The organism is Nocardiopsis akebiae (genome assembly GCF_018316795.1).
GTDB classification, from domain to species: domain Bacteria; phylum Actinomycetota; class Actinomycetes; order Streptosporangiales; family Streptosporangiaceae; genus Nocardiopsis; species Nocardiopsis dassonvillei.
This window is the reverse complement of sequence record NZ_CP074132.1, coordinates 1,665,121-1,722,268: the sequence shown is the minus strand read 5'-3', so window position 1 is coordinate 1,722,268 and position 57,148 is coordinate 1,665,121. Positions and strand designations below refer to the sequence as shown.

The window sequence follows — 57,148 nt, the reverse complement described above, 5'->3', positions numbered from 1 at the left end:
CGGGTCCGACCGGCAGCAGGGCACCGGGCACGAGCAGGTCGGGGCCCAGCCCGGCCAGGACGTCGGTGCTGCGCGAACCCAGGACCGGCGCAACGTCCACCCCTCCGCGTACGCCCAGGTAGGAGCGGAGTCCGCGGTCGGGCACGCCCATGGCCAGCTCCGCGCCGTCGGGCAGGTGCAGCACCGTGTTGGCGGCGGCGCCGCGCCCGTCCGCCCGCAGCGGGGCCTCGGCCCCGGTGACGGCGACGGTCACCGGTCCGCGGGCCCGCACGCGCAGCCCGCCCAGGGTGGCCTCCAGGGCGGCGGCTCCCGGATGGTTGGCGAGCAGGCGGTTGGCCAGGGCGTAGGAGCGGGCGTCGGCGGCGCCGGAGCGGCCCACGCCCAGGTCGGCGTGGCCGAAGCGGCCCGCGTCCTGGACCGTGGTCAGGGGCCCGGTGGCCACGACCTCCAGGGCCGACCGCCCCCCGCCGGCGGTCGGGGCGTGCGCCGCGGTCGCCTCGCGCGGTCGCGCCGCCGGTTCCCGACCCGACACCGCGTTCCTTCCCCGTTCCTGTCCCCGCCCCGGTTCCCGCCCCTGTTCGCGGGCGGATTCCGTCCGTGCCGGTGCGACACGCGTACTCATGAGGCCTCCGCGTCGGTGAAGCGCACGCGCACCCCCGGCCGCAGCAGGCCGGGCGGGTCGCGGTCCAGGTCCCAGATCGGGGCCTCGGTGCGGCCCAGAAGCTGCCACCCCCCGGGAGAGCTGCGCGGGTACACCCCCGCGAACTCCCCCGCCAGGGCCACCGAACCGGCGGGCACGCGGGTGCGCGCCTCACCGCGCCGGGGCACGTTCAGGCGCGGGTCGTCGCCGACCATGTAGCCGAACCCGGGCGCGAAGCCGCAGAACGCGACCGTCCAGGTGGCGTTCGTGTGCGCCTCGACCACCCCGCGCCGGGTCAGGCCGGTCAGCTCGGCGACGTCGTCGAGGTCCTCGCCGTCGTAGAACACCGGGATGGTGACGGAGTCGCCGGAGTCCGGTCCGGTCCCGGGCGCCAGCGGCAGGCCGGTGACAGCGGCGGCGACCCCGTCGGGGTCGGTGCCGGGTTCGATCCGCAGCAGCAGCGTGCGGGCGGCCGGGACGACGTCGGTGACCCCGGGGATCGGCCGGGCCCGGAGCGCGGCGCGCAGCGCGATCACCTCGGCGAGGTCGGCGACCTCCACAAGCACGCCGCTGTCAGCGCACGTCAGGACACGCACGGCGCCTCCTCGGCGGGGTCGGTGGGCCCCACCCTCCCGGCAGGGGTCACGCGGCCTCCCCGGTGAACGGCGCGAGGGTGACGCCATCGGCGCGCAGCCGGTCGGCCACGGCCCGGGCGATGTCCACCGCGCCGGGGCTGTCGCCGTGCACGCACAGGGAATCGGCCTCGATGACGATCCGGCTGCCGTCCACTGCCTCGACCGGCTCGCCGTGGGCGATGCGCAGGCAGCGCTCGGCGATGGCCGCCGGGTCGTGCAGGACGGCGCCGGGCTCGCGGCGCGAGACCAGCGTTCCCTCCGGGGTGTAGGCGCGGTCGGCGAAGGCCTCGCGGTGCGCGGGCAGCCCGGCCTCCTCGGCCAGGCGCAGGAACTGCGATCCGGGCAGGCCCAGCACGGGCATGGCCGGGTCGAACTCGCGCACCGCGGCGACCACGGCGGCGGCCTGCCTCTCGTGGTGCACGATCGTGTTGTAGAGGGCGCCGTGCGGCTTGACGTAGCGGATCCGGTCCCCGGCCAGGCGGGTGAACGCCGACAGCGCGCCCATCTGGTAGACCACCTCGTCGGTCAGTTCGGCGGGCGGCACGTCGAGGAAGCGGCGGCCGAACCCGGCGAGGTCGCGGTAGCCCACGTGCGCGCCGACGGCGACTCCCCCGGCCGCCGCGTCGAGCGTGGTGCGCCGCAGCACGGACGGGTCACCGGCGTGGAAACCGCACGCGACGTTGGCGCTGGTCACGATGGACAGCAGTGCCTTGTCGTCGCCGAGTTCCCAGCGGCCGAAGCTCTCGCCGAGGTCGGAGTTGAGGTCGATGCGCAACGTCGGTGCTCCTCGTTCTTTCGTGTTGCCCCTTGCGGGGTACCCCTACCCCGCCCGGGTGGCGGTCCGGGCGGGGCAGGGGCGGGGGACGGTGGAAGGGCGCGCGCCCGGCGGGCTACTGCCAGAGGTCGGCGATGCCGCCCAGGGAGCCGATGGCCATGTACACGGTGAGCGCCCAGGCGGCGACGCCGATGACGATCAGCCAGCGCGGGTAGCGGTACCCGCCCAGCAGGTCGCCGGAGCGGCGGGCCGCGACCCACAGCAGGATGCCGAGGCCCACCGGAAGGATCACGCCGTTGAGGGCTCCGGCCAGGATCAGCAGCGTGTTCGGGGCCTGTCCGGACAGCAGCAGGATCGCCAGCGAGACGCCGATGAAGACGGTGACCAGGAGTCCCCGGCGCTTCTCCAGCCACGGGTGGAAGCTCGTGACGAAGGAGATCGAGGTGTAGGAGGCGCCGATGACGGAGCTGACCGCCGCGGCCCAGAGGATGACGCCGAACAGGCGCACACCGACCTCGCCCGCGGCCTGGCGGAAGGCCTCGGCTGAGGGGTTGGCGGACGCCAGGATGTCGGCGCCGCCCGTGACGACGCCGAGGATGGCCAGGAACAGGACCACGCGCATGACGCCGGTGACGATGATGCCGGTGACGGAGGTCTGCGTGATGGCGCGGACGTTCTCGCGCCCGCCCTGGCCGGCCTCGACGAGGCGGTGCACGCCCGCGTAGGTGATGTAGCCGCCGACGGTTCCGCCGATGATGGTGACGGTGGCCAGGAAGACGTCCGCGCCGAACCGCTCGGGCAGGACGGCCTGGCGCAGGGCCTCGCCGACCGGGGGCTGGGACACGAAGGCCACGTAGACGGTCAGCACGATCATGGCCACGCCCAGCACGATCAGGACGCGGTCCAGGGCCACGCCCAGCCTCTTGACGGCCAGGATGACCACGGCCAGGACCGCGGACAGGACCGCGCCGAGCCGGGTGTCGAACCCGGTCATGGCGTTCAGTCCCAGGCCGGTGCCCGCGAGGTTGCCGACGTTGAAGATCAGGCCGCCGAAGACGATGAGCGCGGCCAGCAGGTAGCCCGCTCCGGGGACGACCTTGTTGGCCAGGTCCTGGGCGCGGGTGTCGGCGACGCCGATGACGCGCCAGATGTTCAGCTGGACCGCGATGTCGACCAGGATCGAGATGAGGATGGCGACCGCGAAGGTCGCGCCCAGCTCGGCGGTGAACGTGGTGGTCTGGGTGATGAAGCCGGGGCCGATGGCGCTGGTGGCCATGAGGAACATCGCACCCAGCAGGCTGCTGCTGATCGCGATCCGCCCGACACGGGGGCGCACCTTCGGGGGTGCGGGGGGTGTGTCACCCATGGGTCACTCCAAGGGGTCCGATGTGGGTCGGTGACGCGATAACCGACCGCGCCATCGTTGGATTGTTGAACGATACTTCAATCCAACGAGACAGGTAAAGATCCGGTATGTAAAAAACCCAGGTCACCTGTGTTGCGGGAGGGTCTCTTCGCTTCGCTTTGCCCGAGAGAAGCGTTGGAGGAACCTCCCAAAGGGGCGTCCGCGAGCCCGTGGGCGGAGCCGCGCGGGACCGCGCCACGGTCCACCGGTCCGATGAACCGACTTCTGTGGGCTCCCCGCCCTCCCGGGAGTCCTCCGCGTCGGTGACAATGAAATAACAGACGCCATTCCCCTTAAGGAGCACCTGTGACGGCCACGGACGCCCGCACCGACCGGACCAGCGGCCGCACCCGCCTCCTCCCCCCTCTGCCCACGCAGGCCGAACGGGTCGCGGAGCTGCTCCGCGAGTCCCTCATCGACGGCGTGTACCCGCCGGGACAGCGCCTGTCGGAGGAGCGGCTGTGCGATGAGCTCGGAGTCTCCCGCAACACCCTGCGCGAGGCGTTCCGACTGCTGGTGCGCGAGCGGCTGCTGGTGCACCAGATGCACCGAGGGGTGTTCGTCGGCCTGCCGACCAGCGAGGACGTCCGCGACCTGTTCAAGGCGCGCCGCTCCCTGGAGCTCCCCGCGCTGCGGGGGGCGGTTGCCCCCGACGAGGAGGCGGTGCGGCTGGTCGGGGCGGCCGTGGACGAGGGGGAGTCCGCGCGCGGACGCGAGGACTGGTGGCGGATGGGAACGGCGAACATGCGCTTCCACCAGGCCGTGGCCGGGCTGGCCGGGAGCGCGCGGGTGAACGAGTTCATGAGCCAGGTGCTGGCCGAGACCCGGCTGGTGTTCCACGTGATGGACGCGCCCCGGGAGTTCCACGCCCCGTACCTGGACTGGAACCGCAGGATCCACACCCTGCTGGCCTCCGGGGACGCGGCCGGGGCGGCGGACGAGCTGACGACCTACCTGGAGACCTCGGAGGACCAGCTGGTCACCGCGTTCACCGCCATGGAACGGCAGCGGGACTGACCGCGGGGCGCGCGGCGGGCCGCGCCCCGTAGGTCGCGCCGGACCCGCGGCGCCAGCGCTCTCTCCTCGCCCGCAGCCGGATGGACCGCCTTCCCCAACAGCGGGAACACCCCACGCAGACCCTCAGAGGGGGGTGGAAGGTCCGCGCCGGAGAGCCGTCCTACCTTTACGCCATGACGAAATACGCGTGGATGTACCGTCTGGGCCTCACCCCCTGGGAGCGCTACGGCGCCGCGGGCGGGGCGGCGCAGCTGGGCGCCCTGCTCGACCGCGAGACTCGGGCGCGTGCGACCGGCCCCGGGCGGGCGCTGGACATCGGCTGCGGGCGCGGGCAGTTCACCCCCGAGCTGGCCCGGCGCGGCTGGGAGGCGGTGGGCGTCGACATCGTGCCGGAGGCCGTGGAGGCCGCCCGCCGCAGGGGCCCTGCGGAGGTCTCCTACGTCGTCGGCGACGTGACCGGCCTCGAATCCTCCGGCCTGGGGGCCTTCGACCTCTTCCTCGACATCGGCTGCTTCCAGGGCCTGGACGCGGACCAGCGGGCCGCTGAGGGGCGGGGAGTGACAGCCCTTGCCGCGCCGGGGGCCGCCCTGCTGATGCTCGCCTTCGGCCCGTCCCGGTACCGGCGGCTCGTCGAGGGCGTCGCACAGGCGGAGATCGAGGCCGCGTTCCCCGGGTGGGAGCTCCTCACCGCCGAGGACGCGCGGACCGACGGCCTGGGATGGCCGATGAACCGGACCTCACCGCGGTGGTACCGCTTCCGCCGCACGACCGGCTGACACGGGCCCCGGCGGCCGAGTCCCGACCCGACCGGCGCGGTGCGCCGCCCACCCCGGTTCCGGTGGGGGAAACCCCGATGGCGCGGATACCGGAATGCCATGATGGACACCTCATGGAACTGAACGGACGCCCCGTCAGCACCGGGGAACTCGCGGGCCTCGCCCTGTACGGCTACGGCCACTTCACCACCATGCTCGTCACCGACCTGCGCGTCCGCGGCCTCGACCTGCACATGGAACGCCTGAGCAACGACTGCCGCACCCTCTTCGGCGTCGAACTCGACATCCCCCGGGTCCGTGAACTCGCCCGGCGCTCCGCGCGCGCCCACCCCTCCCCCTCCGTGGTCCGCGTGACCGTCTTCGACCCCCACATGGACCTGGGCCGCCCCTCAGCCCGCCAGCTCCCGCAGATCCTCGTCAGCACCCGTCCCGCGCCGAAGAGCTCCTCCCCTCCCCCGGTCCGTCTGGGCACCCGCCTCTTCACCCGGGACACCCCGCAGGTAAAGAGCACCGGCCTGTTCGGAGCGCTCCGCCAGCGCCGCGCCGCCCAGTTGGACGGCTACGACGACGCGCTGTTCATGGGGGTGGACGGCCGCGTCTCGGAGGGCCCCACCTGGAACATCGGCTTCCTGGACGGCGGCGGCCTGGTCTGGCCGCAGGCCCCCTGCCTGCCGGGGGTGACCACGGCGCTGGTCAGCCGGGCCGCCGAGAACCTCGGCATCCCGGTCACCACCCGGCCGATCGCCTCGGCGGCGAGCACCCGCACGGCGGGCGCGTTCATCACCAACGCCACCGCGGGCGTGCGGCCGGTGGCCGCCATCGACGGCGTCCACCTGCCGCAGGCCGCGCTGGTGCGCAAGTTCGCCGCGGCCTACGCGGACCTGCCCGGAGACGCCCTGTAGCGTCCTCCGGAGCGCACGCGCGCTCCGCCTCGTCGTGTGCGCCCGAAGAGCGCACACGACGAGGCCGGGTCCAGGCGGGTACGGAGCCGACGCCGCGTCAGCGCTCGGCGGGTTCGCGCTCCTCCGCGGTCCTGGAGGCGCGGCCCGCGCGCCCGGGCCACCACACACGGGACCCGACGTCCAGGGACAGCGCGGGCACCAGCACCGTCCGCACGAGCAGCGCGTCCACCAGCACTCCGAAGGCCACCAGGAAGGCCAGCTGGAGCAGGAACAGCAGCGGGATCACCGCCAGGGCCGCGAAGGTCACGGCCAGCACCACCCCGGCGGAGGTGATCACACCGCCGGTGACGGTCAGCGCGCGCAGCACGCCCTCGCGGTGCCCGTGCAGCAGCGTCTCCTCACGCGCCCGTGACATGAGGAAGATGCTGTAGTCGATCCCCAGCGCCACCAGGAACACGAACGCGAACAGCGGCACCACCGGGTCCGCCCCGGGCAGGCCGAGCACGTGGTCGAACAGCAGCGTTCCCACGCCCAGCGCCGCGGCGAAGGACAGGACGTTCACGGCCATCAGCAGCAGCGGGGCCACCAGGGAGCGCAGCAGCGGGATGAGCACGAGGAAGACCACCACGAGCACCAGCGGCACCACGACCACGAAGTCGCGCTGGGCGGTGTCCAGGGTGTCCAGGTCGGTGGCGCTCACCCCGCCGACCAGGGCGTCGGCGCCCTCGACGGAGCCCAGTCCGGCCCGCAGGTCGCGCACCGCGTCCACCGCCTCGGCCGACTCGGGGCCGACGGTGAGGACCACCTCGACCAGCACCCGGCCGTCCTCCACCAGGGGCGGCAGGTCGGCGCCGGGCGGGCCCGGCTCGGTCACCGGCGCGGCCCCGTCCACGACGGGCAGGCGTTCGGCTGCCCGGACGACCTCGTCCAGGTGGTCGGCGTCGGCGACCACCAGGGCGGGGGCGGCGCTGGCGTCGGAGCCGAAGCCCCGGTCGAGGGCCTCCTGGGCGTCGACCGCCTCCACCTCGGTGCGGAAGACCTCGGCCTGGCCGGTGCCCCCGGCGTCGAACTGGGGCGCGAACGCGGCCGCGGCGGCCAGGACGGCGGTGGTGACGATCCAGTACAGGCGCGGCCTGCGCGAGACGGTGGTCGCCAGGCGGCCCCAGAACCGGTGGCTGGCCACGACCTCGTCCAGGGATCCGTCCGTCCGGCCGCCGCTGTGCGGGGCCACGGGCCAGAAGGCGGCTCGTCCGCACAGGGCGAGCACGGCGGGCAGGAAGGTCATCGCCGAGAGCAGGGCCGCGACGACGCCGATGGCCACCACGGGGCCGAGGCTGCGGGTGGAGGCCAGGTCGGCGGCGAGCAGGCAGAGCAGGCCGAGGATGACGGTGCCGCCGGAGGCCAGGACCGGGCCGGTCACGCCGCGCACGGCGGCCGTGACGGCTTCGGGCACGCGGTCGCGGACGGCCAGTTCCTCGCGGTAGCGGGCCACGAGCAGCAGCGCGTAGTCGGTGCAGGCGCCCACGACCAGGATGAACAGGATGCCCTGGCTCTGACCGTTGAGGCTGACCAGACCGGTGTCGGCGGCCAGGTAGACCAGCGCGCCGGACAGGCCGAGCGCGAGGAGGCAGGCGAGGATGACCAGCACCGGCAGCAGCGGCGAGCGGTAGACGGCCACGAGGATGATCAGCACGGCGGTGATGGCCACGATCAGCAGCGTGGAGTCGATGCCGCCGAAGGCCGCGGCGAGGTCGGCCGCGAAACCGGCGGGGCCGGTGACCTGGACCTGGAGCCCCGACACGGGGGCGTCGGCCAGCACCGCGCGCAGGTCCTCGACCGCGTCGCCGGTGTCGGCGGCCGGGTCGAGCAGCACCACGAACTGGGCGACCGAGGGGTCCTCGGTCCCGGGGACGGGGCCGACGACGGAGCCGGAGACCCAGGGCTCCTCGCCCACGCGCTCGGCGACCGCGGCGATGTCGGCGAGTTCGCCCTCTCCGAGCGCCTCGCCACCGCCGCCCCCGGCGTCCTCGCGCGAGTAGACGACGACGGCCGGGACCGCCTCCTCGCGGTCGAACTCCTCGGCGATCTCACTGACCTCGGTGGACTCGGCGCCCACCGGCAGGAACGCGCCCGGGTCGTTGGTCTGCACCTCGCCGAGCCTGCCCAGGAACATGCCCAGGGGCCCGGCACCCGCCAGCCACACCAGGGCGACCAGCAGGGCCGCTCCGATCCACCAGCGCGACCGCCCGGCAGGTGGTCTGCCGTTGTCCTTGTCCACTTTCGGGATCCCTCTCACACCGTCAGCTTGCTCGAAATTTGAGCATCTCGCTTTTCGAGTTACTTTCGGGCATGACCCTACCCCAGTCCGCTCCCTCCGTGCGCCCGCCCCCGTCCTGCGCGGACGCGGCCCCCGTCACCGCCGGTCGGCGGTGCGGTCGGGCGCGAACGCCGTCGGCCCCGGTCCGCGCGGACCGGGGCCGGGGGGCCGGGTGTCAGCGGCGCGAGCGCGCCCCCCGAGGGGCCGCGCGCTTCGAGGACGCCCGTTCCCGGGACGCCTGTTCCGCCGCCGCGACGATGTTGTCGGCCATCGCGCCGAACACGACCCCGTGGAAGGGCGTGACGGCCTTCCAGTACAGGTGCCCCAGCAGGCCGCGCGGGTGGAAGAGCGCGCGCTGGCGGTAGACCGTGCGTCCGCGCACGCGGGCCACGCCCAGTTCGAGCCAGGCCGGTCCGGGCAGGCGCATCTCCGCCCGCAACCGCAGCAGCTCGCCGGGGACGACCTCCTCCACCCGCCAGAAGTCCAGGGAGTCGCCCACCCGCAGCCGCTCCGGGTCGCGCCGCCCCCTGCGCAGGCCCACCCCGCCCACGGCCAAGTCGATCCAGCCGCGCGCGGCCCAGGCCAGGGGCCAGGAGTACCAGCCGTGTTCGCCGCCGATGCCCTCGACCACCCTCCACACCGCCTCCTTTCCGGCGTCGACGTACCGCGCGCGCACGTCGGTGTAGACGCTGCCGCCCGCCCAGGCGGGGTCGCTCGGCAGGGGGTCGGACGGGGCGCTCGGCCAGGCGGCCGAGGACCAGCGGGTGTCCACCCGCGACTCGTCGACGCGGCGCAGGGCCAGCTCCACGGCCCGGTCGAAGCCGATCCGGTCGTGGTCGTCCAGGAGTTCGGACAGGTCGTCCTCGCCGACCACCGCGTCGTGGCGCAGCGACTCCACCAGCGGCCGGGCGATCGCGGGCGGCACCGGCGTGATCAGGCCGACCCACAGGCTGGACAGGCCCGGCGAGAGCACGGGGACGGGGATGATCAGCCTCCTGGCGATCCCGGCCGCCCCGGCGAAGCGCTGGATCATCCGGGCGTAGGAGAGCACCTCCGGGCCGCCGATGTCGAAGGTCCGGTTGGTCCCCTCCGGGAGTTCGGCGCACCCGACCAGCAGCCGCAGCACGTCGCGCACGGCGATCGGCTGGACGCGGCTGCGCACCCAGCGGGGCGTGGTCATCACCGGCAGGCGCTCGGTGAGGTGGCGCAGCATCTCGAAGGAGGCCGAGCCGGAGCCGAGGATCACCGCGGCGCGCAGCACGGCGGTGGGCACGCCCGATTCCAGCAGGATCCGGCCGACCTCCTCGCGCGAGGCCATGTGCGCCGACAGGCCCTCCCCGTGCGGCGCCAGTCCGCCCAGGTAGACCAGGCGGGTCGTGCCCGCCTCGCGCGCCGCGCGGGCGACGTTGCGGGCGGCACGGGCGTCGGTTCCCGCGAAGTCGCGCCCGCCCGACATCGAGTGGACGAGGTAGTAGGCGGTGTCGATGCCCGCGAACGCCTCGGCCAGGCCCTCGCCGCTGACCACGTCGCCCCGGACCACCTCCACGCGGTCGCGCCAGGGCTGGTCGCGCAGCTTGTCAGGAGTGCGCGCCAGACAGCGGACGCGGTACCCGGCCGCGAGCAGCTCGGGCACCAGGCGTCCGCCGATGTAGCCGGTGGCCCCGGTGACCAGGACGGACGGCCTCATCCGGTCGCACCGACCACGCCGTGGCGGCGCTCGCGTCGCCGCGCGCGCCTGCGGCGGTAGGGGTTGTCCTCGGGCAGGCCGCCGCTGACCCGGCCGTACATGCCGAAGGTCATCACCATGATCCCGACGACGAAGCTGAAGATGACGTTGGGCATGGAGAAGGCCAGGATGTTGGGCCCCGCGCTCATCAGGTAGAGGTTCACGAGTCCGCTGGCCACGAAGCCCACGCCCACCACCGTGCAGACGGTGGAGGCGAACGAGCCGCCCAGCACGGAGGCGCCCAGCAGCAGTGAGCCGATCGCGACGGACACGAAGCTCAGCGCGCCGTTGGTGGACAGGCCCGCGATGACCTCCCCCTGGGTGTCGAAGAGCGGGAGCCTGACCACCAGCCCCGCGATACCGAAGCCCATGAGTACGAGTCCGGTGAGTCCGGCGCCGACACGGTAGACCACGCTGAGACGGCGGTCGGCCGGGCGCCTGGTGTCCAGATCCATGGTGCTGCCCCTTCCGGTGTCCTCCCAGCTAGAGTTCTACGCGTGTGGTGCGCGGCACAAGACGCACCGATTTCGCAACGCTTGGGGCGCCATGGCCGACGCACTGACCCCCGGGGCGACCGCGCGTCTGCTCGGGGTCTCGCCCTCCACGCTGCGCAGCTGGGACCGGCGCTACGGTGTGGGGCCGCGCGAGCGCAGTCCGGGCGGGCACCGCCGCTACTCCCCCGCCGACGTGGCGCGCCTGCGCGAGCTGTGCCGCCTGGTCGGCGAGGGCCTGTCGCCCGCCTCGGCGGCGGAGTGCGTGCTGGACCCGGCCCGCGGGGGTTCGGCCTCCGCTGCCGTCGCGCCGCGCGTTCCCCGGCAGCGGGGCGCGGTGACCGGACGGGAGGAGGCGGAGGCCTCCGGGGAGGGTTCGGGAACCGGCGGGGAGGGAGCGGAGACCCCCGGGATGGGCGCACGGTCCCGCTCGCGCCCCGGCGGGGACACCCTGCCGCTGGGCCCGGCGGGGCCCACCCTCCAGGGGATCGCCCGCGCCGCCATGCGCATGGACGCCGAACTCGTGGAACTCCTGCTGGAGGAGGCGCTGGACGAGCGCGGCGTGGTGGCGGCCTGGGAGGACCTGGCGATGCCGCTGCTGTACGGGATGGGCCGCAAGTGGGAGGACACCCGGCGCTACGTGGAGGTGGAGCACCTCCTGTCGTGGTGCGTGTCCTCGGCGCTGCGCCGCGTGGCCGCCCCGGCGGACACGGACGCGGCGGGCCGTGCCACGGTCCTGGCCTGCGGCCCCGGCCAGATGCACAGCCTTCCGATGGAGGCGCTGGCCGCCGCGCTGCGGGAACGGGGCGTGCCGCGCCGGGTGCTGGGGCCGTGCACGCCCGTGGCGGCTACGGTGCGGGCGGTGCGCCGCACGGGCCCGCGCGCGGTGGTCCTGTGGTCCCACGCCGGAAACGCCGACGACGTCGCGGCGCTGCGGGCCGCGGTGCGCGCGGCGGCGGAGTCTGCTCAGGCCACCGCCGTGTACACGGCCGGGCCGGGCTGGCGGTCGCTGGGCGCGGCCCCGGGTCTGTCCGCCGGGCACCTGGGCTCGCTCACCGACGCCGTGCGGATCCTGGCCCCCGGCTGAGGCCCCCCGTACCGGCCCCGCGCAGCGCATACCACGCCTGGTCCAGGCTGGTCAGCGACATGGCCGCGACCGGTGTGCTCAGGCCCATCACCAGTTCCCGGGGAAGGCGCGAACCGCCGTCCAGGAAGGCCAGCACGTCCCCGAGGCGGTTGGCCGCGAACAGCCCGGCGAAGAACTCCGCTCCCCGCACCCGCCCCGTGTCCAGGGCCCGCAGCATGACCGCGTCCATCGCCAGGTGGCGGCGCCGGTGGGGCACCGGCGGCACCGGGACCCGCCCCTGGGCCAGCGCCCGCGCCACGGCGGCCGTCTGGCGCCGCACACCGCTGAACGTGTACCCGGTCGAGGGCCGGGTGGCGCCGCCCGCCGTCCCCACCCGGAACACTCGCCGCCCCGCGCGGGGCCGGAACCGCGCGTCGGTCATCGGGATGACGCCCTGCTCGGCCCCGGTCACCTCCACGTCCCCCAGCCCGAGCAGACCGCAGTAGTCCTTGAGCGCGCGCTCGTACTCGGGGGTCGTGAGGGCCTCGCGGCCGAACTCGGTGTACTCCACCAGCGCCTCGCGCGACGACAGAGGCAGCACGTAGCCGAAGGCCACGCCGTTGGGGGGCTGGGGAGGGCGCAGGTCCATGAGCACCGCCGAGGCGGGGTCGAAGGCGGGGTCGGGCGTGCGCACGAACCAGCCGCGGAAGTGCTGGAGCAGGTGCGTGCGCCCGCGCGGGGCGGGCCGGGGCGGACGCGAGTCGAACACCCACGAGGCGGTCAGCTCACGCTCCCCTCCCCCGGGTCCAGTGCCCCGCACCACGGCGTGCTCGGCGCCGTCGGCGACTCCGGTGACCAGCACCGGGAGTTGGTCCACGTGTTCACCGGCCGAGGCGCGCACGTGCGCGTCCACGTCGGCCGACCGCAGCATCTTGTACACGTAGGGCGCCGCCGAGGAGTCGTGGGAGGCCCCGTCCGGCCCCACCACTGACAGGTCCTGCCAGCGGGCGGCCAGCAGGTGGTCCCACGGCCCGCCGTCGGGCTCCCAGAAGCACCAGGTACGGGGCGGAGGGGTGTGCGGCCCGGGGGGCGGTTCGACCAGGGCGACCCGCAGCGGTCGGCCACGTCGGTCATTGACCCCGCGGAGCTGGTGGGCCAGGGTGAGCCCAGCGGCTCCCCCGCCGATGATCGCCACGTCGTAGTCGGCCATGCCCCCAGCATGCACGGGAAGGGCCGCGCCCGCACGCGAACACCCCCCGGGAGGAGAACGTGGACACCACGACGCACGCCATGAAGGACGGCGCGGTCACCGACGAGTTCGACCACGCCGCCGGAGCCTACGACCGGCTCGTGGGCGCGAAGCCCGGCTACCACGCGCACCTGCGGGTCTCCGCCAGGCGGCTGGGCCTGCCCTGGGACGGCACGGGGCTGCGCCTGCTCGACCTCGGGTGCGGCACGGGCGCCTCCACCGCCGCCCTGCTGCGCGCCCTGCCCCGGGCCCGGATCGCGGCCGTGGACGCCTCGCCCGGAATGCTGGAGGCGGCCCGCGCCAAGCCGTGGCCGGAGTCCGTCTCCTTCCACCGGGCCAGGGCCGAGGAGCTGACCCCCGAGTGGGCCGGGCAGCACGTGGGCGGCCCGGTGGACGCGGTGTTCGGGGCCTACCTCATCCGCAACTGCCCCGACCCCGACGCCCTGCTCGCCTCGGTGCGCGCTCTGCTCAAACCCGGCGGCCGCGTCGTCCTGCACGAGTACTCCGTGGCCGACTCGGTGTCGGCGCGGGCGGTGTGGTCGGCGGTGTGCTGGGGAGTGGTGATCCCGGCGGGCAAGGCGCTGACCGGCCGGGCGGACCTGTTCCACTACCTGTGGCGCAGCGTTCTGGAGTTCGACGGCCGCGGCGCGCTGCTGGACCGGATGCGCCGCGCGGGCCTGGAGTCGGTGGCCAGCGCGCCGCTGCCGGGCTGGCAGTACGGGGTCACGCACACGTTCGTGGGACGGCGCCCGAACGGCGCTTCGAACGGCGGTTCGGACGGCGCTTCGGACGACGGTTCGGACGGCGGTTCGGACGGCGGTTCGGACGGCGCTCTGGAGAGCGCTCTGAACAGCGCTCGGAAAGGCGCTCAGGGGGGCCGCGTTGACGAGCTCTGAAGGCGAGGGACGCCCCGGCTCCGACGGGTCCGGCCGTCCCCCCGGCGTCCGCGACCCCCTGGCCGAGGCCGTCCCGCCCGCCCCGCCGACCGGTCCCGCGACCGCCGGGAGGCCCCGCGCCGTCGTGGTCGGCGGCGGCATAGCCGGGCTGGCGGCGGCCTGCGCGCTGGCCGAGCGGGACGTGGACGTGACGGTGCTGGAGCGCGAACCCTCGCTCGGGGGGCGGCTGCGCGGCTGGTCCACGACGCTCTCCGACGGTTCGCCCGCGACCATGACCCGCGGGTTCCACGCGTTCTTCCGGCAGTACTACAACCTGCGCGCCCTGCTGCGCCGCGGCGACCCCGGGCTCGGCGCGCTGGTGCCGCTCACGGACTACCCGCTGGTGCACCGGGACGGGCCGCGCGACCGCTTCTCCGGGCTGCCCGCGACCCCGCCGTGGAACGCGGCCGCCCTGGCGGCGACCAGCCCCAGCTTCCCGGCGCGCGACATGGCGCGGGTCAACCTGCCAGCGGCCCTGCAACTGTTCGACGTGGACGTGCCCGGTGTGTACGAGCGGCTCGACCACCTCAGCGCACGCGACCTGCTGGACGCGGTGCGCTTCCCGCCCACGGCCAGACACCTGGCCTTCGAGGTGTTCACCCGCAGCTTCTTCTCCGACCCCGGCGTGCTGTCGGCCGCCGAACTCGCGCTGATGTTCCACGTGTACTTCCTCGGCTCGTCCGAGGGTCTGGTGTTCGACGTGCCGGGCTCACCGTTCCCGCAGGCGCTGTGGGACCCCCTGGAGCGCTACCTGGCCGGGCGCGGAGTCCGGCTGCGGACCGGCGTGCTGGTCGAGGAGGTGGTCCGGGCCCGCGACGGCGGGGAACCGGAGCGCCGGGAACCGCGGAGCCGGTTCACGCTGCGCGGGCGCACGGCCGGGGGCGAGGTCTTCGAGGAGGACGCGGACGCCGTGGTGCTGGCCGCCGACCCCGCCGGAACCCGCGACCTGGTGGCCGCCTCGCCGGAACTGGGCGGACCGGACTGGCGCGGCCGGATGGCCCGGGTGCGCACGGCTCCCCCGTTCCTGGTGTCGCGCTACTGGCTGGACCGGCCCGTGCGCCCGCACCGGCCAGCCTTCCTGGGCACGGCGGGCTACCCCACCCTGGACAACATCAGCGTGCTGGAACGGTACGAGGACGAGGCCCGCGAGTGGAGCCGGCGCACCGGCGGGTCGGTGGTGGAACTGCACGCCTACGCGCTGGAGGAGGGGTGCCGCCCCGAGTACGAACGGAACCGGCTCCGGGAACAGGCCGAGTCCGTCTACCCGGAGCTGCGCGGGGCCCGCGCGGTGGACGCCCGGCACGAACTGCGCGCGGACTGCCCGCTGTTCGCGCCCGGCGGCCACCGGGACCGGTGCGGGGTGACCACGCCCGACCCGTTCGTGACGGTGGCGGGCGACCACGTGCGCACCGACCTGCCCGTGGCCCTCATGGAACGCGCCGCCACCAGCGGTCTGCTCGCGGCCAACGCCCTGCTGTCGCGGTGGGGGCGGCCGGGGCACACGGTGTGGACCGTGCCCCGGCGGGGCCGGTCGGCGCCGCTGCGGGCGCTCGCCCGGTGGTCCAGGACGTCCTAGCGGTCCCGGCGGCTCAGCCGGGCCAGCGGCCGGTGCTTCTGAGCAGGTACCGGCGCTCCGCGTAGTCCAAGTCGTCCTTCCACAGTCGCCGGGCGGCCAGCCGCATCACGGGGCGCACGACCGGACCCGCCAGCTTGCGGGCCAGCAGGAAGCCGATCCGCTCCGAGCTGGCCACGGTCGCCTCGATGATCGCCGTGCGCGGCACGCCCTTGTCGTCCACGCCCAGCGGCGTGGCGTGCGTCTCCACCACGCTGCCCAGGCCCTCGCCCTCGATGATGCGCATGACCACCGTGCGGGGGTCCGGGCAGCGGAACTCCGCGCGCACCGGCACGCCCCACCGTCCCGCCACCCGGAACCCCACGTCCACCACCATGCGGTCCGGGGCGGGGTCGGCTCCCTTGGGCACCTCGGTCACCTTCAGCCCCACGAACGAGTAGGGGTGGAACCACGAACCGTGCCAGGGGTCGAGCCGGTTGGCCACCACGTCCTCGGGTTCGCACCGCCCCGCCAGGCTCTCCACCGCCACCAGGCTCCCCGGCAGCGCGGGGCGCTCGGGGACCACCGGCTCGTCCAGGGGCTCCTCACCGCCCTCCCGGTCCAGGCGCACCCACACCAGGACGCCGTCGTCGTGCACCGGGTAGGGGTCCCACCCGGGGAAGCCGCCGCCGTCCAGCGACAACCCGTGCCACCGGCACACCAGGCGCCCGGAGTCCACCGCGCCCCGGCACAGCGGCGCGCCCAGGTGCGGGCAGGCGCCCGGCCCCGCGTGCGCGGTCCCGTCCGGGGTGCGCCAGGCCACCAGCTCGGTCCCGGCCACGACGCGCCCGAACGGCCGGTCCGCGCGGACCTCGGTGCTCGCGGCCAGCACGAACCAGTTCCCCGAGGGCCGGGCGAGCGCGCGTTTGAGCGCCGACCCGATGACGGAGGGCGAGCCCTCCCGCCAGGTCGGCTCCTGCTTCCTCCACGTGGTGGCGGGCATGCGGCGCAGCGGAAGCCGCCGCGGTCGCGGGTCGGGCAGTGTCACGGGGTCCTCCAGGTACGTGGTTCGAGGGGTCGGGGCGGACCGCGCGTCCTCAGCCGGTACGCGGGCGCGGTACCCGGCCGCGCAGGGAGCGCGCGATCAGCGACCGCGCGAGGGCGGGTACGGCGGCGGCCGCCTTGCGGGCGTCCGAGACGCGGTGCCGGACGCTCCACACGTCGTAGTCGGCCGCACGCACCTCGTCCAGGATCGCGCGGTAGAGCCGGAAGGCGGTGGCGACACACGGGCGCGCCACGGGGGAGAGCATCGCGATGCCCGGTTCGGCCCGCCGGTAGAAGCCCTGGTTGACCTCCACCAGGTCGGCGAGGGCCTCCCGCACGCGCGGGTGCTGCTCCCGGGTCCGCGCGCACTGCTCCAGCAGCTCGCGGTCCACACCGTGCGCGGCCAGCGCCTCCTCCGGCAGGTAGACGCGTCCGCGCCGCAGGTCCTCGGCCACGTCCCGCAGGAAGTTGGTCAGCTGGAAGGCCTCGCCCAGCGCGGCGGCGTGCGGGGCCGCCTCCTCGCGCGGCGCCACCGTCCCCAGGACTGGCAGCACCTGGAGGCCGATCACCGCGGCCGAGCCGTACATGTACTCGCGCAGGTGCTCCAGGTCGCGGTAGCCGGCCACCGTCAGGTCCATGCGCATGGAGGCCATGAACGCGGTGAAGTAGGCGTGCGGCAGCTCGTACCGGTGGACCGTGTGCGCTAGGGCGGAGAGCACCGGCGCCGCCTCGGGGTCCCTGGCGGGTTCGCCGTCCAGGACCCGGGCCAGGTCGGCGTCGATGACGTCCAGGCGGGCGGTCTGCTCCGCGACCGTGGCGCCCGGCGAGGGCTCGTCGACGATGTCGTCCACCCACCGCGCGAAGCCGTACAGGGCGTGCACCCCGGGCCGGTGCTCGGGCGGCAGCACCCGCGTGGCCGTGTAGTAGGTGCGCCCGTGGCGGGCGTGCAGGGCCCGGCACCTGAGGTAGGCCTCCCGCAGCGGCCCGCCGGTGATCCCGGCCGCGTCGAGTTCGGCGGCTCCCGTGTTCATCGGCCGCCTCCGGTTCTGCGGACCACCTCGGCCGCGGCGAGCTTCCCCGAGATCAACACGGTCGGCACGCCGACCCCCGGTGTGGTCCCGCACCCGGCAAGGACGGCGTTGGAGGTGCCGGGGACCGTGTTGCGCGGACGGAACGGCCCCGTCTGGGCGAAGGTGTGCGACAGCGAGAACGGCGTGCCGTGCGCGAGCCCCTGCCGCGCCCAGTCCGCCGGGGTGACCAGGTGCTCGGCCCGCACGGAGGCGTCCAGCCCCTCCAGCCCGCGCTCCTCCAGGACCCCGACCAGGCGGTCACGGTAGCGCGGACCCTCGCGGTCCCAGTCGATGCGGCCCGCCGCCAGGTTGGGCGCCGGGGCGAGCACGTACAGCAGGTGGCGCCCCTCCGGGGCCAGCGACGGGTCGGTGAGGGTGGGCTGGGTGACCAGCAGGGAGGGGTCGCTCATGGTGCGGCCCTCGCGGATGATCTCGGTGAAGGTGCGCTTCCACGCGGCACCGAAGGAGATGGTGTGGTGGCCCAGCCGCTCCCAGGTGCGGTCGGTGCCCAGGTGCAGCACGACCGCCGAGGGCGAGTAGCGCGCGGCCACGGGGCGCCGGGGCTTGTGGCCGAGCAGCCGGTGGGCGGCGGGCAGGTCCGCGGTGAGCACCACTTGGTCGCAGGCCAGGCGCTCGCCGTCCGCGGTGACGACGGCGCTGACTCGGTCGCCCGCGCGTTCCAGGCGCGCGACCTCCTGGCCGTAGCGGACGGCTCCCCCGGCCTTGGTGACCGCGCCCGCGAGGGCGTCGCCCAGGGCGCGCATCCCTCCGCGTGGGAAGTACACCCCGGCGACGGTGTCCATGTAGGCGATGACGGCGTAGGCGGCCAGGGCGCTCTCCGGCGCCACCCCCGCGTACAGCGACTGGAAGGAGAAGATCCGGCGCAGCCGCTCGTCGCGCACGTGGCGGCCCACGGCGGGGGCCAGCCTGCCGAAGCCGCCCATCGCGACGAGCCGGAACAGGTCGGGGCGGACCAGGTCCAGCGGGGACCGGAACCGGGCGTCGATGAACGAGCGCATCTCCACCCGGTACAGCCGGGTGAGCCAGTCGCGCAGCCGCAGGTAGCCGTCGGCCTCGCGCTGCCCGGCCACCCGGGCGACCTCGGCGGCCATCGCCTCGCGCTCGGTGTGCACGTCGATCACCGATCCGTCGGCGAAGGAGGCGCGGTAGGCGGGGCTGAGGGGCACCAGGTCCAGCCGGTCGGCCACGGTCTCGCCGACCGCGCCCAGTGCCTCGTCCAGGAGTTCGGGCATGGTGAGCACCGTGGGGCCGGTGTCGATCTGGAAGCCGTCCAGGTCGAGCCGTCCCGCGCGCCCGCCCGGGTGCGCCTCGCGCTCGACCACGACGACCTCGCGCCCCGCGCCCAGCAGGTGCAGGGCGCAGGCCAGGCCGGACAGGCCGGCGCCCACGACGACCACGGGACCGCGTCCGCGCGGTCCGGGCCCGGACCGGGGCGAAGGCGGCTCGGGGGTCTCCTCAGGCACGGTGGTGCTCCTCTCCGGTATTGCTGATACCTTCCCCGCCTGGCGGGTCACACACGGTCACGGGCGATCCGGGAGGCCAGACCGCCCAGCCCCTCCAGCACGTGGGCGGGCGCGTCGAGCCCCTCCAGGCGCGCCCGGCCCTGTTCGGCGAGCTCACGGCACCTGGCCGCGACCAGGTCGCGTGCGCCGAGGCGGTCCAGCGTGTCGGCCGCCTCCGCGGGGTCCACGTCCTCGCCGGGCAGGCCGATCCGGTCGAGCAGCCGCAGCGCGGCGTCGTCCCCGCGCTCGCGGGCCAGGCGGGTGCCGGTCACGAGCAGCAGCGTGCACTTGCCCTCGCGGATGTCCTCGCCCACGGGCTTGCCGGTCCGTGAGCTGTCCCCGTAGACGCCGAGCAGGTCGTCCCTGAGCTGGAAGGCGATGCCCACGTCCCTGCCGTAGCCGCGCAGGGCCCCGACCGCCGCCGGGTCGGCCCCGGCCATCGCCGCGCCCAGGTGCAAGGGGCGTTCGACGCTGTAGGAGGCCGTCTTGAGCAGGTCCACGCGCAGGGCGGCCTCCTCAGAGCGCTCCCGGCGCGCCTGGGCGCGCACGTCGAGGAACTGCCCGGCCATGATCTCGGTGCGCAGTTCACGCCACACGGCCCGGGCCCGGCCGGGCTCGGGCACGCCCGGCAGGGCCTCGTTGAGCATGTCGTCGGCCCAGACCAGGGCCAGGTCGCCCACGAGGACGGCCAGCGCCTCCCCGTACCGGCGGGAGTCGCCGACGTGGCCGTCCCGCTCGTGTTCGAGGGCGTGCGCGGCGTGCACCGAGGGGCGGCCCCTGCGGGTCGGCGAGCCGTCCATGACGTCGTCGTGGACGAGCGCGCAGGTCTGGACGAGTTCGACCGCGGCGCAGGCCTGTCGGGCGGCGCGGGCCGTCTCCCCCGAGGGGGCGCCTCCGCCCGCGAGCCAACCCCACCAGGCGAGCAGGGGCCGCATCCGCTTGCCGCCGTCCAGGGTGAAGCGGACGGTCGTGCCGGCCAGGTCACGGCCGAACTCTCCGTCGAGGTCCTCCGAGTCGCGGAGCCTGCGCTCCAGGTAGTCCTTGAGCGACTCCTCCAGGGCGGAGCGCTCGTCGGCGACTCCGGCGTCCGGCGGGCGCGGGTGCCTGTGGGTGTTCAGGATGGGATTGACGGTGTCCTCCCCGGGTAGCATCCGGACAATGCAACTCGGTTTCCATGAATCTTGGCAACCGAACTACTTCCCCCTCTGCGAGGGTCAAACCCTTCGCTGGTGGGGAGTGCGCCTCCCGGAGAGGGTTCGTGCGTCCCGGTGGCGCTTAGAATTCCAGGAACGGCCGGAGCCACCGGCCACGAACGCGAGAGAGGAACCATGGACACCGCGTCGGCCGCATCCTCTCCCACCGGCTTCGAAGGGTCCGGAACCGCGGATCCCGAGGTCAGGTCGCGGGCCGAACTCTACGACGCGTTGCAGACCGACGGGCAGCGACTCGCCGTACGGCTCATCCGCATGCTGCACCGGATGGCGGAGCGCTCGGGGATGAACCCGACCGACTTCCAGTGCTACACACTGCTGCGGGTGGGCGGTTCCATGACGCCGGGCGAGATAGCCGACAGCCTGTGCCTGTCCACCGGTTCGGTGACCGGGGTGATCGACCGGCTGGAGGCGCACGGCCTGGCCGAGCGCACCCGCCATCCCGAGGACCGGCGCAAGGTCGCCGTCCGGCTGACCGGCGACGCCGCGCGCCTGGGCCCCGCCACCGCGCCCGGCATGCGCGAGGCGATGACGAACGCGCACGCCGACTACTCGCTGGAGGAGCTGGCCACGATCACGGACTGGCTGGACCGGATCGGCACGGCTCTGGACCGGCTGTCCGCGAAGACGGAGCCGTGAGTCCGAAGGGGCGACGGTGGCGGTGACGGCCGTGAGCATGGCACCCGCAGGGGACGAGCGGAACGGGGGTGACCTCTCCTACCCCGATACGTGCGGACATATGCAGTCATGTGTCCAGTCAGGGCCCATGGCACCGCAAGGGATATTTCGCCGCTCGTAGGACAACACTCCACGATTGTGCAATTGCTTCACGAAAAGGCTTCTGGCATCTACCATCCCACGGGACATGTCCGTGGGCCGGTGCCCGCACCGGTCCGTCATCCCCCGACCAGGGAAAGCGACCCTCCGGGGCTGGGAAGGAGCCAGCATCTCATCCCTACGCGAGTACATCCGAGAACACACCAACCCCACGGTCTTCGGGGTTTCCGGGGTCGTGATCCTCGCCTTCGTCATCGTCGGCATCGTGGCCACCGAGCCGATGCTCAACGCGGCCACCGCCACGCGCGACTGGATAGGCGAGAAGCTGGGCTGGGTCTACGTCCTGTCCACCACCTTCTTCCTGGTGATGGCGATCTTCCTCATGCTGAGCCGGTTCGGGAAGATCCGGCTGGGCCCGGCCGACTCCAGGCCCGAGTTCGGGACGCTGGCCTGGTTCGCCATGCTGTTCACCACCGGCATGGGCATCGGCCTGGTGTTCTGGGGAGTGTCGGAGCCCATCCACCACCTGACCTCGCCGCGCTCCGCCGAGTTCGTCACCCCCGAGGGTGAACCGCCCCCGCCCGAAGCGGCGGGCGAGGCCCTGGCCCTGAGCTACTTCCACTGGAGCTTCCACCCCTGGGCCATCTACATCGCACTCGGCCTGTCGCTGGGCTACTTCGCCTTCCGCAAGGGCCTGCCCCTGCGCCCCGCCTCCGCGCTCTACCCCCTCCTGGGCGACCGGGCCTTCGGCTGGCCCGGGAACGTCGTGGACATCCTCGCCATCTTCGGCACGATCTTCGGCCTGGCCACCTCGCTGGGCCTGGGCACCCTCCAGATCAACGGCGGGCTCAACCACGTCTTCGGCATCCCCTCGAACGCCACCGTGCAGTCGATCATCATCATCCTCATCACCGCGATCGCGCTCTTCAGCGTGCTCTCGGGCATCGACAAGGGCATCCGCCGCCTGTCGATGATCAACCTGTGGCTGGCCTTCCTGCTGCTGGTGGTCGTCTTCGCACTGGGCCCCAAGCTGTGGATCGCCAGCATCATGACCACCGGCGCGGGCGAGTACCTGGGCAACATCGTCGAGTGGAGCCTGGCCTTCCCGAGCCCGCTCGTCGACGAGACGGCGGCGGCCTGGACCACCGCGTGGCCCATCTTCTACTGGGGCTGGTGGATCTCCTGGGCCCCGTTCGTGGGCATCTTCCTGGCCCGGATCTCCTACGGCCGCACCATCCGCGAGTTCGTCATCGGGGCGCTGTTCGCACCCGTCGCCGTGTCCATCCTGTGGTTCGGGGTGTTCGGCGGCTCAGGCCTGTACTACGAGCTGTTCGGGGACGCCGGACTGAGCGCGCTGAGCGAGGAGGACCGGTCCTTCCGCCTCCTGGAGCTGCTGCCCGGGGGGCCGCTCATCGGCGGCATCATCTCCGTACTGCTGATCATCGTGGTGGCGGTCTTCTTCGTCACCTCCTCCGACTCCGGCTCCCTGGTGGTGGACACGCTCGCCAGCGGGGGGAGCCTCAAGCCGGTCAAGGCCCAGCGCGCCTTCTGGGCGATCAGCGAGGGCGCGGTCACCCTGATCCTGCTGGTGCTGGGCGGGGAGAACGCGCTGTCGGCGCTCCAGGCCGCGTCGGTGGTCACAGGTCTGCCCTTCGCGATCATCCTGCTACTCATGGTCTGGGGCCTGATGAAGGCGCTGTCGGAGGAACCCAGGCCCGGAGGCCCCAGGGAGCAGCGCGCCGAGGACCGGCCCCGGTCCGACCGCTCCCCGGAGAAGCAGGCGCGCGACTAGCTCCCGTCAGCACGAGGAAAGGAGGCCGCCGTGGCGCCGAAGAAGTTCCAAAACCCCTTCCACGGTGTGGTGGACATGATCACCGAGATGAACCGCATCTCCGACAGCATGTCCTCGATGGAGACCGGCAACGCCGGTGAACGCGAGCGCGGGCACGCCGACGCGTGGAGCCCGCCCACCGACATCCTCGCCCGGGGCAACGACCTGATCGTCCGCTGCGAGGTCCCCGGGGTCCAGGAGCAGGACGTGGCCGTGAGCCTGAACAACGGCATCCTCACCATCAGCGGCGAGCGCCGCCGGGACGGGGACGACGTCGTCTACTACTCCTCCGAGAGGTTCATGGGCACGTTCCGCCGGGAGATCAGCCTCCCGGAGGCCGTGGACGAGGAGGACATCGAGGCCAGCTACGGCGAGGGGCTGCTGGAGGTGGTGGTGCACGGCGCCGCCAACGCCCGCGGGCCCAAGCGCATCACCGTCCGCAAGCGGACGCCGAAGAGGTCCTAGCAACCGCCGACGGGGCGGGTCCGGCCGTGCCGGGCCCGCCCCGTCGGCGTGCGCGGACCGTTCGCGGCGCGGGGCACCCGGACGCCGGGAACCGGACGGCCCCGCGATCCGACCCGTAGGGGGAACGGCCGCGAGAACGCGGCTCGTACCCCTGGAGGGAACATGGACCGCATCCGCACCAGCCGTACCGCATGGGCCGCCTCGCTGCTCTGCCTCGGCCTCGGCCTCACCGCCTGCGGCGGGGCGGAGGAGCAGGGCGCCGCCCCTGCGGAGGAGGCCGCCGACAGCGCGGCGACCGCCGCCGACGCCTTCTCCGCGACCGACCCCTGGATCAAGGCCGTCACCGCCGAGGAGGGGATGACCGGCGTCTTCGGTGTGCTGGCCAACGGCTCCGACGAGGAGATCACCGTCGTCTCGGCCGACTACGACGCGGCCGGGCTGGTCGAGCTGCACGAGGTCGTCTCCGAGGGGACCGACGCCACCATGCGCGAGAAGGAGGGCGGGTTCTCGATCCCCGCCGGGGGCAGCGCCGCCCTGGAGCCCGGCGGAGACCACATCATGCTCATGGAGCTGACCGAGGACCTCCGGCCGGGAGCCGAGGCGACCGTCACCGTGGAGTTCTCCGACGGCTCCACCACCGAGTTCACCGCCGCGGTCAAGGACTACGCCGGGGCCGACGAGGAGTACGAGGGCGGCGAGGCGCACGGGGACGAAGGGCACGGGGACCACTGATGGGCGGCGAGTCCCGGCTCAGCCGCAGAGGGCTGCTCCTGGGCGGCGCGGCGGCCGGTGTCGGCGCGGCCGGGGGCGCGCTCGCCCACCGGTGGGCCGCGGAACCCGCCGCGGCCCCCCAGGCGCCCCCGCTCAACGGCACGCTGACCGTGCCGTTCCACGGCGTGCGGCAGGCGGGCGTGGAGACCCCGCCGCAGACGCACGGCACCTTCGTCGCGCTGGACCTGGAACCGGGGACGGACGCGGACGCGGTCGGCCGGCTCCTGCGGCTGCTCAGCGACGACGCGGCCCGCCTGTCCCGGGGCGAGCCCGCCCTGGCCGACACCGAGCCCGAACTCGCCCTGGTCCCGGCCCGGCTCACCACCACGTTCGGGTTCGGACGGGGTCTGGTGGAGCGGGTGGACCCCGACGCGGTGCCGGACTGGCTCGGGCCCCTGCCCGAGTTCGGGCACGACCGGCTCGACCCGGCGTGGGGCGAGGCGGACCTGCTGCTCCAGGTGTGCGCGGACGACCCCGTGACCGTCTCCCACGCGGTGCGGATGATGCTCAAGGACGCGCGGGCGTTCGCGCGGGTGCGGTGGACGCAGAGCGGTTTCCGCCGGGCCCACGGCTCCCAGCCCGAGGGCACCAGCATGCGCAACCTGATGGGACAGGTGGACGGGACCGTCAACCCGGCGCCGGGAACCGCGGACTTCGACCGGTTGGTCTGGGGCGGGAACCCGCCGCGGTGGCTCAAGGGGGGCACGAGCCTGGTACTGCGCCGCATCGCCACCCACCTGGACGCCTGGGACGAGCTGGACCGGCCCGCCCGGGAGGCGGTCATCGGCCGCCGCCTGGACGACGGCGCGCCGCTGACCGGTGCCGAGGAGCACGACGAGGCGGACCTGGAAGCCACGGACTCCTCCGGGCTGACCGTCATCGCGGACTTCGCGCACATCAGGCGGGCCCGCACCGACGACCCGGACCAGCGTATCTTCCGACGCGCCTACAACTACGACGAACGCGGCTCGGGCGGCGAGGAGGCGGGGCTGCTGTTCGCCTCCTTCCAGGCCGACCCGCTGCGCCAGTTCGTGCCCATCCAGCGGAGCCTGGACGAGCTGGACCTGCTCAACGAGTGGGTGACCGCCGTGGGCTCGGCCGTGTTCGCCGTCCCGCCGGGCTGCGCGGAGGGAGGGTACGTGGGGCAGACCCTGCTGGAGGGGTGAGGCGTCCCGGGCCCCGGGAGCGGGCCCGCCGGAGGGGCCGCCGGGCAGGCGGAGAACCGGGGCGCCCCGGTCCCGGAGGCCGCCTCCGGCCTCCGGGACCGTGTGAGGGGGCGCTTCCGCGCGGACGACCACTCGGCCCACCCCCCTGGGCGGGGACCCGGAACGGGTGCGACGATGAACCCATGACGGAGCGGCCACCCCTGCGCGCGGCCCGCGCCGGGGTGTTCGCCTCGGTGTGCTCCGCCGTGTCCGTGGGCGGCCACGCGCTGTCCTCCGAGCACGCCGTCCCCTTGGGCGGACTGCTCTTCGGCGCCGTCCTGGTCTACGCCTCCGCCTGGGCCGCGACCGGCCGCGAGCGCGGACTCGGCGCGATCGCCGGATGGATGGCGTGGGGCCAGCTGGCCCTGCACCTGGTCTTCTCCACGGCCCAGGCGGCGGGCGCCCACGGCGCCCACGCGGCCGACCCCGCCGCCGTAGAGGCCGCCTCGGGCGGCGCCCGGATGCTCGTCGCCCACCTCGTGGCGGGCGCCGTGTGCGCCTGGTGGCTGCGTCAGGGCGAGGCGGCGCTCTTCGCCTACCTGCGCTTGGCCGCCGCCGCGCTGCTACCCGTCCTGGTGCTCGCGGTCCCGCGGCTGGTGCCCGAGCGGGTGCCCTCGGCCCCGCTCCCCGATCGCGGGACGCCCGCCCCGGCAGCGCCCTACCTCCGGCACAGCCTGGTTCTGCGGGGGCCGCCCGCGGCGTAGGCCGTGTTCGACCGCGCCACCGTCCGCCGCACGGCGGTCGGCGTCCGCGAACACGCGCCGGGCCGCTGACCCGGCCCCTGCCCGCCCACGCGCCGCCAGTGCGCCTTGCGCCTCGACGACCGCGTTCCGCGGGGTGACCGGCTCCGAGCCGTCCTCGCGCCGCGCCGCGTCCCCGGAGGGAACGGCCGCGCGGTCCCGGCTCCGCCCGGGCGGACACGGGTGTCCGGGTCAGCGCCCCCCACGCCGCGTCCTCCGCACCGCCGCGCCTCCGCGCGTGCGTCCGGAGGCGTGTCCGGTCCCCGCGTGCCCGGAACCGGCCCCCGTCGGGGGCCGGCCGCGCACGCTCCCGTCACCGCGCGCACCACCGTCCGAGGCCACCGGCCGCCGGACCGCTGGTGCACGCCGGAACCCGGAGCACCGATGCCCACCGACACCCTCTTCCAGGAGCAGCGCCCGGCACGGGCGCGCCGTTCCCGCCCCGACCGCCCGGCGCGCCGTCCGCGGCGCGACCACCGCACCGACCCGCCGAGGTCCCCCGCGGCGGGCGAAGCGGACGAGCCCGTCCGTTCGCAGGCCTCCCCCCGGGCGGAGGAACGCTGGCGCGAACGGGACGGCGAACTCGACCGGCTGGCGCTCGCCGCCCGCGAGGGCTCGGCCGCCGCGCTCGACGCGTTCGTCCGGCGCACCCGTCCCGACGTCGTCCGCTACATCGCCCGCAGGGTCCACCCCGACCGCGTCGAGGATCTGAGCCAGGAGACCTACCTGCGGGCCCTGCGCGGCCTGCCGCGCTTCGCCGGACGCGCCCCGGCGCGGACCTGGCTGCTGGCCATCGCCCGCAACACCGTCGCCGACCGCTACCGCCGCGACGCGGCCCGCCCCGACTGCGTACACCCCGCCGACTGGGACCTGCTGCCCGGCCGGACCGTCCGGTTCGACGAGCACGTGGCCCTGCTCTGCCTGCTGGACGGCCTCGCGGCCGAGCGGCGGCAGGCGTTCGTGCTCACCCAGGTGGAGGGCCTGTCCTACGCCGAGGCGGCACGGCTGGCCGACGTGCCCGTGGGCACGATCCGCTCGCGGGTCGCCCGGGCCCGCGGCGACCTGGTGCGCGGGCTCACCGCCTGAGGGCGCAACGCGACGGCCCCGGTCCGCTCCGCGTGCGCGGAGCGGACCGGGGCCGTGTACGTCACGGCGGCGCCGTTCCCGGCCGGCCGGTCAGAAGACCCGGTCGGCCGCGTAGGGGCCGATCACGGCGAGCGCGCGCGGCCGCGACAGCAGGTCGGCCGCCACCTCGGCCACCTCCGCGCCGGTGACCGCGTCGAACAGCGCCAGGCTCTCGTCGATCGAGTAGTGTCCGGGCCGGTTCAGCTCGTGCGAGAGCAGTCGCCCCATCCGCGCGTTGGTGCCCTCGCTGCCCAGCACCAGCGAGCCCTGGATCTGGCCCTTGGCGCGGGTCAGCTCCTCCTCGGTGATGCCCGAGGCGGCCACCTTCGCCAGCTCCTCGCGGCACACCCCGATGACCTCGTCGGCCTTCTCCGGCAGGCAGCCCGCGTAGATCTGGAAGCTGCCGGTGTCGGCGTAGTCGGCGTTGTAGGCGTGCACAGCGTAGGCCAGACCGCGCTTCTCCCGCACCTCCTGGAACAGGCGCGAGGACATACCGCCGCCCAGGGCGGCGCTGAGCAGCCGCAGCGCGTGCCACCGCGGGTCGGTGCGGCAGAGCCCCTCCGACCCCAGGATGATGTGCGCCTGCTCGGTCTCGCGCGACTGCACGACAGTGCCGCCGTAGGTGGCGACCGGCGAGCCGCCGATGCGGGGGCGCGCGGGACGGGCGTCCCCGGCGGCGGCCGAGTGCCCGGCGAACAGAGCACGGACCTGCTCCACCACCAGGTCGTGGTCCAGGCTGCCCGCGGCGGTCACGATCAGCTCGCCGGGCACGTAGGCGTCGCGGTACTGCTCGGCGATGCGGTCGCGGGAGAGCGCCCCGATGGTGTCGGTGGTGCCCAGGATCGGTCGGCCCAGCGGCGAGTCGCCGAAGAAGTGCGCGGCGAAGACGTCGTCCACCAGGTCGGCGGGCTCGTCCTCGTACATGGCGATCTCCTCCAGGATCACGCCCCGCTCGGTCTCCACCTCGCCCTCGTCGAGCACCGAGTTGGCCACCATGTCACCGATGACGTCGACGGCCAGCGGCAGGTCGCGGTCGAGCACCTTCGCGTAGTAGCAGGTGTGCTCCTTGGTGGTGTAGGCGTTGTGGTCGGCGCCCACACCGTCCAGCAGCGCGGAGATCTCCAGCGCCGAGCGCTCCTTGGTCCCCTTGAACAGCAGGTGCTCCAGGAAGTGCGCCGAGCCCGCGTGCGCGGAGTCCTCGTCACGGGAACCCGTGGTCGCCGAGATCCCGAACGCGGCGGAGCGCACGCCCGGCACCGCCTCGGTGACCACGCGCAGGCCGCCCGGCAGCACCGTGCGGCGCACCAGTCCGGTACCGCCGTCCGGCTCCAGCAGCGTCACGGTCGTGTCCGGGTCCTGCTCGGCGGCGATGGGGACAGAGCTCATGGATCCTTCTTCTTCGTCGGGACGTCGGTGGCCGGTCCACCCGGCGGTTCCGGCCGAGGATACGCGCCGGGGCGGCCGCACCCAAGGTGCGACCGCCCCGGCGTCGGTCAGGATCAGGTGTTCTCCGAACGCCCGCCCGAGCTGCGGCGGCGGCGACGGCGCGGGGCCTCCCCGCCGTTCCTGTCGCCGTCCTCCTCCTCGGCCGGGGAGCCCTCGTCCTCGGCGGCGGGGGCGGCCTGGGCCGACTCGGCCTCCACGACCTCGACCGGGACCAGCGACAGCTTGCCGCGGTCGTCGATCTCGCGGATCTCGACCTGGATCTTCTCGCCGATGCTGATCACGTCGTCGAGGTTCTCGATCCGCTTGCCGCCGTGCAGCTTGCGGATCTGCGAGATGTGCAGCAGGCCGTCCTTGCCGGGCAGCAGCGACACGAACGCGCCGAACGTGGTCGTCTTGACGACGGTGCCCAGGTAGCGGTCGCCGACCTCGGGCATCGTCGGGTTCGCGATCTGGTTGATCGTGTCCCGCGCGGCCTCGGCCGAGGGGCCGTCGGTGGCGCCGATGTAGATCGTGCCGTCGTCCTCGATGGTGATCTCGGCGCCGGTGTCGTCCTGGATCGAGTTGATCATCTTGCCCTTGGGGCCGATGACCTCGCCGATCTTCTCCACCGGGACCTTGACGGTGAGGATGCGCGGAGCGTTCGGGCTCATCTCGGCCGGACGCTCGATGGCCTCCTGCATGACGTCGAGGATGGCCAGGCGCGCGCCGCGGGCCTGCTGGAGCGCGAGCGCCAGCTGCTCGGCGGGGATGCCGTCGAGCTTGGTGTCCAGCTGCAGGGCCGTGATGAGCTCACGGGTACCGGCGACCTTGAAGTCCATGTCGCCGAACGCGTCCTCGGCGCCCAGGATGTCGGTGAGGGTGACGAACTCGTCGCCCTCGCTGATCAGACCCATGGCGATGCCCGACACCATCTCCTTGAGGGGCACGCCGGCCGCCATCAGGGACATGGTGGAGGCGCAGACCGAGCCCATCGAGGTGGAGCCGTTGGAGCCCAGGGCCTCCGACACCTGACGGATGGCGTAGGGGAACTCCTCGCGGGCGGGCAGGACCGGGAGCAGGGCGCGCTCGGCGAGGGCGCCGTGCCCGATCTCGCGCCGCTTGGGCGAGCCCACCCGACCGGTCTCACCGGTGGAGTAGGGCGGGAAGTTGTAGTTGTGCATGTAGCGCTTGGTCTTGTCCGGGTTGAGCGTGTCAACCGTCTGCTCCATGCGCAGCATGTTGAGCGTGGTGACACCCATGATCTGGGTCTCGCCGCGCTCGAAGAGGGCCGAGCCGTGCACCCGCGGCAGGATGCCGACCTCGGCGCTCAGCTGGCGGATGTCCTTGGGGCCGCGGCCGTCGATGCGGATCCCGTCGCGCAGCACGCGCTCGCGCATGAGCTGCTTGCTCAGGGAGCGGAAGGCGGCGCCGATCTCCTTCTCGCGGCCCTCGAAGTCCTCGGCGAGCTTCTCGGCGGCCGAGGCCTTGACGCGGTCCAGCTCGGTCTCGCGGTCCTGCTTGTCCGCGATGGTCAGCGCCTTGGACAGCTCCTCGCGGACGGCGCCCTCGACGGCGGCGTACACGTCGTCCTCGTAGTCGAGGAAGATCGGGAACTCGCCCTGCTCGCGGCTGGTCTGGTCGGCGACGGCCTGCTGGGCCTTGCACAGGACCTTGATGAAGGGCTTGGCGGCCTCCAGGCCCTCGGCGACGGTCTGCTCGTTGGGGCCGACGGCCCCCTCGGCGACCAGCTTGAGGGTGCGGACCGTGGACTCGGCCTCCACCATCATGATGGCGACGTCGCCGTCGGCCAGGACGCGGCCGGCGACCACCATGTCGAAGGTGGCGTTCTCCAGCTCGGCGTGGGTCGGGAAGCCCACCCACTGGCCGTCGATGAGGGCGACGCGCACGCCGCCGATCGGGCCGGAGAAGGGCAGCCCGGCGATCTGGGTGGACATCGAGGCCGCGTTGATGGCGACGACGTCGTACAGGTGCTCGGGGTGCAGGGCCAGGACCGTCTCGACGATCTGGATCTCGTTGCGCAGGCCCTTCCTGAACGACGGGCGCAGCGGCCGGTCGATCAGGCGGCAGGTGAGGATGGCGTCCTCGGAGGGGCGGCCCTCACGCCGGAAGAAGGAGCCGGGGATGCGGCCCGCGGCGTACATGCGCTCCTCGACGTCCACCGTCAGGGGGAAGAAGTCGAGGTTGTCCTTGGGGCGCTTCGAGGCGGTGGTGGCGGACAGGACGACGGTCTCGTCGTCCAGGTACACCGTGGCCGACCCGGCGGCCTGGCGGGCCAGGCGACCGGTCTCGAAGCGGATGGTGCGGGTGCCGAAGGAGCCGTTGTCGATGACGGCTTCGGCCGAGTACACGCCCTCCATGGGCGACCTCCTACTACACGTGTTCGCGTTCGTGGCGCCGGGCACGGAAGGCGTGCCGGCGCTGGTGATTCGTTTCCCGCGTCCGTGCCCCGGAGTTGATGACGGCCGGTCATCGATCGAAGCCCACGGCATGCCCTGAGGGAATGTCCGGGGACCACTACCGAGGACCGGCCCCGACTCTGCGCCGGGGTGGGGAGCGGGTGTTTCTCACTGTGGAATTGGGGTGGACGGCGGTGTTCGACCACCGTCGCGTCACACCTTACTAACAAAGCGGGAGCGGCCGAAGCCACTCCCGCCGACAACCTAGCGGCGCAGACCCAGGCGCTCGATGAGCGAGCGGTAGCGGGTGATGTCCTGCTTGGCGATGTACTTGAGCAGACGGCGGCGGCGACCGACCATCAGCAGCAGACCGCGGCGGCTGTGGTGGTCGTGCTTGTGGCCCTTGAGGTGCTCGGTCAGCTCGGTGATGCGGTGCGTGAGCAGCGCGACCTGGACCTCGGGGGAACCGGTGTCACCCTCGCCGGTGGCGTACTCGGCGATGATCTTCTCTTTGGTGGCGGTGTCGATCGACACGTCGCTCCTTCACTGGAAAGTCGGTACGCGGTGTGGAACCCGGTATGCGACCGGGAACAGACGCGGTGACCGCGCGTACGAACAGTCACCGTCGCGTGTGGTGCGCGGCCCGCCGCCGACGGCGTGGGTGCGCCGCGCTCCCCCGGCGACGGTACGCGCGGAGGCGACCGGCCGTGGGCACACGTGGACAGCGACCACCCTACCGCAGACCACGAGGTGGCGGGCCGTGGCCGGGCGCGGACCGGGTCTCCCCCGTTCCGCGCCCTACCCCGCGCGCAGGACCTCGCGGCAGCGGTCGACGTCCCGGCGCATGGCGACGATCAGCTCGTCGATGCTGTCGAAGCGCTCCTGACCGCGGATGTGCACCGTGAAGTCCACCGTCATGCGCAGCCCGTACAGGTCCAGGTCGTCGCGGTCCAGGGCGTAGGCCTCCACGGTGCGCTCGGCGCCGTCGAACGTGGGGTTGGTGCCCACGGAGATGGCGGCGGGCCAGCGCGACTCCTGCCCGGGCACGGGCTCGGAGCGGTGGAGCCAGCCCGCGTAGACGCCGTCGCCGGGGACGGCGGTGTCGGGGAGCAGGTCCATGTTGGCGGTGGGGAAGCCCAGCAGCTCGCGGCCGCGCGCGGCTCCGTGCACCACCTCGCCCCCGACCCGGTGCGGGCGGCCCAGCAGCTCGGCGGCCCCGGCCACGTCGCCCTCGGCGAGCAGCCCGCGCACGCGCGTGGAGGTGATGGTGTCGCCGTCCGCGACCAGGGCGACCCCGTCGGCGGTGAAGCCGTACTCGGCCCCCAGCGCGGCCAGAGCGGCGACGTCGCCCGCGGCGCGGTGGCCGAAGCGGAAGTCCTCTCCCACGACCACGGCCGCGGCGTGCAGGCGGTCGACCAGGACGCGCTGGACGAACTCCTCCGGCGTCAGGGACGACAGGTCCTTGGTGAAGGGCAGGACGCAGACGGCGTCGGCGCCGTACCCGGTCAGCAGTTCCACCCGCCGCTCAAGGGGGGTGAGTACCGGCGGGGTGGTGCCGCGCAGCACCGTCTGCGGGTGGGGGTCGAAGGTCACCACGGCGACCGGGAGGCCGAGTTCGCGCCCGTGCCCGACCGCGGTCTCCAGGATGGCCTGGTGGCCACGGTGCACTCCGTCGAACACGCCGACCGCCACCACGGAGCGCCCCCACCCGGAGGGAACGCCCTCCAGCCCGTCCCATCGCCGCACGTCCGGCTCCCCTGCTCGTCGCTGCTCGTGGTCCGCGCGGAGCCCGTGGCGCCCAGCGCGCCCGGAACCCGCACGAACCAAGGGTGCCACGTCCGCGGGTCCCCCACCGACACAAGGGGTGTGTGGCCCAGCACACGCCGGGCCACGCCCCACGGGCTCTCGAAGGCCAGCGCCTTCCCTAGCGGTGGTGGGCGCCGGCCCGCCACCGGTCATCCTCGACGACGTTCGTCTCACGTATCACGATGTATCACGTTGCTGCGCGGGCATATGGATTCACTGGACGGACGACGGCGAAGCGCAGATCACTCGCCCCGGAGTCTCTCCGCAGGAGGTCGAGGAAGCGGTCCGGTCCCCCTACTGGACGTTTCCCCTGCTGGACGTTGGCCGGGCGCGAGGGGACCACCGTTCCTGGTACGTGGTGACCGCCCGGGAGACGACCTCCAAGGAGCGGAGGACGCTCCAACGGAAGGCGTGACGATCATGGATGACGGGCGGCTCGACGAACTGGCCGGGTACCAAGGCCAACACGGCATCAGCGAGGACATCGAGTCGGCCGAGCCGGAACGGCGCGGTCCCGGCCCCGGGGACCGGGTCATGGTCGTGTCCTCGGTCCGCCAGCCCGAGCGCACCATGGACCGGCTTCGCGGGGCCGCGTCGGCCAAGGACGTGAAACCGACCGCGCTCATGCGCCGTTGGCTCGAGGAGCGCCTGGAGCTGGAGGAGCGGACCGCAGGGCCCGACCCCGGACGCCTCGGCCTGCTCTCCCAGGCGATGCACCGCGTCGTCCGGGAGGAACTGGAGGACGCCGGGCTCCGCCACCGCTGAGGCCCGGGCGCCCGCCCGGCCGCTGGGCCCGGGGCGGAGCCGGGTTGGCACACGTGCGCGGGGCGGTTACCGTGCACCGATGGCGATGATCGACACGGGTGCGACCCGACTGGCGTACGACGAGGCCGGTTCCGGTCCCGCGATCGTTTTCGTGCACGCAGGTGCGGCCGACCGGCGCATGTGGGACCACCAGTTCACCGAGTTCGCCAAGACCCACCGGGTGGTCCGCTACGACTGGCGCGGCCGCGGCGGCTCCGCCGACCACGAGGGTCCCGTCGACCACCACGAGGACCTGCTCGCCCTCATGGACGCCCTGGAGATCGACCGGGCGACCCTGGTCGGCGCGTCCTTCGGGGGCGCCTACTGCGTGGACGCGGCGCTGGCCGCGCCGGAGCGGGTGGAGGCCCTGGCCCTGGTCTGTCCGGGGATGTCGGGACACGAGTGGCCGGAGGTCTTCGTGCGTGAGGCGCGCAAGATGGTGCTGGGCGCCGTCCCCCACGAACGCCTGGAGGTCTACCGGGCGGGACGCGCCGACCCCGATCCCGGGGACGTGGCGGTGATGGCCGAGGCCCAGGCCCGGTTCGTGGTGCTGGGCCCCGGGCGGGTGCCCGAGGACCTGCCGACGGAGGCCTGGGACCTGGTGCTGCTCATGCTGCGCGAGACGCTCGCCCGCGAGTGGTCCGGGCCGGTCGCCACCACCCGCTGGCCGGAGCGGCCCGCCGGCGCCCGCCTCGGCGAGATCGCGGTGCCGACGCTGGTGGTGAAGGGGTTGTCGGAGATCGCCCAGGTACGGGAGGTCGCGGACCTGTACGCCGAAGGCGTGCCCGGGGCGCGGCTGCTGGAGATGCCCGACACCGGCCACCTGCCGTCCGTGGAGCGCCCCGGCGAGCTGACCGCGGTCCTCGCCCGGTTCCTGGGGACCGTCTGACCGGGCGGGACCGCGCGGAATCAGGCGGGTTCGAAGACCACCAGGGGCTTCATGTGGTCGCGGCGGTTCTCTCCCAGGGCGACGACGCGGCCGTCCGGGGCGAAGAGGCCGACCGGGCCGCTTCCGGACCCGTCCGGGTCGATCCGGTTGCCGTGCCGGATCCGCTGTTCCTCGTCCTCGCTCAGGGCGCGCGCGGGGAAGGCCGCGGCCACGGCCTCGGCCAGCGGGACCTGCGTGAACTCCTCGGCCAGCTCGTCCAGCGTGCGCGCCCGGGACAGGTCGTAGGGGCCAACCCTGGTGCGCCGCAGCGCCGTCAGGTGCCCGCCCACGCCCAGGTCGGCGCCCATGTCACGGGCCAGCGAACGGATGTAGGTGCCGCTGGAGCAGGTGACGGCGGCGTCCACGTCCACGAACCCCCCGTCGGCGTCGGAGACCCGGCGCACCTCGGTGACCGTGAACTCCGCGACGGTGACCGTGCGGGCCTTGAGGGCGACCTCCTTGCCCTCACGCGCCGACTTGTAGGCACGCTTGCCGTCCACCTTGATCGCGCTGACCTGCGGAGGAACCTGCTCGATCCGCCCCGTGAGCCTGCCGGCGGCGGCGCGCACGGCCTCCTCGCCGACCCCGGAGGCGTCCGCGCGCACGAGGGGCTCGCCCTCGGCGTCGTCGGTGTTGGTCGTCAGGCCGAGGCGGATCGTCGCCTCGTAGACCTTCTCCGTCAGGGTCAGGTGGCCCAGGAGCTTGGTGCCCTTCTCGATGCCCAGCACCAGGACCCCGGTGGCCATCGGGTCCAGGGTGCCCGCGTGGCCGACCCTGCGGGTGCGCGCGAGCCCGCGCGCTTTGGCGACCACGTCGTGCGAGGTCCAGTCGGCGGGCTTGTCGACGACCACGACGCCGCTCTCGGCCATGGTGCTCCCTCGTGGTGAAGGGCGGCGGCGCGGTCCGCGCCGCCGCCGGGGTGTTACTCGTCCTCGTCGCGCTCGTCCTCGCGGGGCGCCCGGTAGGGGTCGGCCTCACCCGCGGGCTCGGCGCCGCTGGCCCTCTCGGCCAGCTCCGCGTCCGACTGGCGGGCCTTGAGCAGCAGTTCCTCGATGTGCTGGGCGTTCTCCTGCACCTCGTCGACGACGAAGGCCAGGCTCGGCGTGTGCCGGATGCCGGTCTGGCGCCCCACCTCGCTGCGGATCACGCCCTTGGCGCTCTCCAGGGCGGCGGCGGAGGCGGCCTTCTCGTCCGGGGTACCGAACACCGTGTAGTACACCGTGGCGTCCCGCAGGTCGGCGGTGATGCGCGCGTCGGTCACGGTGACGAATCCCAGGCGCGGGTCCTTGATGCGCCGGTCCAGCATCTCGGCGACGATGCGCTGGATGCGGTCGGCGATCTTGCGCGCGCGTGCGGCGTCAACCATGGTCAGTCTTCCTCTTCGTTGAAGAGCCGCTGCCTGGCGGAGAGCAGCTCCAGTTCGGGACGGCCCGCGACGAAGCTCTCGCAGGAGTCCATCAGCTCCCGGGCGTGCGCCGCCGTCGGCGCGACCACCGCGACGCCGATCTTGGCCCGGCGGTACAGGTCCTGGTCGCCCGCCTCGGAGACCGAGACGGAGAACTTGCGGCGCAGCTCGGAGACGACGGGTCGGACCAGCGAACGCTTCTGTTTGAGCGAGTGGACGTCACCGAGAAGGACGTCCAGGGTCAGCGCCCCAACGTACAAGTGATCACCTGTGGTGTGTGGAGTTGTCCGCCGCTGTCGGCGGCGTGAAACACGGGGCCCCGGCCGCACGGCCGGGGCCCCGTCTGGTCATGCTCCGCGGGGATCAGTCGCGGGGCTTCTCCTGCATCTCGTACGTCTCGATGACGTCCTCGACACGCAGGTCGTTGTAGCCGACGCCGATACCGCACTCGAAGCCCTCGCGGACCTCGGTCGCGTCGTCCTTGAACCGGCGCAGGGATTCCACGTTGAGGTTCTCGGAGATGACGACCCCGTCGCGGATGAGCCGCGCCTTGGAGTTGCGGCGGATCAGGCCGCTGCGGACGATCGAACCGGCGATGTTGCCGATCCGCGGCACCTTGAAGACCTCGCGGATCTCCGCGCTGCCGAGCTGGACCTCTTCGTAGATCGGCTTGAGCAGACCCTTGACCGCGGCCTCGACCTCGTCGATCGCCTGGTAGATCACCGAGTAGTACCGGATGTCCACGCCCATGCGGTCGGCCAGCTCGCTGTTCTTGCCCTCGGGCCGAACGTTGAAGCCGACGATGATCGCCTCGGCGGAGGCCGCCAGGTTGATGTCGTTCTGCGTGATCGCACCGACACCGCGCCCGATGACCCGGATGCTCACCTCGTCGCCGCCGGCGTCGATCTTGAGCAGGGACTCCTCCAGCGCCTCGACGGAACCGGACATGTCGCCCTTGATGAGGAGGAGCAGCTCGGAGCGCTCGCCCTCCTTCAGGGCGTTCTGCCAGTTGTCGAGGGTGACCCGGCGGGCCGAACGCGCCTGCTGGGCGAAGCGCTCGCGCGCCTCGCGCTGCTGGGCGATCTGCCGCGCCACCCGGTCGTCCTTGACGACCAGGAAGTTGTCACCGGCGCTGGGAACGTTGGTCAGACCCAGCACCTGCACCGGACGGGACGGCTCGGCGCTCTGCACGTTCTGGCCGTGCTCGTCGAGCATGGCGCGGACGCGGCCGAAGGCGTCGCCGCAGACGATCGAGTCACCGACGTTGAGCGTGCCGCGCTGGACCAGCACCGTGGCCATGGAACCGCGACCGCGGTCCAGGTAGGCCTCGATGGCCAGACCCTGCGCGTCCATCTCCGGGTTGGCCTGGAGATCGAGCGCGGCGTCGGAGGTCAGCACGATCGACTCGAGCAGGGCGTCGATGTTGTCGCCCTTGAGCGCGGAGATGTCCACGAACTGGACGTCGCCGCCGTACTCCTCGGCCACCAGGCCGTACTCGGTGAGCTGCGCGCGGACCCGCTGCGGGTCGGCGCCCTCGACGTCGATCTTGTTGACCGCGACCACGATCGGCACCTCGGCCGCCTTGGCGTGGTCGATGGCCTCCGCCGTCTGCGGCTTGACGCCGTCGTCGGCGGCCACGACCAGCACCGCGATGTCGGTGACCTTGGCACCGCGGGCACGCATGGCGGTGAACGCCTCGTGACCCGGGGTGTCGATGAAGGTGATCTTGCGCTCTTCGCCGTCGACCTCGGTGGCGACCTGGTAGGCACCGATGTGCTGGGTGATACCGCCGGCCTCGCCGCTGACGACGTTGGTCTTGCGGATGGTGTCCAGCAGTCGGGTCTTACCGTGGTCGACGTGACCCATGACGGTGACCACCGGCGGACGCGGACGCAGGTCCTCCGCGGTGCCCTCGTCCTCACCGAACTCGATGGAGAAGGACTCCAGCAGCTCGCGGTCCTCGTCCTCCGGGCTGACGACCTCGATCCTGTACTTGAGCTCCTCGCCCAGCAGCATCAGGGTCTCGTCCGGAAGGGACTGGGTCGCGGTGACCATCTCACCCAGGTGCATCATCACCTGGACGAGCGACGCCGGGTTGACGTCGATCTTGTCGCCGAAGTCCGACAGCGAGGCGCCGCGGGACAGGCGGATGGTCTGGTCGTTGCCGCTCGGGATCTTGACGCCGCCGAACGACGGGGCCTGGAAGTCGTGGAACTCCTGGCGCCGCTGCTTCTTGGACTTGCGGGCGCGTCCGGGACGGCCGCCGGGGCGTCCGAACGCACCGGCCGTACCGCCGCCGCGACCGCGGCCACCGCCGCCGGGACGACCGCCGAAGCCGCCGGGACGACCGCCGCCACCGACACCGCCGGGACGCGGACCGGAACCCGCGGGGGCTCCCCGCGGCCGCGGCCACCGCCGCCGCCGGGACGACCGCCGCCACCGCCGCGACCGCCACCCGCGGGTGCGGCCGGACGGGACGAGGGCATGTTCATCGGGCTGGGGCGCGGACCCCGGGCCGGGGGCCGGGACGCGGCGGACCCGCGGCACCGCCCGGACGCGGAGCGCCGGCCGCGCCTCCGGGACGCGGGGCGCGCTGCTCGCCGCCGCCCTGCGGGCCGGGACGCGGACCCGGACGCGGACCGCCCGGACGCGGAGCGCCGGCGGCGCCTCCGGGACGCGGGGCGCGCTGCTCGCCGCCGCCCTGCGGGCCGGGACGCGGACCCGGACGCGGACCGCCCGGACGCGGAGCGCCGCCGCCGGGCCGCGGAGCGGCCGACTTGGAGCCCATGCCGGAGGCGTTGGACGCGAACGGGTTGTTGCCCGGGCGGGGACCGGACGGGCGCGGGCCGGGACGGGGCCCGCCGCGCTCGGGACGGTCGCCGCGCTCGGGGCGGTCACCACCGCGCTGGGCGCGGTCGGGACGGCCGCCCTCGGAACGGCCGCCCTCGGGGCGACCGCCCTCGGAACGGCCGCCGGGGCCGGCCGGGGCACCGGGCTTGGGGGCGCCGCCGGGGCGGGCGCCGGCCTCGCCGCGGGGAGCCTTGGGGCCGGGCTTGGGCGCGTTCGCGCGCGGAGCGGCCTCGCCCTGCGGGGCGGGCTTGGGCGCGGGAGCCGGCCTGGGGCCGGGCTTGGGAGCCGGACCCGGCTTCGGGGCGGCACCGTTGTCCGCGGCGGGACGCGGGCCGGGCTTGGGAGCCGAACCCTTGCGACCGCCGTCGGAACCGTTGTTGAAGGCTTCCTGGAGGCGTCGTACGACGGGGGCCTCTATGGTCGAGGACGCCGAACGGACGAATTCACCCATCTCGTTGAGCTTGGCCAGAACGGCCTTGCTCTCTACACCGAACTCCTTGGCGAGTTCATATACCCGGACCTTCGCCACTACTCTCCTTCAGCTTCGGTCCGGGACATGGGCTTGTGCCGGACCGTCGTTAGCTCGAGTTACTCATCGCTGCGTACTCATCAGGCGCTCATCGCAATCTCGACCTGCTTCCTCATCGCTACACAACAATGGGCCAGCTTCTGCGTGCCGACACAGCACTGGACGCCGACCTCGGTCCTTACAACCCAGAAGTCGGTCCAGACATTCCAACCCTATCGGGAGCGCTGACCCGATCCGCCACGCGGGGCGGCGTCGATCAGGGCCGCCACGGGTGAGACGTCCCACCCGTCGGCGCCCGCTCCCCTCCGGTAGGCGCGTGACCAGGCCCTGCGCCGTTCGGCGAGCTCGAAGCATCGCCGATCGCGGTGCAGGTAGGCGCCGCGCCCCGGAAGACGACCCCGGGTGTCGGGCGTGATGACCGTGCCCTCGGCCACCAGCCGCACGAGGTCGGACTGGACTGCCCGCGACCGACACCCCACACACGTACGCACGGGGCGGTCGGGACCGTCATGGGCCACCCTATCGCGTCGAGGCATGCGCGCGACCCGATCAGCCCGTCGCGGCGGTGTCGTCGCCCTCGGCGGCGCCCTCCCGTTCCGGCTCCCCGGCGGGCTCGGCGTCGGAGCGGATGTCGATGCGCCAGCCGGTCAGACGCGCGGCCAGACGGGCGTTCTGGCCCTCCTTGCCGATCGCGAGGGACTGCTGGTAGTCGGGCACGATCACGCGGGCGACACGGGAGGCCATGTCGAGGATCTCCACGGAGTTGACCCGCGCCGGGGACAGGGCGTTGGCGACGAACACTGCCGGGTCCTCGGAGTAGTCGACGATGTCGATCTTCTCCCCGTGGAGTTCGGCCATGACGTTGCGGACGCGGCTGCCGAGCGGGCCGATGCAGGCGCCCTTGGCGTTGACCCCGCCGCGGTTGGAGTGGACGGCCATCTTGGTGCGGTGCCCCGCCTCCCGGGCGATCGCCGCGATCTCGACGGTGCCGTCGGCGATCTCGGGGACCTCCAGCTCGAAGAGCTTGCGCACCAGGTTGGGGTGCGTGCGCGAGAGGGTGACCGAGGGGCCGCGGTGGCCCTTGCGGACCTGCACGACGTAGGCGCGCAGACGCTCGCCGTGGGTGTAGGTCTCGGTGGGCACCTGCTCCTGCGGGGGCAGGACCGCCTCGATCTTGCCGAGGTCCACGAGCACGTTGCGGGGGTCCTTGCCCTGCTGGATGATGCCGGAGACGATGTCGTGCTCGCGTCCGGCGAACTCGCCCAGGGTCAGCTCGTCCTCGGCGTCGCGCAGACGCTGGAGGATGACCTGCTTGGCGGTGGAGGTCGCGATGCGGCCGAACCCGGTGGGGGTGCCGTCGAACTCGCCGACGGACTCGCCGTCCTCGTCGGTCTCGGCCACCCACACGGTCACGTGGCCGGTGGAGCGGTTGAGCTCGACGCGGGCCCGCTTCTCGGGGCCCTCCTCGCGGTGGTAGGCGATCAGAAGCGCGTCCTCGATGGCCTTGGCCACGAGTTCGACGGAGATGTCCTTCTCGCGTTCCAGGCTGCGCAGAACGCTCATGTCAATGTCCACGGGGCTCCCCCTCTAGTCCGCCGCGTCGGTGTCGGCATCGTGGCGGAATTCCACCTGGACCCTGCCCTTGCCGAGTTCGGCGTGGGTGAAGGTTCGGGGCCGGCCCTCGACTTCCAGGGTGACCCCGTCGTCGTCGGCGCCGGTGACGCGCCCGGTGACCTTCCCGCCCTCGGCGAGGGTGGCGATCACCAGGCGGCCTCGGGAACGGCGCCAGTGCCTCGGCTCGGTCAGCGGGCGGTCCACCCCGGGTGAGGTGACCTCCAGGACGTAGGGCTGCGCGCCCATGACGTCGGAGGAGTCCAGCAGGGTGTTCACCTCCTGGCTGACCTCGCCGACCGTGTCCAGGTCGACCCCGTTGTCGGAGTCCACGACCACGCGCAGCACCCGTCGCTTGCCGGCCGGTGTGAGTTCGACGGCCTCCAGGTCCAGTCCGGCCTCGGCCAGTACCGGCTCCAGCAGCTCGGCGATGCGCTCCTCGCGCGCCTGCGCTCCCATGTGGTCCTGCTCCTCCAACGGCGAAGATCCCGCCCGCGCGGCCGTCGGGCCGGTGTACGGGGCGGTCCAGCTCTGTACGTAGTCTTCGACTTCAGCGGCCCGCCCCCTGGTACGGGGACGCGGGCCGACCGCGCGTCGCGTGCGACGGCGGTTATGCCGCAAGAGTATCCACACCCGGAACCGTTCCTGAACAGTGAAGCAGGAGTGATCCCCGGGGGTCACCCTGGCACTGCACCCATCCCGAACGGTTCTGGATGGGCTGGGTCACCGCGTTCCTGCCGCGCCCGGCCACGCGCATCGCGTGCACGCTCCGTGACGGGTGGGCGGTTTCCCTCACGCCCGGAACTCCCCGATGCGGCCTGGACGGTCCGATGCCCCACACCACCACCCTGGTGGTGCGGGGGCGGTGCCGTCCGACGCCGAACCGGGTGGCCCTGAGCGCGCCGCCCGACCGCGATGCTGGCCGCATCGTGCCGGGAGACCTTCCTACGTTTAGTGGACAGGGGCTTTTGCCAGTGCTGGGCACCCCACCTTGATGTATACGCCGGGTCCACCGCGATGACCGACACCCCCAGGGTGTGGGCCGTCGAAACCAGCCGGGACCGCAACCGAGCGGTGGGAAAACCACTGATCAGCTGCCGGAAGCGTTTGCGCCGTCCGTGCTTTTCCCGGGTCTTCTCGCGGGCGAAGTCCAAGTCCTCGATAGCGATGGCGTGCACGCCTTGTGCGGTGGCCCAGCGCAGCAGCCGGGACAGGGCATGGCGCACTTGCGCGTCCCGGTGCTGGGATTTCCCGGACAGGTCGAAGGCGAACCGTCGCGGGTTCCCGATCGGGTTGCCGCGGGTGTCGAGCCGCCAGGCGGCCAGGTGGTCGGCGTCGGCGTCCACCCCCACCACCCCATGGGCCAGCGCCGCCTCCCACGGCACCTGCGGGACAGGAGCATGCGTCCAGGACGCGCTCACGTACCACCGGCCCCGACCAGGACCCCGCCCGGTGTCCAGGTGGAGGCGGTAGGCCACCGCCCCGTCGGCCTCGATTCGGTCGGCCCACTCGGTGCCCCGGTGGGCGAAGACCACCCGGCCCGAGAGCACGTAGCGACCGTGCGCGGCGTTGGCCAGGTGCGCCAAGGGGGCGGGCAGCCGGATGCTGACCTGCCCCTCGGGGGTGATGCGGATGGTCTCGCTGCCGTGGCGTTTGCCGGACTCACCATCAGCTTGGAGGAAGAAGCGTGCGGCCTCCCACCGGGCCCGCCACTGGGCCTGGGTGAGTCCGGCCCGGTCCAGGTGGTGGCGGGTGTGCAGCAGCCGTTTGCCGCCACGCACCACCCGTACACGGCCCGCCTCCCAGTCAGCCACCGCCGCCGCATGGCGATGCTCCAGGGCGGTCAGGCGTCGGGACTTGGCGTGCCACGCCCGCTGACAGGAGTACCCGCCCGGGACGCCCTGGGTGCCCGGAGTTCTGAGGGGTTGGGAGAGACGGTGGCGCAGGGTGTCGATGCCCGTTTGGAGGCGGTGCGGGTTGGGCGGCCTGGCTGCGGCGGGCCAGCGCCCACTGCTCGTTCGAGGCCCTGGTGAGCGCCCCCCGCCCACCGCGACGAGGACTCAGCGGTCAGCTCCCGTTTGCGGGCCGCCCAGGAGTCCCTGCCGTGGCCGGTGCCATCCCTGCGTCGGGCGGCCAGGTCCGTGGAGGCCAAGGATCCCAGGTGCGCGCCCACGGCCCGCAGCACCGCCTCGTCCTCAGGGGTGAGGCCCTTGAGCCGGTCACGCACGCTCACCCCCGGACGGCGCGGGGACCAGGAACGGGTCGGCGATCGACCGCAACCGCCGCGCGCCGGTACCCGCCATCCCTTCCCACCTCCCGATACCTGCCGGTTTCGTCGCTGTGTTCGATACGACCGTAGCCAGGACCGGGGACGCTTGTCCGGAGAATCAGCGAACTTCTCAGACGGTTTTCTTCGTCGCACCATGCGCAGGGGTGAGGGCGCACAGCCACACACCGCCTTCCGACAGCAGCACATAATGACTCCTGTGCCCTCGTGTGTGCTTGAGTGGCTTCCCGATCCAACAGCTGACACCCCCCGAGTCGCCGTCGGTGGCCGGGGCGCGTCGGCGCGTGGCCTCCGGGGCGCGTCCGGGCGGCGGCGTCCCCCGCGCGGTACGGGACGTGGAAGGATGGGGGCCGGGGGGGCCGCCGCGGGCGGCCCGCACCGCACGAGAGGAAGAGCGCGTGGGGATCGGCCGTGTCAGCCGTCGCACGGTGCTGGGCGCGACGGCCGCTGTGGGAGCCGTGGGCCTGGCCGGGTGCGGCGGTACCGAGTGGTACCCCTCCGACGTGACGCCGGACGTGTACGTGCTGCGCGCGGTGGTCCGGGAGAAGGAGCGGATGGTCGCGCGCTACGAGGCCGCGGTCGCCGGGGGGACGGGGCCGGCGGAACTGCTGGAGCGGTTCCTGGAACACCACCTGTCCCACCTGGACGCGCTGCTGGACTCCCTGCCCGAGGACGCCCCCTCCCCCTCCGCCTCCGCCGGGCCGTCCGGCGAACCCTCCTCCCCCGAGGAGGCCCCCGTTCCGGAGACCGCGCCGGACACCGCGGCGCTGCACGTGCTGGAGGCCGCGGCGACCGGCGCCCGACTGGACCAGGCGGCCGCCGTCACCGACTCCGCGCTGGCGCAGCTGATCAGCGCGATCGGCGCGTGCGAGGCGGGGCACGCCCACCTGCTGGCCCGGGAGCAGTGACGGCGCACACCCCCAGACGGAAGGCAGGTAGCAAGGTGAGCGAGAGCCCCGCGTCCGCCGGCGAGGAGACGGACGCCGGCCTCCGGGCGCTGGCCGAGGCGCTGCGCGCCGAACACGCGGCCGTGTACGGGTACGAGTTCATCGGCGGGGCCGCCGAGGACGGGGACCGGCGCGACCGCGCGGGAAGCACCGCCCACGAGCACAAGGCGGTGCGGGACGCCCTGCACGCGGCGGCGGTGGAGCGGGGCGTGGACCCCCCGCCCGCGCTGGCCTCCTACCCGGTCGCCGACGAGTACGGCGACGAGGCCGTCGACGCCTACGCCGCGGGGCTGGAGCAGACCGCCGCGCGCGCCCACCTGTGGCTGACCGCCTCGCGGGACACCGACCTGCGGGTGACCGGCGCCCGGGCGCTCCAGGAGACGACCGTGCGCCTGCTGGAGTGGGGCGGGGCGCTGGACGCCCTGCCCGGTTTCGACGAGGCCGGTTGACCCGCACGCAGCCCGCACGGCCGGGCACGGCGGCGGCCCGTGAAGCGCCCGCGTCAGTGCGTGTACGGGCGGAGGGGGAGGGCCCGCGGGGAGACCGCGGGCCCTCCCCCTCCCTTTCACCCGCTACGCGCGGCAGGCGGCGACGGCGCGGTCCACGATCTCGGCCAGGGCGACCTCCTCGCGGTCGCCGGTGGCGCGGTCGCGCAGTTCCACCAGGCCGTCCTTGAGGCCGCGGCCGACGATGACACCGGTGGGGATGCCCAGGAGTTCGGCGTCGGTGAACTTGACGCCGGGCGAGACGCCCTTGCGGTCGTCCACGAGGACGCGCAGGCCCCTGGCCTCCAGTTCCCGGGCGATCCGCAGCGCCTCCTCGACCTGCTCGCCCTTGCCCGTGCCGACCACGTGCACGTCGGCGGGCGCCACCTCGCGCGGCCAGACGACGCCCTTGTCGTCGTGGGACTGCTCGACGACCGCGGCGACGGCGCGCGAGACGCCGATGCCGTAGGAGCCCATGGTGATCCGCCGGGGCTTGCCGTCCGGGCCCAGGGCGTCCACCTGGAAGGCGTCGGTGTACTTGCGGCCCAGCTGGAAGATGTGGCCGATCTCGATGCCGCGCGCGGTGTACAGGGTTCCCCTGCCGTCGGGCGAGGGGTCGCCGTCGCGCACCTCGGCGACGTCGATGGTGCCGTCCGGGACGAAGTCGCGGCCCGCGACCAGGTCGACGACGTGGTGGTCGGCCTCGTCCGCGCCGGTCACCCAGGCGGTGCCGGTGACCACCCGGGGGTCGACCAGGTAGCGGACCTTGTTGTCCAGCAGCGCGCGGGGGCCGATGTAGCCCTTGACCAGGAAGGGGTTGGCCGCGAAGTCGGCCTCCTCCAGCAGGGCGACCTCGGCGGGCTCCAGCGCCGCCTCCAGGCGCTTGAAGTCCACCTCGCGGTCGCCGGGCAGGCCGACGGCCAGCAGCTCCCACTCCTTCGCGCCGGGCACGCGGGTCTTGACCAGGACGTTCTTGAGGGTGTCGGCCTCGGTGAAGTCGCGGCCCAGCCCGGCGCCGTTGAGGAAGTCCACCAGGGTCTGGATGGTGGCGGTGTCCGGGGTGTGGTGGACCGCGGCCTCGGGCAGCCCCTCGACCGGGAGCGCCTCGGGGGCCGGGACGGCCACGGCCTCGACGTTGGCGGCGTAGTCGGACTCCGTGCTGCGCACGAAGGTGTCCTCGCCGGTCGGGGCGACGGCCAGGAACTCCTCCGAGGCCGATCCGCCCATGGCGCCCGAGGTGGCCGACACGATCACGTACTCCAGGCCCAGCCGGTCGAAGACGCGGATGTAGGCGGCGCGGTGGTCGGCGTAGGACGCGCGCAGGCCCTCGTCGTCGATGTCGAAGGAGTAGGAGTCCTTCATGTGGAACTCGCGGCCGCGCAGCACGCCCGCGCGGGGACGCGCCTCGTCGCGGAACTTCTCCTGGATCTGGTACAGGGTGACCGGGAAGTCCTTGTAGGAGGAGTACTCACCCTTGACCAGGAGCGTGAACAGCTCCTCGTGGGTGGGGCCGAGCAGGTAGTCGGCGCCCTTGCGGTCCTTGAGGCGGAACAGGGTGTCGCCGTACTCCTCCCAGCGCCCGGTGGCCTCGTAGTACTCGCGGGGCAGCAGCGCGGGCAGGAGCACCTCCTGGGCGCCGATGGCGTCCATCTCCTCGCGCACGATCCGGGAGACGTTCTCCAGGACGATCTTGCCCAGGGGCAGCCAGGTGTAGACGCCGGGCGCGGCCCGGCGCACGAACCCGCCGCGGACGAGCAGCTTGTGGCTCGGCACCTCGGCGTCCGCCGGGTCCTCACGCAGGGTGCGCAGGAACAGGGTCGACATCCGCAGTAGCACGGCCACTCCTCGTGGGACTTGTGAAGTATGCAAAGGAACCTGCAGGCCTCAAAAAGACCTGCGTGGTTCAAAAACCTGGGTTCCCCAGGCTAGCGCGATCATGGACACGCTCGTTCGGGCCTGTGCGTAGTCTTGGGGCCGACGAACGGAGGCGGACGTGGGCAGACGCGGCGCGCGGGAGGAAGCGGCGCACGGCGGGAACGGCGAGGACGCCGCGGGCGGCGGGGACTCGGGCACGGAGCTGCTCGCCGACGCCGACCGCTCCGACTCGTGGTTCCTGGTCGTGGACGGTACGCCCCAATCCCACGTGGACCTGGCCGACCCCTCCTACCTGGACTTCTCCTACGTGCGCCGCATCGCGCACGCGGCCGACCTCGTGGCGCCGCCGGAGGAGGCCGTGGACGCCCTGCACCTGGGCGCGGGCGCGCTGACGCTGGCACGCTACGTGGCGCACACCCGTCCCGGTTCCCGGCAGCGCGCGGTGGACGTGGACGCGCCCCTGGTCGAGATGGTGCGCAGGCGGCTGCCCTGGGACCGCAGGGCGCAGCTGCGCGTGGGCATCGGCGACGCCCGGGAGTGGATCGCCGCCCGGCACACCGACAGCGCGGACCTGGTGGTCAGCGACGTGTTCGCGGGCGCGCGCACCCCGGCCAGGCTGACGTCGGCGGAGTTCTACGCCGAGCTGGCGCGCGTCCTGCGGCCGAGCGGGATGCTGGTGGTCAACATCGGCGACGGCGGGGGGCTGGCCCACACCCGGAGCCAGGTGGCGACCGCGCGCACGGCGCTGCCGCACACGGCGCTGTCGGCCGCGCCGGGCGTGCTGCGCGGGCGGCGGTTCGGCAACCTGGTCCTGACGGCCTCGCACGGCCCCCTGCCCGTGGAGGAGCTGGGCCGCCGCGCGCACCGGGATCCGGAGATGGCCCGCCTCCTGGAGGGCGAGGAGCTGGACCGCTTCGTCTCGGGCCGGTCCCCCGTACGCGACGCCGACGCCGTCGACTCCCCGGCTCCGCCGGACGACGTCTTCTAGTCGGCCACGGTCTACTCCCCGGGGAGTAGACCGACGCCGGAAAACCCTCCTCCGGGGTGACGGCTGCCCCGAGGGGTCCCCCGTACTGTCGGGGTTGTGGCAGCACTACTCCTCCGGCCCGCGCGCACCGACGTCTGGCTCGCGCTCGGCCTGCTCGCCGCCTCCATGGGCAGCACGGCGCTGGTCAGCGCGCTCCAGCGGGCGGCGGGGGCGGTCAACCCCTGGCCGTGGGGCCACGCGCTGATCCTGGTCGCCTGCCTGGCCGTCCTGTGGCGCACCGCCTACCCGCGCACGGTCGGGCTGGTGTCGGTCGTCGCCTCCACCGTGTACTACCCCCTGGGCTTTCCCGACGGCATGGTCATGCTGTGCACCGCCGTCATGCTCTACACGCTGGTGCGCCGCGGGCACCGCGTGTTCGGCTGGACGCTGGGCGTGGGCCAGTTCCTGGCGGTCAACGGCTACGAGTTCCTCATGACGGGGACCTTCCGGCCCGAGGCGGTAGGCATCGTCGGCTGGGTGCTCGTGCTGCTGTGCACGGGCGAGGTCGTGCGCTGGCGGCAGGAGTACCTGCGGGCCGACCGCGAACGCGAGGCCGAGTCCCTGCGCACCCGGGAGGAGGAGCTGCTGCGCCGGGCTTCCGAGGAGCGCGTCCGGCTGGCCCGGGACGTGCACGACACGGTGGCGCACAACATCTCCCTCATCAACGTGCAGGCGGGCACGGCCCTGTACCTGATGGAGACCGAGCCGCAGCGGGCCGCGGAGGCCCTGGCCACCATCAAGCGGACCAGCAAGGACACCCTGACCGAGCTGCGCGGCATGCTCGGCTTGCTGCGCGCCGTGGACGAGGCCGCGCCGAGGTCGCCGGTCCCCGGGCTGGACCGCCTGGAGGAGCTGGCCGAGGGCACCCGCAGCGCGGGCGTCGACGTGGCCGTGGAGGTCGGCGGTGTGCCCGGGCACCTGCCGGTGAGCACCGAGTCGGCCGCCTACCGCACGGTCCAGGAGGCGCTGACGAACGTGGTCCGCCACTCCGGGGCCTCCTCGGCGCGGGTGCGCGTCGAGCACCGCGCGTCCTCGCTGGTCGTGGAGGTCACCGACGACGGCGCGGGGACCGTAGGGCCGCCGGTCCCGGGCAACGGCATCACCGGGATGCGCGAACGCGCCGCCCTGGTGGGCGGCACGGTGGACGCGGGCCCCCTCCGCGGGGGAGGATTCCGGGTGCTCGCCCGGCTCCCGCTCGACGGTGCCGGGCAGGACCGCCGAAGACCGGCCGCCCCCTCCCCCGACACCGAGGAAACGAGGCCCCGTTGATCCGGGTACTGCTCGCCGACGACCAGGCGCTGGTACGCGCGGGGTTCCGCGCGCTGCTGGACAGCGCCCCCGACATCGGGGTGGTCGCCGAGGCCGCCGACGGCGAGGAGGCCGTCCGGCTGACCCGCGCCGAACGCCCGGACGTGGTCCTCATGGACATCCGCATGCCCGGTGTGGACGGCCTGGCCGCCGCCGGGCGCATCCTGGCCGACCCAGGCCTGGAGGCGACGCGGGTCGTCATCCTCACCACGTTCGACCTGGACGAGTACATCTTCGAGGCACTGCGCGCGGGCGCCAGCGGGTTCCTGGTCAAGGACACCGAGCCCGGGGACCTGCTGCGGGCGGTGCGGGTGGTGCACGGCGGCGAGGCGCTGCTGTCGCCGGGGATCACCCGGCGGCTGATCGCCGACTACGCGCGCCGCCCGCCGAGCGCCCCCGACCCCTCGGTCCGGCTGAACGGGCTCACCGAGCGCGAACGCGAGGTGGTTTCCCTGGTCGGCGGCGGCCTGTCCAACGAGGAGATCGCCGCCCACCTCGTGCTCAGCCCGGCCACCGCCAAGACCCACGTGAGCCGGGCCATGGTCAAGCTGGGGGTGCGCGACCGGGCCCAGCTGGTCGTCATCGCCTACGAGACGGCCCTGGTCACCCCGAAGTGGAGCCGGTGAGGAGGGACCGCGTGCGCCGGGGGCGTTCCCGGGGTCCTCCCGGAGCCGTCTCGGGGTCGTCCCCTACGCCCCGGGGAGTACCTGCGCCGCCGCCCCTACCCTCGGGGAGGGCGGCGAGGAGCACCCGCCGGGACGACGCGCCCGCCCCTGCCGCAGTCGGATGCTTGACCGCGTTCCCACCGCCGAACGCGAGGCCCGACGATGATCGAAGACCCCCTCCTGCTGGCGCGGCTCCAGTTCGCTCTGACCGCCGCCACCCACTACGTGTTCGTGGCCCTGACGCTCGGGCTGGCCCCCTACCTCCTCACCACCCAGCTGGTCGCCACCCTGCGCGGCGACCGCTCCCGGATGACCGCCGTGCGGTTCTGGGGCGGCCTGTACCTGGTCAACTACGGGATGGGCGTCCTGTCCGGGCTGGTGATGGAACTCCAGCTCGCGCTGAACTGGAGCGGCCTGCACGGGATGTTCGGCTACACCTTCGCCGCTCCCCTGGCGCTGGAGACGATGACCGCGTTCTTCGTCGAGTCCACGTTCCTGGGGCTGTGGATCTTCGGGTGGGACCGCATGGGCCGGTGGGCGCACCTGGCCTGCTTCGCCGTGGTCACCGCGACGGCGTACGCCTCGGCGTGGTGGGTGCTGGTCTCCAACGGCTTCCTGCGCAACCCCGTGGGCTTCGAGACGGTCGACGGGGTCGCGCACCTGACCGACCCCGTCGCGCTGATGACCAATCCGGCGGCCGTGCTGGCCTTCGGGCACATCGTCACCGGGGCCCTGCTGGTCGGCGCCCTGGTAGTGGCCGCGACCAGCGCCCACCACCTCGTCCGGAACGACGACGCGCACGGCGTCTTCCGGCGCGGGATCCGCTACGCGACGCTGGTCCTGTGCGTGGTGCCGCTACCCGTGGCGGCCTTCGGAGGGATGCAGTTCGAGCTGTTCGGCCAGGACCCGCCCACGAGCGGGCTGACCCACACCGCGGAGGAGATCGCGGCGATCGAGGCGGCGAACCCGGGCGGTCCCCTCCTGGACGCGGCCAACACGACCGGCGACCTGGTGATGATGACGTCGTGGGCGCTGATGTTCTTCCTGGGCCCCCTGATGCTGCTGGCATGGCCCCTCGGCGGACTCGACCGCTGGAGGTGGTTCCTCGCCCCGCTGGTGGTGACGCCGCTCCTGCCCTACCTGGCCAGCGTCGGCGGCTGGGTGTTCCGGGAGACCAACCGCCAGCCGTGGGCGGTCGTCCACCACCTGACCACGGCCGACGCGGTGACCCCCCTGTCCCCGGCAGCGGCCGCGGCCTCCTTCGGTTTCCTCACCGTCGCCTTCGCGGCCCTGGCCGCCGTCACCTGCTGGCTCCTGGTGCGCTACGCGCGGCGCGGCCCCGAGGGCGGTCCGCTGGCCGAGCCGCGCACGCGGCCGCCCGAGGACCCCGCGGAGCCCGGTGGGCGCGCCGCCCCCGTCCACACGTACTGAGCCCGGAAGGCCGCAAGCCATGGACCTCCTCTCCTCCGCACTCCTCGCCCTCCTCGTCGTGGGCTACCTCGTCCTGGCCGGTGCCGACATCGGCCTGGGCATGCTGATGCCGCGCCTGGCGCGCGGCCCCGAGCAGCGCCGCCGCGTGGTCGCCGCCGTCGCCCCCTACTTCCTGGCCTCGGAGGTGTGGCTGGTCGCCGCGTTCGGGGCCCTGGCCGGCCTGTTCCCCGTCCTGGAGCACCACGTGGTCGCCGAGCTGCGGCCCGTGCTCGCCGTCCTGCTGACCGGGTGGCTGGTCCGCGACGCGGGGCTGTGGCTGCGCGCCCGCGTGGACGGCGACCGCTGGCGGATGGCCTGCGACTGCGCGCTCGTCGGGGGCAGTTGGGCGCTGGCCGCCGCTTGGGGCCTGGTGGTGGCGGGTCTGCTCGCGGGCGGCCTCACCGCGAGCGCGTTCACGCCGCTGTGCGCGGTCGCCGTCACGGCGCTGTTCGCGTTGCGCGGCGCGGCCTTCGGGGCCGAGCGGCTGGTCGGTCCGGCCGACTCCGAGAGCGCGGACGTGGCCGCCCGGGACACGCGCCCGCTCGCGCGCCTGGCCCTGGGGGCGGCGTCGGTGGCAGCGGTCGCGGCGGTGCCGCCCGGCGGCCCGGAGCTGTCCCCCGGGCCGGCGGTCACGCTGGCCGCGGTACTGCTGGCGGCCCTGGCGGCGACGAGCGGCCTGGTGGGTCCGATGCTGTCGCGGCACACGTCGGCGGTGGCGATCGCCGTCCCCGGCCTCCTCTTGGCACTGGCCGTACCGGAGCTGCCCTGGGCGCCGATCCCCTCCACGACCGCGGTGTTCGTGTGGGCGACCCTCGTTCCCGTAATTCCGGTCATGTTCGTCGGTCAGGTTTGGCTCTACCGAATGACACGCCGCCCGGCGGTCGCGCCGACCTTCTTCGCCTGATCCCGGTCGGGCCTCCGCACAGGTCAGTGCGCCCCGCGAAAGCCGCGGGGCGCGCCCGGGCCCGGCGACGCCGGTACCCGCCCCGGTTGGCGGCGGCGGCGAACGGGCACGGTCTCCTGCGGGCAACGCGCCCGTGACGCCCCCTCCCACCGGGGAGGCTCCGGCGTGATCGCGCACGGGTGCTGTCGATCCCCTTGGAGGGACTGTGACCTACCGGACGACCACAACCCCCGACCTGCGCGGGTGCAGCTGCGGTTCGGGCTGCGGCTGCGGCTGTCAGAGCGGCGGCGCCTGCAACTGCGGCGGAGGCTGCGGCTGACCCATCGTCCAACCAGAACCCGTCTCCCCTTCCGGCGGGCCGTCCTCCCCCGGGCGGCCCGCCGCCCCTTCCCTCCCCGCCCCGCCTCCGCGTGTCGCGACAAGGAGCAATGCTGGGTATACGCTGTGTTACCACGTGAGGCTGCGTATCCACGTGGTGGGGGAGATCAGCGATGCCGCCGTTCACCAGACCAGCGTCGGGGAGGGGGCACCCCTCCGAGCACGCGAGAGTGCTCCAGTGCGTCCTGGGCATCCGGGAGCGCTCGGCGCGTGCGGTCCCCTGGGAGCCGGACACGGTCGGCATCCCGCCCTCGGGCCGCTCCAGCGCCCTGGCCCGGATCAACGACGTCGCCTTCTACGCGAACGCGCGCGAGGAGGTGTCCGCCCTGGCCGGGGTCTGCGTGGACCTGCTGCACCTGCACGCCCCCGACGACGAGGACGGGGACCGCTGCCGGGGCTGCCGCCTGACCTGGCCGTGCCCCACCTTCGGCGAACTCTGCCGCCTGCTCTCCTAGCGGCCGAGCGCGGGCGGCCCACGGGGAACGGACGCCGTCCGCCGGAGTCGGGGCGCGATCCGACTTCGACGGACGACCGTCCTCGCCTGCCGTCCGCTGACGCCCCGCGGTCGAGCCGCCGGGCGCCCTCACCGGGCAGGCACCTCCAGAGAGTAATACTGAAACGCGTTCTACCGCAAGACCCGGGTTCGCGGACCCCACCATGAGAACCGGGGCGTGTAGGCCCTCAGCACCGAATGGAACAGGATCTAGTCGACGCCCGGCGCAGAGGCCGGGGAGGCGTCGGGACGGCGCGCGGCACACGTGCGGCGAAGGATGCGCGCACGCTCCGGAGCGGGAAGACCGGGCCCCGCGCGCCCCGCGCAGGCGGAGAGCACCTCCCCGCCGGCGCGGGGCGGCCAGGCCCAGGGGCGGGGGACAGCCCCTGGGACCGGCCTTGGGGCGGCAGGGCGCAGCGGCCCGTGGACTCTCCGAGAGCGGGGGGACCCTCCCTGTGGCCGCTGCCGGGGCGCGCCTTGCTCCACAGACGTTAACGAGGAACCGGTAACGCGAACACCCTCCATCAGATAACCGGAACGTCTCGATTCGCGCTGGTGGGCACGCCGTCCTCTTCCTTGACCTGGGCCGATGCTCGTTCTTCACCGGCCCTTCGCCTCTGGAACCCCCGGTGCCCCACGGGACACACAAGCCACAAAACCTCGTCGGTCGGCTCCCGAAAAGACGGGCGGCGGCGAAACCTGGGCGTCCGGCAATCCCCCTCCGCTAAAAGGTTGCACGGGGTTGCGCCCCCGCCGGAAGAAGGAAAACGAAGGCCCCGGGCACACGCCCGGGGCCTGGAGTCAACTTATTCGCGTGGCCAGCAGATATGCGGAGGGAGTATCCGCGTCGACAATGTCGGTCACCCTCCACGCCTGCCCGCCGACGCTGAACACGTCGCCCACCCGGACGTCGATCATGGGCGTGGGCCGCCACTCCTTCGGTCCGCCGATCTTGGCGACCGGGTGGCCGTCCTCATCCACCCAGAAACTGCCCCCGCCCACCGGACCGCCCGCGAATCGGTCGTTCCGTCCATAACTGATCTTCTCCTGCGCACCGACCTCGTGGACCACGGTGAATTTCGTCCCAACCGTCTCGGGTTCCGTTGAAAACGCAGCCATGTTAACCCGGACGGGGCAATTGATGATGCCGTTTTCGGGCTTGTGGGGCGTTTCGAGCAGAGTAGCTGACAAAAGTAATGCGCGAGCCGGGACTTTAGTCCCGACCCGCGCATCCGTTCGCGGGGGAATGGTCAGCTCCCGCTCCCCCGGCCGCCCTTGAGCCTGCCCACCAGGGTCTCGAACGCGGAGCTGAACGGGTGGTCGTGCACCATGTACGTCCACGTCATCGACGGGCGCTTGACGCCCACCGAGCTCACGTCCAGCTCGCCGTCCACGACCTCCAGCTCCTCGAAGCTCTCGGCCGCCCGGGCGCGCGCGTCGTCCAGGAAGCCCTTGAAGACCGGCACCGCGTCGCGGTTGAACTCGTCCAGCGGGTCGCGGCGGCCCAGGAAGCGCAGGTGGATGCCCTCACGCAGCTCCGCCAGGAAGGCGTTGTGGTCGGTCCAGCCCCGGTCCAGGTGGTAGAGCGTGATGAGGCGGGCCGCCCGGGCGACCTTCTCGTTCGCCTCCTCGTCGGCGTCGGCGCCGCTTCCGGCGTCCTCGGCGTCACCCTCCGCCCCGGCTCCCTTCCCGGCGAGCTCCTCCAGCAGCTCCTCGTGCCGCTTCCTGCGGTCGGCCCTGATCTGCCGGTGGCCCTGGTCCCCGGTCAGGACCATCTCACGGTGCTCCAGGACCACGTCGCGCTGCACGTCGATCAGCTGGTTGTACCGCCAGGTGTTGCGGTGCACCTCCAGCAGCTGGCCCTCGGACACGCGCTGTGCGTGGTCGACCATGCCCAGCCAGCCCTGGTCGGTGATCTCACCGTCGGAGGTGGTCTGGTAGCCCGTGGTCTCGGGCGCGTGGTTGACCACCAGGTCGTCGTCCATGCTGACGAAGAAGATGGAGTCGCCCGGGTCGCCCTGGCGCCCGGCGCGGCCGCGCAGCTGCCCGTCCAGACGGCTGCTGGGGTAGCGGCCGAAGCCCATCACGTACAGGCCGCCCGTCTCCACCACCCGCTCGCGGTCGGCCATGTCGCTGCCGCCCAGGCGGATGTCGGTGCCGCGCCCGGCCATCTGGGTGGAGACGGTGACGGCGCCGTGGGTGCCCGCCTCCGCGATGATGGCGGCCTCGTCGGCGTCGTTCTTGGCGTTGAGGACCACGCACTCCAGCCCGGCCTCGCGCAGGCGCCCGGCCAACAGCTCGGACTCGGCCACGTCCTGTGTGCCGATGAGGATCGGCCGCCCGGACTTGTGGACCTCCTCCACCTTGGCGATGAGGGCGTCCTCCTTCTCCTCGCGCGTGGCGTACAGGCGCGAGCCGTGGTCCTCGCGGACGTTGGGCTTGTTGGAGGGGATGACCGCGACCTCCAGCTCGTAGAACTCGCGGAGCTGTTCGGCGACGGCCATCGCGGTACCGGTCATACCGGCGCGCGTGGGGTAGCGCAGGACGAGCGACTGCACGGTGATGGAGTCCAGCACCTCGCCGGTCTCGCTGAGCGCCACCTTCTCCTTGGCCTCGACCGCGGCCTGGAGGCCGTCCGGCCAGCGCTGGAGGAGGGCGATGCGCCCGCGCGACTCGTTGATGAGGCGGACCTCGCCGTCGCGCACCACGTAGTGGACGTCGCGCTGGAGCAGCACGTGCGCGTGCAGGGCCAGGTTGACCTGCGGCAGGACGGAGGTGTCGTCCTCGGAGTACAGGTCGACCCCGTCCAGCGCCTTCTCCACCGCGTCGATCCCGGCGTCGGTGAGCTGGACGTTGCGCCCCTCACCGTCGACCTCGTAGTGCAGGCGCGGCTTGAGCCCGCGCACGACGTCGGCCATCTCCACATCGGCGTCCACGCTCTCCGCGGCCCCGGCCAGGACCAGCGGGACGCGGGCCTCGTCGACGAGCACCGAGTCGGCCTCGTCGATGATCGCCACGTGCGGCGGCGGCACGACCCGGTCGGCGATGTCGGTGACCATGCGGTCGCGCAGGACGTCGAAGCCCAGTTCGCTGACGGCCGCGTAGGTCACCTCGCAGGAGTAGGCGGCGCGCCGCTCCTGGGGGGTGGAGTCCTCGGTGATCCAGCCCACGGTGACGCCGAGCATGTCGTATAGGGGGCGCATCCACTCGGCGTCGCGCCGGGCCAGGTAGTCGTTGACGCTGAGCAGGTGCACGCGCCGGCCGCGCAGGGCGAACCCGGCGGCGGCGAGGGCGCCCGCCATCGTCTTGCCCTCACCCGTGGCCATCTCCGCGACGTGGCCGTCAAGCAGGGCCATGACGCCGAGGAGCTGCACGTCGAAGGGCCGCTCGTCGAGTGAGCGCCGGGCGGCCTCGCGGCCGACCGCGCACAGCGACACGAGGTCGTCGCGCTCGTAGGGGAGTTCGGCGTTGCCGAGTTCGATGGCCTTCTCCGTCAGCTCGGTGTCGCTGAGCTCACGCAGACCATCCTCCTCGGCCTCGATCGCCGACAGGAGCTTGGTATAGGGCCGCAGATCCACCGCACCGGGCTTGCCCAGGAAGCGGCGAACGCCTTCCGCCATTCGTCCGAACACCACCACAGGGTAACGCCGGACACAACCGTTGAGAGAACCCCGGGCGCCCACATGTGCGGACGGTTGCGTCGAAACCGCCCCCGGTCCGACACGGGGCGCCCGGCGGCTCAGGCGAACTGGCGCTGGTGGCGCTGGCGGGCCTCCACCGCCATGGCGTGCTTGACCAGGGTCACCAGGACCCGGACGACGGAGTTGCGGTCGCGGGCGTCGCAGTGCACGACGGGCACGTCCGGAGTCAGGTCCAGGGCGTCGCGCAGTTCCTCGGCGCTGTGGAGGTTCTCGGGGTCGAACTCGTTGACGGCGACGACGAAGGGCAGCCGGTACTGGCGCTCGAAGTAGTCCAGGGCCTGGAAGGTGTCCTCCAGGCGGCGGGTGTCCGCCAGGATCACGGCGCCCAGCGCGCCCCGGACCAGGTCGTCCCACATGAACCAGAAGCGCTGCTGGCCCGGGGTCCCGAAAAGGAAGAGGGTCAGGTCGGTGTCCAGCGAGATGCGGCCGAAGTCCATCGCGACCGTGGTGCTCGTCTTGTCCGGGGTGTGGGAGAGGTCGTCCACGCCAGCACTGGCGGCGGTGACCGCGGCCTCGGTGCGCACAGGCGGGATCTCCGAGACGGCGCCGACGAACGTGGTCTTGCCGACCCCGAACCCCCCGGCG

50 protein-coding genes and 1 pseudogene (2 of these 51 running past the window's edge) are annotated in these 57,148 nt (G+C 73.5%); 23 read left to right on the top strand and 28 right to left on the bottom strand.

Annotated elements, in window-relative coordinates; genetic code table 11:
* The 4 genes from KGD83_RS07405 to KGD83_RS07390 all read right to left on the bottom strand — a co-directional run.
* Positions 1 to 532, bottom strand: the 5' portion of a protein-coding gene (locus tag KGD83_RS07405) for a 5-oxoprolinase subunit C family protein (protein WP_212643121.1). It extends 395 nt beyond the left edge of the window; 532 of the gene's 927 nt are visible here — the first part of the coding sequence; the start codon lies at positions 530 to 532; the stop codon falls past the left edge of the window.
* Positions 533 to 618: 86 nt separating this feature from the next.
* Entirely contained in the window at positions 619 to 1,236 is a 618-nt protein-coding gene (locus KGD83_RS07400; RefSeq protein WP_212643120.1) for a 5-oxoprolinase subunit B family protein, read from the bottom strand.
* A 46-nt stretch (positions 1,237 to 1,282) separates the two neighbouring features.
* The gene (locus KGD83_RS07395) at positions 1,283 to 2,050 is read right to left on the bottom strand and encodes a LamB/YcsF family protein (RefSeq protein WP_212643119.1); all 768 of its coding nucleotides are present in this window, start codon (positions 2,048 to 2,050) and stop codon (positions 1,283 to 1,285) included.
* 115 nt (positions 2,051 to 2,165) lie between these two features.
* Complete coding sequence (locus KGD83_RS07390; RefSeq protein WP_212643118.1) at positions 2,166 to 3,416, bottom strand: NRAMP family divalent metal transporter; 1,251 nt, start codon at positions 3,414 to 3,416, stop codon at positions 2,166 to 2,168.
* A 345-nt stretch (positions 3,417 to 3,761) separates the two neighbouring features.
* Between KGD83_RS07390 and KGD83_RS07385 the strand changes: the two genes are divergently transcribed.
* The 3 genes from KGD83_RS07385 (at position 3,762) to KGD83_RS07375 (ending at position 6,150) form a co-directional block, all read left to right on the top strand.
* A complete protein-coding gene (locus KGD83_RS07385) occupies positions 3,762 to 4,472 on the top strand; it encodes a GntR family transcriptional regulator (protein ID WP_212643117.1) in 711 nt (236 codons plus the stop codon).
* A gap of 191 nt (positions 4,473 to 4,663) precedes the next feature.
* Positions 4,664 to 5,248: a class I SAM-dependent methyltransferase gene (locus KGD83_RS07380; RefSeq protein ID WP_212644309.1), complete on the top strand. Its 585-nt coding sequence runs from the start codon at positions 4,664 to 4,666 to the stop codon at positions 5,246 to 5,248.
* 113 nt (positions 5,249 to 5,361) lie between these two features.
* Entirely contained in the window at positions 5,362 to 6,150 is a 789-nt protein-coding gene (locus KGD83_RS07375; protein ID WP_212643116.1) for an aminotransferase class IV family protein, read from the top strand.
* 97 nt (positions 6,151 to 6,247) lie between these two features.
* Here the strand turns inward: KGD83_RS07375 and KGD83_RS07370 are convergent, their stop codons facing one another.
* The 3 genes from KGD83_RS07370 to KGD83_RS07360 all read right to left on the bottom strand — a co-directional run bounded on the left by KGD83_RS07370 (position 6,248) and on the right by KGD83_RS07360 (position 10,648).
* On the bottom strand, positions 6,248 to 8,428 hold the full coding sequence (locus KGD83_RS07370) for an MMPL family transporter (protein ID WP_212643115.1): 2,181 nt from the start codon (positions 8,426 to 8,428) through the stop codon (positions 6,248 to 6,250).
* Between the two features lie 214 nt (positions 8,429 to 8,642).
* Complete coding sequence (locus KGD83_RS07365) at positions 8,643 to 10,154, bottom strand: SDR family oxidoreductase (RefSeq protein ID WP_212643114.1); 1,512 nt, start codon at positions 10,152 to 10,154, stop codon at positions 8,643 to 8,645.
* Positions 10,151 to 10,648 carry a DUF4383 domain-containing protein gene (locus KGD83_RS07360; RefSeq protein ID WP_212643113.1) on the bottom strand — a complete coding sequence of 166 codons (498 nt, stop codon included), beginning with the start codon at positions 10,646 to 10,648 and terminating at the stop codon, positions 10,151 to 10,153. Before KGD83_RS07360 ends, KGD83_RS07365 begins: the two co-directional genes overlap by 4 nt.
* Before the next feature lie 91 nt (positions 10,649 to 10,739).
* Between KGD83_RS07360 and KGD83_RS07355 the strand changes: the two genes are divergently transcribed.
* A complete protein-coding gene (locus tag KGD83_RS07355; RefSeq protein WP_212643112.1) occupies positions 10,740 to 11,771 on the top strand; it encodes a MerR family transcriptional regulator in 1,032 nt (343 codons plus the stop codon).
* Here the strand turns inward: KGD83_RS07355 and KGD83_RS07350 are convergent.
* On the bottom strand, positions 11,737 to 12,960 hold the full coding sequence (locus KGD83_RS07350) for a lycopene cyclase family protein (RefSeq protein WP_212643111.1): 1,224 nt from the start codon (positions 12,958 to 12,960) through the stop codon (positions 11,737 to 11,739). The genes KGD83_RS07355 and KGD83_RS07350 overlap by 35 nt on opposite strands.
* 59 nt (positions 12,961 to 13,019) lie before the next feature.
* Here KGD83_RS07350 and KGD83_RS07345 point away from each other — a divergent pair, with 59 nt between their 5' ends.
* Both KGD83_RS07345 and KGD83_RS07340 read left to right on the top strand, forming a co-directional pair.
* Positions 13,020 to 13,895, top strand: a complete 876-nt coding sequence (locus KGD83_RS07345) for a class I SAM-dependent methyltransferase (protein ID WP_249352194.1) — start codon at positions 13,020 to 13,022, stop codon at positions 13,893 to 13,895.
* The gene (locus KGD83_RS07340) at positions 13,882 to 15,510 is read left to right on the top strand and encodes an FAD-dependent oxidoreductase (protein WP_212643110.1); all 1,629 of its coding nucleotides are present in this window, start codon (positions 13,882 to 13,884) and stop codon (positions 15,508 to 15,510) included. Before KGD83_RS07345 ends, KGD83_RS07340 begins: the two co-directional genes overlap by 14 nt.
* A gap of 13 nt (positions 15,511 to 15,523) precedes the next feature.
* On the opposite strand, the gene KGD83_RS07335 is transcribed toward KGD83_RS07340, so the two are convergent.
* From KGD83_RS07335 to KGD83_RS07320, 4 genes are all read right to left on the bottom strand, one after another.
* Positions 15,524 to 16,534, bottom strand: a complete 1,011-nt coding sequence (locus KGD83_RS07335) for a DUF5914 domain-containing protein (protein WP_212643109.1) — start codon at positions 16,532 to 16,534, stop codon at positions 15,524 to 15,526.
* 49 nt (positions 16,535 to 16,583) lie between these two features.
* Positions 16,584 to 17,561, bottom strand: coding sequence for a phytoene/squalene synthase family protein (locus tag KGD83_RS07330; RefSeq protein ID WP_212643108.1), 978 nt, complete (start codon positions 17,559 to 17,561; stop codon positions 16,584 to 16,586).
* Complete coding sequence (gene crtI / locus KGD83_RS07325; protein WP_212644308.1) at positions 17,558 to 19,018, bottom strand: phytoene desaturase family protein; 1,461 nt, start codon at positions 19,016 to 19,018, stop codon at positions 17,558 to 17,560. The genes KGD83_RS07330 and crtI overlap by 4 nt, the downstream gene beginning before the upstream one ends.
* Before the next feature lie 113 nt (positions 19,019 to 19,131).
* Positions 19,132 to 20,274, bottom strand: coding sequence for a polyprenyl synthetase family protein (locus KGD83_RS07320; protein WP_212643107.1), 1,143 nt, complete (start codon positions 20,272 to 20,274; stop codon positions 19,132 to 19,134).
* Positions 20,275 to 20,451: 177 nt separating this feature from the next.
* Between KGD83_RS07320 and KGD83_RS07315 the strand changes: the two genes are divergently transcribed.
* From KGD83_RS07315 to KGD83_RS07285, 7 genes are all read left to right on the top strand, one after another.
* Positions 20,452 to 20,973, top strand: a complete 522-nt coding sequence (locus KGD83_RS07315) for a MarR family winged helix-turn-helix transcriptional regulator (protein ID WP_212643106.1) — start codon at positions 20,452 to 20,454, stop codon at positions 20,971 to 20,973.
* 373 nt (positions 20,974 to 21,346) lie between these two features.
* Positions 21,347 to 22,903, top strand: coding sequence for a BCCT family transporter (locus KGD83_RS07310; protein ID WP_249352193.1), 1,557 nt, complete (start codon positions 21,347 to 21,349; stop codon positions 22,901 to 22,903).
* 30 nt (positions 22,904 to 22,933) lie between these two features.
* Positions 22,934 to 23,407, top strand: a complete 474-nt coding sequence (locus KGD83_RS07305) for an Hsp20/alpha crystallin family protein (RefSeq protein ID WP_212643105.1) — start codon at positions 22,934 to 22,936, stop codon at positions 23,405 to 23,407.
* Between the two features lie 162 nt (positions 23,408 to 23,569).
* Positions 23,570 to 24,139 carry a copper chaperone PCu(A)C gene (locus KGD83_RS07300; RefSeq protein ID WP_212643104.1) on the top strand — a complete coding sequence of 190 codons (570 nt, stop codon included), beginning with the start codon at positions 23,570 to 23,572 and terminating at the stop codon, positions 24,137 to 24,139.
* Complete coding sequence (locus KGD83_RS07295; RefSeq protein WP_212643103.1) at positions 24,139 to 25,344, top strand: Dyp-type peroxidase; 1,206 nt, start codon at positions 24,139 to 24,141, stop codon at positions 25,342 to 25,344. The genes KGD83_RS07300 and KGD83_RS07295 overlap by 1 nt, the downstream gene beginning before the upstream one ends.
* A 182-nt stretch (positions 25,345 to 25,526) precedes the next feature.
* Positions 25,527 to 26,087 (top strand): hypothetical protein, encoded by a 561-nt coding sequence (locus KGD83_RS07290; protein WP_212643102.1) that lies wholly within the window; start codon positions 25,527 to 25,529, stop codon positions 26,085 to 26,087.
* 420 nt (positions 26,088 to 26,507) lie between these two features.
* Positions 26,508 to 27,209 carry a sigma-70 family RNA polymerase sigma factor gene (locus KGD83_RS07285; protein WP_212643101.1) on the top strand — a complete coding sequence of 234 codons (702 nt, stop codon included), beginning with the start codon at positions 26,508 to 26,510 and terminating at the stop codon, positions 27,207 to 27,209.
* A 90-nt stretch (positions 27,210 to 27,299) separates the two neighbouring features.
* Here the strand turns inward: KGD83_RS07285 and KGD83_RS07280 are convergent, their stop codons facing one another.
* The 4 genes from KGD83_RS07280 to KGD83_RS07265 all read right to left on the bottom strand — a co-directional run bounded on the left by KGD83_RS07280 (position 27,300) and on the right by KGD83_RS07265 (position 32,836).
* The gene (locus KGD83_RS07280; protein ID WP_212643100.1) at positions 27,300 to 28,634 is read right to left on the bottom strand and encodes a M16 family metallopeptidase; all 1,335 of its coding nucleotides are present in this window, start codon (positions 28,632 to 28,634) and stop codon (positions 27,300 to 27,302) included.
* Positions 28,635 to 28,747: 113 nt separating this feature from the next.
* Positions 28,748 to 31,051: a polyribonucleotide nucleotidyltransferase gene (locus KGD83_RS07275; RefSeq protein ID WP_212643099.1), complete on the bottom strand. Its 2,304-nt coding sequence runs from the start codon at positions 31,049 to 31,051 to the stop codon at positions 28,748 to 28,750.
* A gap of 303 nt (positions 31,052 to 31,354) precedes the next feature.
* Entirely contained in the window at positions 31,355 to 31,624 is a 270-nt protein-coding gene (gene rpsO / locus KGD83_RS07270) for a 30S ribosomal protein S15 (protein ID WP_013154592.1), read from the bottom strand.
* Between the two features lie 264 nt (positions 31,625 to 31,888).
* On the bottom strand, positions 31,889 to 32,836 hold the full coding sequence (locus KGD83_RS07265) for a bifunctional riboflavin kinase/FAD synthetase (protein WP_212643098.1): 948 nt from the start codon (positions 32,834 to 32,836) through the stop codon (positions 31,889 to 31,891).
* A 471-nt stretch (positions 32,837 to 33,307) separates the two neighbouring features.
* On the opposite strand from KGD83_RS07265, the gene KGD83_RS07260 reads away from it, so the two are divergent.
* Together KGD83_RS07260 and KGD83_RS07255 are read left to right on the top strand one after the other, a co-directional pair.
* On the top strand, positions 33,308 to 33,661 hold the full coding sequence (locus tag KGD83_RS07260) for a hypothetical protein (RefSeq protein ID WP_212643097.1): 354 nt from the start codon (positions 33,308 to 33,310) through the stop codon (positions 33,659 to 33,661).
* Between the two features lie 79 nt (positions 33,662 to 33,740).
* A complete protein-coding gene (locus tag KGD83_RS07255) occupies positions 33,741 to 34,589 on the top strand; it encodes an alpha/beta fold hydrolase (RefSeq protein ID WP_212643096.1) in 849 nt (282 codons plus the stop codon).
* Positions 34,590 to 34,609: 20 nt separating this feature from the next.
* Here KGD83_RS07255 and truB read toward each other — a convergent pair whose 3' ends face one another.
* The 8 genes and pseudogenes from truB to KGD83_RS07210 all read right to left on the bottom strand — a co-directional run bounded on the left by truB (position 34,610) and on the right by KGD83_RS07210 (position 42,837).
* Complete coding sequence (gene truB, locus KGD83_RS07250; RefSeq protein ID WP_212643095.1) at positions 34,610 to 35,497, bottom strand: tRNA pseudouridine(55) synthase TruB; 888 nt, start codon at positions 35,495 to 35,497, stop codon at positions 34,610 to 34,612.
* A gap of 53 nt (positions 35,498 to 35,550) precedes the next feature.
* Positions 35,551 to 35,994: a 30S ribosome-binding factor RbfA gene (gene rbfA / locus KGD83_RS07245; protein WP_130394938.1), complete on the bottom strand. Its 444-nt coding sequence runs from the start codon at positions 35,992 to 35,994 to the stop codon at positions 35,551 to 35,553.
* Between the two features lie 2 nt (positions 35,995 to 35,996).
* Positions 35,997 to 36,293, bottom strand: a complete 297-nt coding sequence (locus KGD83_RS07240) for a DUF503 domain-containing protein (RefSeq protein WP_013154599.1) — start codon at positions 36,291 to 36,293, stop codon at positions 35,997 to 35,999.
* A gap of 103 nt (positions 36,294 to 36,396) precedes the next feature.
* Positions 36,397 to 39,412 (bottom strand): annotated as a pseudogene (gene infB / locus KGD83_RS28485) (translation initiation factor IF-2).
* 212 nt (positions 39,413 to 39,624) lie between these two features.
* Positions 39,625 to 39,948, bottom strand: a complete 324-nt coding sequence (locus KGD83_RS07225) for a YlxR family protein (RefSeq protein ID WP_081461755.1) — start codon at positions 39,946 to 39,948, stop codon at positions 39,625 to 39,627.
* A gap of 13 nt (positions 39,949 to 39,961) precedes the next feature.
* The gene (nusA, locus tag KGD83_RS07220) at positions 39,962 to 40,975 is read right to left on the bottom strand and encodes a transcription termination factor NusA (RefSeq protein ID WP_013154601.1); all 1,014 of its coding nucleotides are present in this window, start codon (positions 40,973 to 40,975) and stop codon (positions 39,962 to 39,964) included.
* Between the two features lie 24 nt (positions 40,976 to 40,999).
* A complete protein-coding gene (gene rimP / locus KGD83_RS07215; RefSeq protein ID WP_212643093.1) occupies positions 41,000 to 41,482 on the bottom strand; it encodes a ribosome maturation factor RimP in 483 nt (160 codons plus the stop codon).
* Positions 41,483 to 41,700: 218 nt separating this feature from the next.
* Entirely contained in the window at positions 41,701 to 42,837 is a 1,137-nt protein-coding gene (locus tag KGD83_RS07210; RefSeq protein WP_212643092.1) for an IS200/IS605 family accessory protein TnpB-related protein, read from the bottom strand.
* Positions 42,838 to 43,708: 871 nt separating this feature from the next.
* Between KGD83_RS07210 and KGD83_RS07205 the strand changes: the two genes are divergently transcribed.
* Together KGD83_RS07205 and KGD83_RS07200 are read left to right on the top strand one after the other, a co-directional pair.
* Positions 43,709 to 44,218: a hypothetical protein gene (locus tag KGD83_RS07205; RefSeq protein ID WP_212643091.1), complete on the top strand. Its 510-nt coding sequence runs from the start codon at positions 43,709 to 43,711 to the stop codon at positions 44,216 to 44,218.
* A 35-nt stretch (positions 44,219 to 44,253) separates the two neighbouring features.
* Positions 44,254 to 44,706: a ferritin-like domain-containing protein gene (locus tag KGD83_RS07200; protein ID WP_212643090.1), complete on the top strand. Its 453-nt coding sequence runs from the start codon at positions 44,254 to 44,256 to the stop codon at positions 44,704 to 44,706.
* A gap of 123 nt (positions 44,707 to 44,829) precedes the next feature.
* Here the strand turns inward: KGD83_RS07200 and KGD83_RS07195 are convergent, their stop codons facing one another.
* Positions 44,830 to 46,566, bottom strand: a complete 1,737-nt coding sequence (locus KGD83_RS07195; RefSeq protein WP_212644305.1) for a proline--tRNA ligase — start codon at positions 46,564 to 46,566, stop codon at positions 44,830 to 44,832.
* Between the two features lie 169 nt (positions 46,567 to 46,735).
* Here KGD83_RS07195 and KGD83_RS07190 point away from each other — a divergent pair, with 169 nt between their 5' ends.
* From KGD83_RS07190 to KGD83_RS07165, 6 genes are all read left to right on the top strand, one after another.
* The gene (locus KGD83_RS07190) at positions 46,736 to 47,605 is read left to right on the top strand and encodes a spermidine synthase (protein WP_212643089.1); all 870 of its coding nucleotides are present in this window, start codon (positions 46,736 to 46,738) and stop codon (positions 47,603 to 47,605) included.
* Between the two features lie 96 nt (positions 47,606 to 47,701).
* Positions 47,702 to 48,913 carry a sensor histidine kinase gene (locus KGD83_RS07185; protein ID WP_212643088.1) on the top strand — a complete coding sequence of 404 codons (1,212 nt, stop codon included), beginning with the start codon at positions 47,702 to 47,704 and terminating at the stop codon, positions 48,911 to 48,913.
* Complete coding sequence (locus KGD83_RS07180) at positions 48,910 to 49,578, top strand: response regulator (protein ID WP_212643087.1); 669 nt, start codon at positions 48,910 to 48,912, stop codon at positions 49,576 to 49,578. The genes KGD83_RS07185 and KGD83_RS07180 overlap by 4 nt, the downstream gene beginning before the upstream one ends.
* A gap of 201 nt (positions 49,579 to 49,779) precedes the next feature.
* Positions 49,780 to 51,048 carry a cytochrome ubiquinol oxidase subunit I gene (locus tag KGD83_RS07175; RefSeq protein ID WP_212643086.1) on the top strand — a complete coding sequence of 423 codons (1,269 nt, stop codon included), beginning with the start codon at positions 49,780 to 49,782 and terminating at the stop codon, positions 51,046 to 51,048.
* A gap of 19 nt (positions 51,049 to 51,067) precedes the next feature.
* On the top strand, positions 51,068 to 51,991 hold the full coding sequence (locus tag KGD83_RS07170; protein WP_212643085.1) for a cytochrome d ubiquinol oxidase subunit II: 924 nt from the start codon (positions 51,068 to 51,070) through the stop codon (positions 51,989 to 51,991).
* Between the two features lie 491 nt (positions 51,992 to 52,482).
* A complete protein-coding gene (locus KGD83_RS07165) occupies positions 52,483 to 52,824 on the top strand; it encodes a hypothetical protein (protein ID WP_212643084.1) in 342 nt (113 codons plus the stop codon).
* 839 nt (positions 52,825 to 53,663) lie between these two features.
* On the opposite strand, the gene KGD83_RS07160 is transcribed toward KGD83_RS07165, so the two are convergent.
* The 3 genes from KGD83_RS07160 to KGD83_RS07150 form a co-directional block, all read right to left on the bottom strand.
* The gene (locus KGD83_RS07160) at positions 53,664 to 53,933 is read right to left on the bottom strand and encodes a DUF6406 domain-containing protein (protein WP_019607990.1); all 270 of its coding nucleotides are present in this window, start codon (positions 53,931 to 53,933) and stop codon (positions 53,664 to 53,666) included.
* Positions 53,934 to 54,112: 179 nt separating this feature from the next.
* Positions 54,113 to 56,482, bottom strand: a complete 2,370-nt coding sequence (gene secA2 / locus KGD83_RS07155) for an accessory Sec system translocase SecA2 (protein WP_212643083.1) — start codon at positions 56,480 to 56,482, stop codon at positions 54,113 to 54,115.
* A 119-nt stretch (positions 56,483 to 56,601) separates the two neighbouring features.
* Positions 56,602 to 57,148 carry the 3' portion of a GTP-binding protein gene (locus tag KGD83_RS07150; protein ID WP_212643082.1) on the bottom strand. It continues 68 nt past the right edge of the window, so only the last 547 of its 615 coding nucleotides appear in the window; its start codon lies off the right edge, out of view; the stop codon is at positions 56,602 to 56,604.

Bases quoted from the DNA above. Each gene is read 5' to 3' on its own strand.
- KGD83_RS07175 (WP_212643086.1), top strand. From the start codon at position 49,780: ATGATCGAAGACCCCCTCCTGCTGGCGCGGCTCCAGTTCGCTCTGACC.
- KGD83_RS07290 (WP_212643102.1), top strand. From the start codon at position 25,527: ATGACGGAGCGGCCACCCCTGCGCGCGGCCCGCGCCGGGGTGTTCGCC.
- KGD83_RS07280 (WP_212643100.1), bottom strand. From the start codon at position 28,634: ATGAGCTCTGTCCCCATCGCCGCCGAGCAGGACCCGGACACGACCGTG.
- KGD83_RS07315 (WP_212643106.1), top strand. From the start codon at position 20,452: ATGGACACCGCGTCGGCCGCATCCTCTCCCACCGGCTTCGAAGGGTCC.
- KGD83_RS07225 (WP_081461755.1), bottom strand. From the start codon at position 39,948: ATGCCTCGACGCGATAGGGTGGCCCATGACGGTCCCGACCGCCCCGTG.
- KGD83_RS07350 (WP_212643111.1), bottom strand. From the start codon at position 12,960: ATGGCCGACTACGACGTGGCGATCATCGGCGGGGGAGCCGCTGGGCTC.
- KGD83_RS07295 (WP_212643103.1), top strand. From the start codon at position 24,139: ATGGGCGGCGAGTCCCGGCTCAGCCGCAGAGGGCTGCTCCTGGGCGGC.
- KGD83_RS07255 (WP_212643096.1), top strand. From the start codon at position 33,741: ATGGCGATGATCGACACGGGTGCGACCCGACTGGCGTACGACGAGGCC.
- KGD83_RS07165 (WP_212643084.1), top strand. From the start codon at position 52,483: ATGCCGCCGTTCACCAGACCAGCGTCGGGGAGGGGGCACCCCTCCGAG.
- rbfA (WP_130394938.1), bottom strand. From the start codon at position 35,994: ATGGTTGACGCCGCACGCGCGCGCAAGATCGCCGACCGCATCCAGCGC.
- KGD83_RS07390 (WP_212643118.1), bottom strand. From the start codon at position 3,416: ATGGGTGACACACCCCCCGCACCCCCGAAGGTGCGCCCCCGTGTCGGG.
- KGD83_RS07275 (WP_212643099.1), bottom strand. From the start codon at position 31,051: ATGGAGGGCGTGTACTCGGCCGAAGCCGTCATCGACAACGGCTCCTTC.
- KGD83_RS07195 (WP_212644305.1), bottom strand. From the start codon at position 46,566: ATGTCGACCCTGTTCCTGCGCACCCTGCGTGAGGACCCGGCGGACGCC.
- rimP (WP_212643093.1), bottom strand. From the start codon at position 41,482: ATGGGAGCGCAGGCGCGCGAGGAGCGCATCGCCGAGCTGCTGGAGCCG.
- KGD83_RS07320 (WP_212643107.1), bottom strand. From the start codon at position 20,274: ATGCTACCCGGGGAGGACACCGTCAATCCCATCCTGAACACCCACAGG.
- KGD83_RS07285 (WP_212643101.1), top strand. From the start codon at position 26,508: ATGCCCACCGACACCCTCTTCCAGGAGCAGCGCCCGGCACGGGCGCGC.
- KGD83_RS07360 (WP_212643113.1), bottom strand. From the start codon at position 10,648: ATGGATCTGGACACCAGGCGCCCGGCCGACCGCCGTCTCAGCGTGGTC.
- secA2 (WP_212643083.1), bottom strand. From the start codon at position 56,482: ATGGCGGAAGGCGTTCGCCGCTTCCTGGGCAAGCCCGGTGCGGTGGAT.
- KGD83_RS07330 (WP_212643108.1), bottom strand. From the start codon at position 17,561: ATGAACACGGGAGCCGCCGAACTCGACGCGGCCGGGATCACCGGCGGG.
- KGD83_RS07365 (WP_212643114.1), bottom strand. From the start codon at position 10,154: ATGAGGCCGTCCGTCCTGGTCACCGGGGCCACCGGCTACATCGGCGGA.
- KGD83_RS07355 (WP_212643112.1), top strand. From the start codon at position 10,740: ATGGCCGACGCACTGACCCCCGGGGCGACCGCGCGTCTGCTCGGGGTC.
- KGD83_RS07375 (WP_212643116.1), top strand. From the start codon at position 5,362: ATGGAACTGAACGGACGCCCCGTCAGCACCGGGGAACTCGCGGGCCTC.
- truB (WP_212643095.1), bottom strand. From the start codon at position 35,497: ATGGCCGAGAGCGGCGTCGTGGTCGTCGACAAGCCCGCCGACTGGACC.
- nusA (WP_013154601.1), bottom strand. From the start codon at position 40,975: ATGAGCGTTCTGCGCAGCCTGGAACGCGAGAAGGACATCTCCGTCGAA.
- KGD83_RS07380 (WP_212644309.1), top strand. From the start codon at position 4,664: ATGTACCGTCTGGGCCTCACCCCCTGGGAGCGCTACGGCGCCGCGGGC.
- KGD83_RS07170 (WP_212643085.1), top strand. From the start codon at position 51,068: ATGGACCTCCTCTCCTCCGCACTCCTCGCCCTCCTCGTCGTGGGCTAC.
- KGD83_RS07300 (WP_212643104.1), top strand. From the start codon at position 23,570: ATGGACCGCATCCGCACCAGCCGTACCGCATGGGCCGCCTCGCTGCTC.